We start from the raw sequence: 56,322 nt of genomic DNA, 5'->3' as shown, positions 1-56,322 counted from the left end.
CAGCGCCTTGAAGGATTGGGCGATGTCGGCGGCTTCCATGGCGTCCAGCCCGGCGGGGAGCACGAGGATCGGCTCGGCCACCCCGGCGGACAGCAGGGCCTTGAGGTCGGCCATGTCTTCCCGGTTGTAGGGGTTGCGCCCGGCGGTATCCACCAGGACGACGTCGGCGCCGCGGCTGACCTCGAACGCGCCTGCGAGCGCGTCGGGGTCTTCCACCGTCGCCAGTTTGATTTTCATCAGACGCGTGAAGGCGGCCAACTGTTCCATGCCGCCGGCGCGAACCGTGTCGGTGGTGATCACGCCGACCGAGCGTTTGCGGAACACCGCCTGGGCGGCCAGCTTGGCGACGATCAGCGTCTTGCCGCTGCCCGGCGGGCCGACCAGGATCAGCGGCTTGTTGCCGCCGCGCCGGTCCTGCAGCGGGCTGAAGGTGAACATGGAATCGAGCGCGGCGCCCAGCGCCAGCGCGGGGTCGTCGGTGTCCAGCCCGGCGGCGGCGTCGATCAGCTGCTCGGCCAGCGCGGCGGGAACGCCGTGGCGGTGCAGCACGTCGGCCACCACCTCGCCCACGTCGATCTCCGGCTCCTCCTCGACCACCACCACGGGGCGGGCGGTCCGGGTCGGCTGGGCCGTGCGCGCCTGCGCCATCAGCAGATCGTCGTCCTCCACCGCCGCGGTCACGCGAACGCCGCCGCCGTCCTCCTCGCGCGTGGCGACGATGATGGCATCGTCGCCCAGCGTCTGGCGGACCATGCGCATGGCTTCGGACATGGACTTGGCGTGGAACGACTTCAGCCGCATCGGCTCGCTCCCCGCCCGTCACACTGGTTCGTCATGGCCTGCATCAGATCTGCCCCAGGGTCTTGATCCGCGCCTTGGGGTGGATCTCGTTCTGCGACATCACCACGGTGGCCGGCCGGAACCGCTCGACGATCGAGCGGACGAAGGGACGGATCAGGGGGCTGGTCAACAGGACGGGGGTCTCGCCCATCATGGCGTGTCGCTCGAAGGTTTGGCGGACCGAAGTGATGAATTGCTGAAGCCGGCTCGGCGCCATCGTCAGTTGCCGGTCGTCGCCATCGCCCACCAGCGATTCCGCGAACGCCTGCTCCCACTCGGGGGACAGGGTGACGAGCGGGATCACTCCCATCTCGTTGATGTTCGCGTCGCAGATCTGCCGCGCCAAGCGCGTGCGCACATGCTCGGTGATCTGCGTGATGCTGCGGGTTTGGCTTGCCGCCTCGGACACGCCCTCCAGAATGGTGGCAAGATCGCGTACCGAAACCCGTTCTGCAAGCAGGTTCTGCAACACCCGTTGCAATCCGCCCACAGTGATCTGCGCCGGCACCACGTCGGCGATCAGCTTCTGGTGCTCCTTGTCCAGCTCGTCCAGCAGCTTCTGCGTCTCGGTGAAGGACAGCAGCTCCGGCATGTTGTCCTTGATGAGTTCGGTCAGATGCGTGGTGATGACCGTGGACGGGTCGACCACCGTGTAGCCCTTGAACAGCGCCTCCTCGCGGTAGCCCGGCTCGATCCAGATGGCCGGCAGGCCGAAGGTCGGCTCCACCGTCTGCTCGCCGGGCAGGCTCATCGCCTCGCCGCGCGGGTCCATGACCAGCAGCATGTTCGGGCGGATGTCGCCGCGCCCCGCCTCGATCTCCTTGACGCGGATGATGTAGGCGTTGGGCGGAAGCTGGAGGTTGTCCTGGATGCGCACGGCGGGCATGACGAAGCCGACCTCGCCGGCGATCTGGCGGCGCAACCCCTTGATCTGGTCGGTCAACCGGTGGCTGCCCGCCTGCGGCTGGTTGATCAGCGACAGCAGGCCGTAGCCCAGCTCCAGCCGGATCAGGTCGATGGCCAGCGCCGTGGCGATCGGTTCGTCGGCCACCGGGGCGGCCCCGCCGCCCGGTCCGCCCATGCCCGCGGCCTCGGCGGCGGCGGCCTCCGCCTCCTCCGCCTCCTTCTTGGCGCGCATCTTCGGCAGATACCAGGCGGCGGCCCCGACGGCGGCGACCACCGGCAGGAAGGGCAGCATCGGCATGCCCGGCATCAGGGCGAGCAGGCCGATGGCGCCCGCCGACAGGCCGAGCGCGCTGACGTGGTTGGTGAGCTGCCCGACCACCGCCTTGTCGGTGGACCCGCCGGTGCCGGCCTTCGACACCAGGAAGCCGGCGGAGATGGAGATGACCAGCGCCGGGATCTGCGAGACGAGGCCGTCGCCGATGGTCAGCTTGGTGAAGGTGTCCAGCGCCTGCAGGATCGGCATGTCGTAGCGCAGGACCGCCAGCGACACGCCGCCGATGATGTTGATGAACATGATCATCAGGCCGGCGACGGCGTCGCCCTTCACGAACTTCGACGCACCGTCCATGGAACCGAAGAAGGCGCTTTCGTCCTCCAGCTCCTTGCGCTTGGCGCGGGCGGTGGTCTCGTCGATCATGCCGGCGGACAGGTCGGCGTCGATGGCCATCTGCTTGCCGGGCATGGCGTCCAGGGTGAAGCGCGCCGCCACTTCGGCGATGCGGCCCGAACCGGCGGTGATGACCTTGAAGTTCACGATCGTCAGGATCGCGTAGACGATCACGCCGATGATGAAGTCGCCGCCCATGACGAAGCCGGCGAAGGCCTCGATCACATGGCCCGCCGCCGCCGTGCCCTCGTGACCCTGCGTCAGGATCAGGCGGGTGGAGGCCATGTTCAGCGACAGGCGCAGCAGCGTCGTGATGAGCAGGATCGTCGGGTAGGCCGACAGCTCCAGCGGCTTTTCGATGAACAGCACCACCATCAGGATGAGGATCGAGATGGTGACGTTCAGCCCGAGCATCATGTCGAGCAGCATCGGCGGCAGCGGCAGGATCAACCCGACGACGATCAGCATGATGCCGGCCGCCATCACGATGTCGCCGCGCTTCAGCGCGCCCTTCGCAACGGCCACCATGTCGGTCAGCGCGGACATGTTGCCGCCGCCGCCCGCGCGTGCCCCCGGATTGTGTTCGGTCAGTGCCATGCCGCCGCTCCTCCGCCGTTCCCCCGATCAGCGGATCAGTAGGCCGCCCGTTCCTCGGTGCCCGGCGGCGGCACGGGCACGCCCTCCTCGCTGTACTGCTTCAGCTTGTTGCGCAGCGTGCGGATGGAGATGCCCAGGATGTTCGCCGCGTGGGTGCGGTTGCCCAGGCAGTGCGACAGCGTGCCGATGATCAGGTCGCGCTCGACCTCCGCCACCGTGCGGCCGACGAGGCCCTGGACGGCGGGCGCGCCGGGCGCCGCTCCGGCGTTGCCATAGGACGAGGCTCCGGCGTTGCCGTAGGCCGCGGCCCCCGCGGCGTGGCCCGAAGGCGGCGCGTAGGAGGTCGGGTAACCGGGAGCCGGCTGTCCGTAGCCGCGCGGCGCCTGCGGCACCGTGCCGCCCGGCCCGGCGAAGGGGTTGGCGACCGGCGAGTTGGTCGGGATCGACGCCTGCGCCGACCCTTCCGGGGCGAGCAGCTGGCTGGTCAGCATGATCGCGTCCGGCCCGACCGTCTCCGATTTGGAGAGCAGCACGGCGCGGTGCATGGTGTTTTCCAGCTCGCGCACGTTGCCGCGCCAGTGGTGGGCGCGCAGCATCAGCAGCGCGTCGTCCGACAGCCGCTTCTCGCCCAGCCCGTTGGCCTGCGCGTATTTCTTGAGGAAATGGTCGGCGATCATCGGGATGTCGGCCGGCCGTTCGCGCAGGGACGGGATGGCGACGCTGAAGACGTTCAGCCGGAAATAGAGGTCTTCGCGGAAGTTGCCGGACCGGACCTCGTTCTCCAGGTTGCGGTTGGAGGTGGCGATCAGGCGGACGTTGACCTTCACCGGCTGGGACGAGCCGATGCGGTCGATCTCCTTCTCCTGGATGGCGCGCAGCAGCTTGGCCTGCAGCCGCGGGTGCATCTCCGACAGCTCGTCGAGCAGCAGGGTGCCGCCGTTGGCCTCCTCGAAGCGGCCGAGCCGGCGGGCGACGGCGCCGGTGAAGGCGCCCTTCTCATGGCCGAACAGCTCCGATTCCAGCAGGTTTTCCGGGATGGCCGCGCAGTTCACCGCGACGAAGGGCGCGTCGGAGCGCCGGCTCTTACGGTGGATGTAGCGGGCCATCAGCTCCTTGCCGGTGCCGCTCTCGCCGGTGATGAGGACGGAGGCATCGCTGGGCGCCACTTGGTCCGCCAGCCGCAGGGTCGCCAGCATGGCCGGGTCCTGGCAGACGATGGCGTGGCTTTCCTCCGCCACCGCTTCCAGCACGGCGGCGATCAGCTCCGCGTCGGGGGGCAGGGGGATGTATTCCTTGGCGCCGGCGCGGATCGCCTTCACCGCCGCCGCGGCGTCGGTGCCGATGCCGCAGGCCACCACGGGAATGGTGATCCGTTCCGCCTTCAGGCTTTCGATGAAGGTCGCGATGTCGAGTTTGACGTCGATCATCACGAGGTCGGCCCCCGCCGCCGCGCGCAGGGCGTTCAGGGCGCCCTCGATGCTGTCGGTGTGGGACACCTTCGCCCCGCGCTGCATGGCGATCTTGCCAGCGGCGGTGATGTACCCTTCCAACGTTCCAACGATCAGCAGACGCATCTTACGCTCCCCTCGGAGAACCCCGGTCGGAGTCCCGGTCGAAGTACTGAATCCGCTTTCCAGGCGGAAGAACGGCGTTCAGGAGCATCTCCAGACGCCGCGGATTTTCCTGACGCGCGATGGATACCGCGCCGATGGTGTAGAGAGTCTTGACGAGCGCGTCCTCCTCCGCCGTCCGCTCCACCTTGGCGGCCAGCGGGGCCAGCGCGACGTTGCCGAGCACCGCCCCGTAGAAGGTGGTCAGCAGGGCCAGCGCCATCGCCGGGCCGATGCTCGACGGGTCGTTCAGGCTGCCCAGCATCTGGACGAGGCCGACCAGCGTGCCGATCAGCCCCATGGCCGGCGCCACCTCCGACGCGCGGCGCAGCACGCCGGCGCTCTTGACCTTGCCGGCGCCCGAGGCCTCGACCTCGCCGATCAGCATCCGCTCGATGTCGTCGGGCGGCAGCCCCTCGGCCACCAGCGTGACCGAGCGGTGCAGGAACGACTCGTGCTTCAACTCCGGCAGGACGTTGCGCAGCGTCTCCGGCGCGCGCCGCGCCGCCTCGGCGAGCAGGAGCACCTGCCGGGCCACGCCGCGCGGGTCGCTGGTCCGGTGGATCAGCACCGCACCGGCGTCGCGCCACGCGATGGCCACGTCGGACAGCGAGAAGGAGGCGGTGGTGACCGCCAGCGTGCCGCCCAGCACGATGATGAGCGACGGCGGGTCGACGAAGGCGCGCAAACTGCCGCCCGACGCCATGGCGACGAAGATGACCACGGCGGCGGCGGCCAGACCGACCAGCGTCGCCATGTCCACCCCGCCCCGCGGCCGGGCGGAACGCCCGCCCCGGCGGGACGATTCAGCGCTGTCTCGTGTGAGGCTCATCCGCGGTCCGACTTGATGATTTCGGTCATGGTGATGCCCAGCCGGTCTTCCACCACCACGACCTCGCCGCGGGCGACCAGACGGTTGTTCACGTAGATGTCGATGGCTTCGCCGACCTTGCGGTCCAGCTCCACCACCGCGCCGCGCCCGAGCTTGAGCAACTGGCTGACCTGCATGGTCGATTTGCCGAGCACGGCGGAAATCTGGACGGGGATGTCGTAGACCGCTTCCAGATCCTTGGCTGGACCCAGGCCGGTCTCATACTCCGCAATGTCGCTGCGGCCGCCGCCGTCCAACTCGTCGAGGGAGAAGCTGTCCTTGGCCATCGAAGTCTCCAGAAGCCCTTAGAACCTCAAAAAATCCTGTTCGCCGCAATCGGTCCGCCCGGGGGTCAGCCCGGCGGCGCTTCCAGCAGGCCGGCCATCCGCCGTTCGATCTGGGCGAGCAGGCCGGCGGTGTCGCGCTCGACCCCGCCTTCGGCCCACTCGATCCGGCAGCTTCCCGGCGCGAGGCCGGAATCGCCCACCACCATCAGCTTCGCGCCGAAGCCGCGGGCTGCGATCACCTGGTCCAGATGCTCGCGCACCGCGTCCACCGTGTCGTCGGCGACGCGCACCACCAGGCGCGGCTCGTCGATCAGGTCGGTCAGGCAGGCGCGCACCAGCCCTTCCACCTCCATCAGCCCGCCGCGCCGCGCCAGTTCCGGCATCAGCTTGCGGACGATGGCCAGCGCGATGTGCACGGGCTGGTCGGCCCGCTGGGCGCTGGTCGCGTAATGCTCGTTCAGCAGATGCTGCACGCCGTTGCCGACGGTTTCCAGCGCGTTGGCGATCCGCGCCTGCACCGTCGCCTCGATCTCGACGCGGGCCTGCTCGTAGCCGTCCTTGCGGCCGGCGTTGTTGCCGTCCACGAAACCCTTGCCGTAGCCCGTCGACTTGCCGGCGGTCTCGCCCTCCGCGAAGCCGGCGGCGCGGGCGGCGGCCAGATCGGCCTCGCCGAACACCGGCGGCGGCGGTTCGGGCGGCAACTCCGGCTCCGGTTCGGGCTCCGGTTCCGGCAGGGGGATGTTGTCGAAATAGTCGTCGTCGGCCTGGAGCTGCCGGCGCGGCGGCGCATCCACGTCGAAGGACTCGTCGAACAGGAATTTGCGGACCGAACTCATCGCGTCAGCTCTCCTGATACAGCCAGTTGCGCAGGATCGACACCGCTTCCTCCGGATGCTTCTCCACGATCTCGCCCACCTTGCGCAGCGAGGAGGCGCGGACGCGGCCTTCGACGCGGTTGATGTCGATCATCTGCTCCAGCTCCTCGTCGGCCTGGGCGGCCTCCAGGGCGAGGTCCTGGGCCAGCGCGCCGGTCGGCGCGGCCAGGGCGGCGGGCATGCCGCTCTGGTCGGCCAGCAGGCGGTCCATGTCGTCCTCCTCCTGCTGGTCGGCCTTCTCGAAGGCGCGGGTGATCAGCGGGCGGATGACCAGCAGGATGATGAGGACGGCGACGATGCCCAGCACGACCATCTCCGCGATGCGGAACAGGTCGTCCTTGGTCATGCCAAGGAACAGCTCCTCCGGCTTCTGGACGTCGTCTTCCGGCGACCAGAAGCGCATGTTGATGACTTCCAGCGTGTCGCCGCGCACGGCGTCGAGGCCGACGGCGGAACGGACGAGCGCCTTGATGCTCTCCAGCTCCTGCTCCGGCCGCGGCTGGTAGGCCGCCGGGTTGCCGTCCTTGGGCAGGCTGTAGGTGCCGTCGACCAGCACCGCGACCGACAGGCGCCGCACCTGCCCGGATTCGCGGACGTGGTTCTTGGTGGTCCGGCTGATCTCGTAGTTGATCGTCTCTTCGCTGCGGTTCTGCTTGTTCTGCGAGATCGGGCCGGCGTTGTTGCCCGACTGCGCGGTCGGCAGGTTCTGGTCCACGGTGACCGGCGACAGCGGGTCGCGGTCGTGGCTCTCGTTCGCCTCCGTCACCGTCTGGGTGGAGCGGACGACCTGGCTTTCCGGATCGAAGATTTCCGACTGGGTGGTGATGCGGTCGAAGTCGAGATCGGCCGAGACCTCAGCCCGCACCTTGCCGTAGCCGACGGTGCGGCCCAGCAGATCCTCGATGATGCGGGCGATGCGGCTCTCGTAGGCGACCTTCTTCTCCTCCGCCGAGGCCAGCATGGCGTCCGCGCTGTCGTTGCCGGTGCCGCGGGCGAGCAGGGTGCCCTTGTCGTCGACGATGGAGATGCGGCTGGGATCGAGGTTCGGCACGGAGGCGGCGATCAGGTGCTGGATCGCCTGGATGTTCTCGCGCGACAGCTGGGCGCCGGGGCGCAGCTTCAGGAAGATGCTGGCCGTCGCCGGGTTCTGCTGGCGCGCGAACAGCTCGCGCTTGGGCAGCACCAGATGGACGCGGGCGCTCTGCACCCCGTTCAACGTCTGCACCGTGCGCGCCATCTCGCCTTCCAGGGCGCGCAGATGGTTGATGTTCTGCATGAAGCTGGTGGCGCCGAAGCCTTCGCCCTTGTCGAAGAGCTCGTAGCCGATGGAGCCCCCCGACGGCAGGCCGGCGGCGGCCATCCGCATGCGGGTCGGCCCGACCTGCTCGGCGGCGACCATGATCTTCGTGCCGGTCTTGTCGACCGTGAAGGGGACCTTCGCCTCCTCCAGCTTCTTGGCGATGGCCGCGGCTTCGGTGGGCTGGAGTTCGGCGTAGAGAAGCTCCATCTCCGGGGTGGAGAGGCGCGTCATCAGATAGACGAAGAATCCGATCAGAAGCAGGCCGACGCCACCGATGGCGGCCAGGCGCGCGGGACCCAGGTTGCGCAAGGTCTGCAGAAGGTTGTTCACGCGCTAGTCCCCGATCGGATGCCCCGGTGAATGTCCGGGAAGTTCTTGATTTCGCAGACGCAAAAAAGGAATTTGCAAAAACCGCGCCGGTCCATGCTTTCCTGCGCATGCTGGGCTGTCTTGATGAAGAGAGCGTTAATCCGTGGGCAGAATTTGCCCAGTGACCGGCAAAATGTGCCTACCGTCGCGCGCCCGCAACGCTCCTTTGCCGACCAATGAGCGAGGAGCAGCGGTACGATTCTCCACAAAAGCGCGCCTGTCGGATCATTTCCAAGGCAAGCAATTAAAAGTTACCTCGAAAGAAAGAATGATATGCGTGTATATACCCATTCTCTTTCTAGGGTTTGTTCGGACGTAGGTAGTAAATATTGCAACGGTGGTTGACTTTGTGATCTCGACGTCATAGCTGAGTTGCAATGGTCGCTTGTCCGATACCAAAAAGATCGTGGCACAAGCACGTCGGAATCTTTCCAACGCAAAACCGAATGTTGCTTCGCGCGACATAGGGCTTTGCCACCGTTACCGATGGGGGAATGCCGTGAAAAAACGTGGACGTGAGAAGAAGGAAGGCCTCAACGAGGTCGATGTGTTTGTTGGGCAGCGCTTGCGCGAGTTGCGGATGCTTGCCGGTTTGAGTCAGAGCGACGTGGCGTCGGCTCTGGGGCTGACCTTTCAGCAGCTTCAGAAGTACGAGCGTGGTTTCAACCGGGTTTCGGCCAGCCGGCTGTTCAAGCTGGCGCAGTTCTTCCGGGTCCCGGTCTCCGTCTTCTTTGAAGGGCTGGAAGAGCGCCACGCGGCCCAGGAGGCGGGAACCGTCAGCCCGCAGGCGGAGGAGTCGGAGGGCACGTTGCGCTCCCGCGAGGCGCTGATGCTCGCCCGCTATTTCCAGAACATCCGCGATCCGGAGATCCGCGGAGCGATCCGGGAGTTGGCCGAACGCTGCGCCGATCAGGCCGACGGTGCCGGCGACCCGATCCTCGGCGAGGATGTGGGGGTTGTCGATCCGCCCGCCGTGCGGGGCCGCCGCGGGCGCGGCGCCGGCCACAGCGTCGGGCAGGCGTGAGGCACGGGCGGGGAGAGCCGGGGGCTTCGCTCCACGCGGCTCACCCGCCCGGTTCAAAGGCTCTCCGGTTGAAAAGGCCTCCCGGTTCAAAGACATGCCCGGCCCTGTCGTCAATGGCGGGGCATGGCGGGCCGCAACGCTTCGTCGCCTCAAGCCCCCTGAGAGGCGTCCGGGCGCGTGGGCCGACGCGCCGAGATCGACCGTAGCGCCGGGGTCAAAAGGAAAAAGCCAGCAACCCGTCGGGGTTGCTGGCTTCATGATGGTGGAGCCAAGGAGGATCGAACTCCTGACCTCTACAATGCCATTGTAGCGCTCTCCCAGCTGAGCTATGGCCCCACTTATGATCAGACCAACACAAGATGTGTTGGTGCGCTTGGAGGGACTCGAACCCCCACGGCCTTTCAGCCACTAGGACCTGAACCTAGCGCGTCTACCAATTCCGCCACAAGCGCATCGTCTGCTCTTTGTCCCGCGTCCCTTGGGGCGACGCGGGAGCGCTGATATAGCCGTGCCGTTGCCGGCGCTCAAGCGAAATCTATCGAGGCCATCATTTTTTCGGAGGAGGGCGCCCGCTTCCTTCGGTGCACCCCGGACACGCCCGACGCTACGACTTTCCCCCTTTCGCGCGGAACTGGCGCGGTCGCTATGTTCAGTTTGCCCCAAGGGCGTGTGCCTCCCTGTTTTGCACCTCAAGGGCCCGCCGTTCGATCGGACGGTGGGCCGCTTTCTTGTCCAGGGGGCCTGAGCCCTCTACAGGGAAAGACGCTCGCCCTCCGCGCCGGTCACGGCCGCCGCCGTCTTCGCCTGCTTCGCCATGGCGCGGTCCAGAACGCGCCGGAGCTGGCGCGGCGTCACCGGCTTGCGGACCACCTCCAGCCCGTGCGCAGCGGCGTCCATCTCGCATTCGGGACCTGCCTCTCCGGTCAGGATCACCGCGGGAACGTCCCATCCGGCCATGGCGCGGACGCGCACCACCGCTTCCGTTCCGACACGTTTTTCACGCAGGCGGTAATCGACCAGCATCACGTCGGGCATGCGCCCGTCCGCCTCGATCTTCGCCACCGCCTCGTCGGTGGAGCCGGCGATCCGCACCTCGTAACCCCATTCGCGGAACATGTCGCGCAGCCCCAGCAGGACGATGGCGTCGTCGTCCACCAGCAGGGCGCGCGGAGCTTCGCCGCCGCCGGTGAAAGCGGAGGCGGCGACCGGCGGCGGGGCCGGGGCCGTCTCCACCGCGGCCAGCGGCACGGTGATGGCGAAGACGGACCCGCGGTCCGGCTGGGATTTCACCTCCACGGGATGATCGAGGATCGCCGACAGCCGCTGCACGATGGCGAGGCCGAGACCGAGGCCGCGCGCCCGGTCGCGTTCCGGGTTGTTGAGCTGGTGGAACTCCGCGAAGATCAGGGTCAGCTGGTCGGGCGGGATGCCGATCCCGGTGTCGCTGACCTCGATCCGCACGTGGCCGCCCTGCGTGCCATGGCCCTCTGCCCCAATGCCCTGCGTCTGGACGGTGATCTGCACCGCCCCGCGCTCCGTGTACTTGATGGCGTTTTCCAGCAGGTTGCGCACCATGCGGCCCAGCAGCACGCGGTCGCTGAGCACCGTCGCCGCATGGTCCTGCACGATGCGGAAGGCCAGATTCTTGCTCTCCAGGATCGGCGCGTAGGAGGCGGCGAGCTCGTCCAGCAGGCTGTTCAGGGGGAAGGGCTCCACGCGCGGATCGACCGCCCCGGCGTCCAGCCGCGACACGTCCAACAGGCTGTCCAGCAACCCCTTCAGCGTGTCCAGGCCGCGCTCCAGCATTTCCAGGCTGCGCTGCCCCTGCTCGTCGCGGATGAAGCGGTGCAGGATGCCGGTGAACAGGAACATGGACTGCATCGGCTGGCGCAAATCGTGGCTGGCCGCGGCGAGGAACTTCGACTTGGCGCGGTTGGCTTCGTCGGCCTCCTCCTTGGCGCGCTGCAGCGCCTGTTCCATCGACTTGCGCTCCCCGACGTCGCGCAGCGTGCAGATCGCCAGGGTCACCCGTCCATCCGAATCGCGAACCGGAGTGGCGCTGACCGACAGGGTCATGGCGGTGCCGTCGGGCCGGGTGTAGGGCATGTCCTCCTGCTCCATCGTCTCGCCCTGCCGCAGGGCACGGGACAACGGGCAACTCCCCTCGCCGAAGCAGGCGCCGCCGTTGCAGGCCCGCGTGCCGTCGCAACCGCAGCCGGCGGCAGGTGGCGGCGGGCCGCCGAGCAGGTGGAGCGCCGTGTCGTTGACCTTGACGATCCGCCCGCTCGGCGCCTCCGCCACCAGCAGCCCCGAGGGCAGATGATCCAGGATGGCGGTCAGCAGGCTGCGCTCCGCCTCCAACTGCCGGGTCAGGAGCGTGCGCTCGTCCTCCAGGCGCCGGCGCTCGGTGGCGTCCCGGAAATAGAGGGCCAGGCCCTTGCGTGACGGGAAGGCGCGCACGGCGAACCAGACGCCGCTGCGCGGCCCCTGCGTCTCGAACTCCACCGCTTCGCGGTGCTCCATGGCCTGCTGCAGGGTCCGCCCGGATTCGCCGGCCATCAGCTCCGCGAAGGCCTGCCGCCCGTTCCGGCCAATGGCGTCCCCGGAATCCGGCAAGAGGGTCCGTGCCCGTTCGTTGACGAAGACGACCCGCCAGGACCGGTCGAGTTCGGCCACGGCGTCCGTCGTGCTCTCCAGGACCGACGCTTTGTCGACCACGGTCTCCACCATCCGATCGCGCACGCGCAGGAACTGCCGCATGCCCCAGGCCGCCCCCAGGCAGGTGAGCAGGAGCACCCCGCCGAACAGAGCCAGCGAGAAGAGCATGGCGTCCCGGACCGGGCGCATCGCGGCATCGCGGTCGATCCCGATGGCGATCATCGATTCGCGGGTGCCGGTGTCGAGGGGGGCGGACACCACCATCCGTTCCGTCCCGCCGGTGTCGAAGACGGCCGCCGACCGTGTTCCCCGCGCCGCCCGCATGGCCTGGAGCATGGCGGTGGGCAGGGGCTGCCCGATGGCCTCGGGCGCCTCCGGCAGGCGCGCCACCGCATGGCCCTGGCGGTCGGCGATCACCATCTCCATGCCCGGCGGCAGGGGGCGGCGGCCCAAATTCTCCTCCAGCCAGCGGGCGTCGAGAAGCACCGTCACCACGCCGCCCAGGGGGCCGTCTAAGGGGCCGCCCGGCATGCCCTCCGGCGACGGGTAGGCCAAGCGGAAGGGCAGGATGGGGCGTTGGTTGGGATAGCGCAGCCCATACTCGCCCACCGCCAGGGCGCCGGTGGCCAGTGCGCTCTGGAATGTGCGGATGCCACCGAGATCGACGCCCAGCGAGACCGGGTCGGTCGCGCACCACACCCGGCCCTGCCGGTCGGCCACCTCCACCGACAGATAGGCGGGATAGCGGGCGCGCAGCCGGTCCATGGTCTGCTGGCAATCCGGGGGTCCCGCCTGCGGCACGCCGGATTCGACGATGGTCGCCAGCACCTGCCGCGCCTCCGCGGCGATGCGCTGCTGCTCGGCGTCCAGCAGGTCGAGAAGGCGCAGGGTGTCGTTGCGCACCTCGTTCTCCCGATCCTGCCACAGGCTGTACTGCGTCATGAACTGGAGCGCCGCGAGCGGCACCACGGCGGTCACGATCAAAAGAAACAGACGCAGATAATGGGGCATCGCCAAGGGAATCTGATGAAGGAAGTCGGCCATCCTTGCGCCCGAACGGGCCGAACCGCCGCAGGTGGCAACCGGAACAGGATCGTCGGTGGTGGATGTTCTCCAAACTCCACAGGGCGTTCATGCCACATGGGCGCGCAGATGCAACGATTAACGGGCCGGATAACTCCATTTTGCTTCCGCGTCAGGGCGCACCTCAGAGGCCATCGGATCACGGGGCGCCACCACCGGGTGGGCGGAGGCTGTCATAGCGATCGACGCACCGGTCGTGTCCGTGCGCACCGCTTCTCCCAAAGCCATCCGTTCCCGCCGGCGGGCTTGCGCGCAATACGCAGCGATTGCGGCGGACGTAACCACTCCGAGCAAACCAGGGTCCCGTTCGCAACGAATCATTTTCATGGCACCGCTCGCATTCCGGTAATATTTCTCGATTGTAATTGGTGCCCCTGCCACCGTCTTTCCGTGCGAGCCGACCATGCCGTGGAGCCGCAACCCCTCCTACCAAGCCATCCTGCTGCTGCGCCGGCACAGCCGGGAGTGCCGCGGGCTGGAAACGCGCGAGTATCTGGTCGCGGTGGAGCGCCGGATGGTCCAACTCATCGATTTGGAGCGGCGCGAGACGCGCGACGGGGCCGCATCGCCGATCCGTCAGGCGGCGGAGTGACCCTGACCTTCGGCGTATTTCAGAACGGTAATGTCGTAAGCCGCTCCTGAAACACAACCGACACAGATCGGTGTTAAAGGCCAAAGTGTCGTTCATTGACACGAGGCCGCCGCGTTCATGGCTCTCCCGACCGAAATGGCCGGCACCGACACTGCCAACGGCAGGGAGGGTTGCGACGTCACCCTTTGCACCGTGCCCACCGAATCCATCCACAGCCGCATCCGGCGCGTCCATCAGCGCGCCACCGCCATGCTGAGCGAGGCTCTGGCCGCTTTCAACCTGACGGCGCCGCAATGGGCGGCGTTGGCGGCGCTGCACCAGCACGGGCCAATGTCGCAGATCGACCTGGGCCGCAGCATCGCGATGGACCCCGCCACCATGCAGGGGGTGGTGGTGCGGTTGATCGACCGCGGCTACCTCCTGCGCAGCCCCGACAGTCTGGACCGCCGCCGCAATCTGGTCAGGCTGGCCGACAGCGGGCGTCAGGTGGTGGAGGCGGCCGGGCCGGCCATCGCGCAGGCGGAGGCCGAACTGACCGGGCGCCTGTCCGTGGACGAACGGAGCCGGCTGGCCGAACTGCTGGCCCGCCTGTGCGCATGATCCCCGGCGGTTTCCCCACATTCAAGTCGTAACGGTGGGTAGGGCCAATGGTCCGGGTTAGCCCGAGTTATGCACATTCGCCTGAACGGCGTCCTTGACTCTGCGAATGTTGCTTTTTTGTTTTTCCAGACTTGTTTGGAACCGCTGAAACCCACAAAAGTCGGGCAATTCCGCCTTTTCAGAGGTGCCTGAAATTTAGGCAATTCGCTCAAGGTCGCGGATTCACGGCCATGCTCACAGGTTGCTCCCGGATTCGCTCACAGAGTTACCCACAGCTTCTGGGGATATCCCGATATTGCGGATAGAGTTGCCCCCGCCGGTCCCTCCTCAACCGATCACCCGCCACTGCCCATCCGGGTCCAGGCAGGCGGTTCCGACGAGCGTCGCGGGGCGTCCGCCAACGACGCCGGGCATCTGGAAATCGCGGCAGTAGCGCCCGCCGGGGCCGAGATAGGTGGGGGAGGTCCGGGTGGCCAGCGGTGCCGCCGGAACGGGCTGGGGAACCGGCACATAGACCACGGGCGGCGGTGGAACATAGACGGGGGGCGGAAAGCCGAAGGCCAGCGGCAGCGAAATGCTGAAGCCGAAGAAATTCCCTCCATGCCAGCCGCCGGCGAACACCGGAGTCGGAGTCATCAAAAGGACGGCCAGGAGCAGGGCGCACAGCCGCGCCGAAGCCGGGAAGGGGATCATGACGCACCTCCGCCGCGGCGCGGGACGGGGCGCCGCCGTAAGAAAGATGGGTACGAAAAAAGGCGCCGTCGAGACGGCGCCTTTTCTACGTTCTGCAAAGCCTGACCCTGCGCGGCGGCATCACATCGCCGTGCGGACGGCCTCGGCCCCGTTGCGCGTGTCGGCGGCGCGGGCCGGGGTGGCCGTGGAGGAGGACTGGGCGGGCGCCGGGGCCGGCTGCGGGGCGGCGGCCGGAGTCGGGCGGACGGGCTTCGGTTCCACCCGGCGCGGGGCCGAGACGGTTCCCGCGGCGGCCGGGGCCTGGCTGGCCGACGGAGCGGACGAGCTGGTCGGCACGTCGTCGTAGATGCCCGGATGCACCCGCACGGTGCCGTCCGTCTCCACCGTGGAGGTCCAGTAGACGAAGCGGACTGGGACGGCGTTGGGCAGAGAGACCGTCTTGGTCTTGCCGCTGTCGAGCTGCCGCTCGATCGCCGCGGAATCGAGCTTGGCGGGGCGCAGCAGCGTCTCCGCGACCATCCGCGCGTCGGCCAGCCGCACGCAGCCGGAGCTGGCGGCGCGCAGGTCGCGCTCGAACAGCCGCGGGTCGTTGGTGCCGTGCAGGAAGATGCCGTCGCCGTTGGTCAGGTTGAAGCGGAAGCGGCCGAGGGCGTTGTCGTCACCCGGCTTCTGGACGATGCGGATGCGCTCCGGCGTGACCTGCCACCAGTTGATGCTTTCCGGCACCACCTCGACCCCGTCCAGATAGACGACGGCGTCCTTGATGCCGGTGTTGCCCTTCTTGCGCAGCACCGGCAGCTTGTCCTCGACCAGCACGGTCGGCGGCACGGTCCAGGTGGGGTTGATCGTCACGCTGGTGACGCGGTCCTGGAGCAGCGGGGTCTGGCGCGACGGGCGACCGACCACGGCGCGCATGGTGAAGTTCAGCTTGCCGCGCTCGATGTAGGACACGGTCTGGCTGGGCAGGTTGACCAGGATCACCGTGTCCGGAACCGACGCCTGGAAGGCGCGCATCGACGCGGTGGCGCCGCGCATCAGCTTGGCGGCCTCCTTGGGCGTGCGGTCGAGCGCCTGGCGCGTGACCTCGCCGACCTTGCCGTCCTGCATCAGCCCTTCGGAAAGCTGGAAGGCGCGGACGGCGGTCTCGAGGTTGTCGTCGAACGTCTCGGTCCACTGCTCCTGGTTCAGGAAGCCCAGCTCGATCAGCCGGGTGGACAGGCGGCCGACGCGGTCGGCGGTGCGCGCCCGCACCTGGATGGTCAGGGCCGGGGGCGGGGGCAGCACCTCCACCACCGTGCCGGGCGTCGCCGTTCCGCTGAGCGCGTTGCCGGGCGTCGCCGACGGGTCGGCCTGCTGGATCGGTTCGGCGGGCGGGGTCACGACGACCGTCGGAACCGCCCCGGCGGCGGGGGCGGTGCCCTCCGGCACGTCGGACGGGCGGACGGGGCCGGGGGCCACCACGTCGACCATGCCGCCGTCGCCCTTCTTCAGGACGGAACCATAGCCCACACGCGTTTGCTGCACGCGGGGCATGGCCTCCAGTTCGGCGGCGCGCTGGTCGATCCGCGCGATCCAGGTCCCCACGACATCCCGGCCCGTGGAGGTGCCCGAAGCGGTGGACGGCGCGGCCTGCGCGGGCAGGGCGAGCAGCCCGGCGAGGAGGCACGCGGCGACCCTCGCTCCGAGGGCGGGCCGGGCGCAGGTGCGAATGGTCGTCAGCATAATCGAAGCATCCCACGCGGCGATGAACAGACGGCTAACGAAAGGCTCTGTCCATACGTGAGGTCGCACGGACGACACGCGGGAACCAGCGCCCTTTCGGCATAAGACATCTGACGCCCGCGGCGGCGCGGCACAAGTGACATCGCGCCGGATGATGCTTCTGTGCCACAATGTGCACAGCAGAGTTGCCGCTGCGACACAGGCAACGGGAGAGGGGCGTCCGACTGTTGGTAAATGGCGCCGCTCACGCAGGGACCGCAAAATCACACAAGGCGCCAGAGATTCGACACATTTTTTGTTAACCGCTTTCAGGGTACAGGAGGCGACCATCTCTCCATCCGGTCGCCATCATGCCGCGTTCGCCGTACGGTTTCGTTCTGCCGCTGCTTCTGTCCCTGGCCGTCGCCATGCCGGTCGCCGTCAACCCTGCGGACGCCCTCGCCAAGGCGGCCCAGGAGACGGTGCACAAGCAAGCGCCCAAGCCCACCGCCAAGACGGCCGCCAAGGCTGCGCCCCAGAAGGCCGCAGCGTCCAAGACCGCGGCGAAGCCCGCCGCCGTTCGGACCGTGCACAAGGCCGCCACCCACAAGGCCTCTTTGCGCAAGGCCGCCGTCCATCGCACGGGCAAGGCGCGCCGCGCGGGCCGGGTCGCCGCCGGGGCCGCCGCCGGCACGGTGGCGGGCGCCGCCGTCTTCCGCCCGGTCCACGCCTATGTGCTGATGGACGCGCAGTCGGGCCGGGTTCTCGATTCGGAGAACGCCGACACGCTGACCTACCCGGCGTCGCTGACCAAGATGATGACCCTGCTCCTGACCTTCGAGGCGCTGGAACGGGGCACGCTGCGTCTGGACCAGGAACTTCCGGTGTCCCGCCACGCCACCAACCAGAAGCCGTCGCGCCTGAACCTCGCCGTCGGCTCGACCATCCGGGTGGAGGACGCGATCCTCGCCCTGACCGTGAAGTCGGCCAACGACGTCGCCGTCGTGCTCGCCGAAGCGATGGGCGGCAGCGAGGAGCAGTTCGCCGAGATGATGACCGCGAAGGCGCAGGCGCTGGGCATGGCCAGCACCACCTTCCGCAACGCCTCCGGCCTGCCGCACAAGGAACAGCGCACCACCGCCCGCGACATGGCCCGCCTGTCGCGCGCCATCGTGTCCCGCCCGGCGCGGGAATACGCCTACTTCTCGCGCACGCGCTTCGACTGGAACGGCACGGTGGTCCCCGGCCACAACCGGCTGCTCGGCCGGGTCGAAGGCTATGACGGCATCAAGACGGGCTTCATCAATCTGAGCGGTTTCAACCTCGCCGGCAGCGCCAGCCGCAACGGCCAGCGTCTGGTCGCCGTCGTGCTGGGCGGCACCACCGCCGCCTCCCGTGACCGCGAGGTCGCCGAACTGCTGGAGCAGGGCTTCGGCGCCGCCCCGCCCAAGCAGACGGTGGCCGTTACCGACGTGAAGGCCGTCCGCTGAACATGTCTCAGGGGTCCGCCGGCCGCTTGCGGTCGGCGTGGCCCAGAGGCTTGTCCGGGGCGATGTGGTCGCGCACCCGCTGCTTGAGTTCGGTGATGTCGGGGAAGCGGCCCTCCTCCTTGCGCGACCAGACCACCGCCGCGCCGTGCCGCACCTCGAAGATGCCCCCGGTGCCGGGTATCAGGGTGACGCCGCCCAACTCGTCTTCGAAAGTGGTCAGAAGCTCCTGCCCCATCCAGGCGGCGCGCAGCATCCAGCGGCACTGGCGGCAATATTCGATCTGAAGGATGGGCCGGTCGGGGGCTTCGCTGGTCACGGTCCGCGCTCCTGTCGTTTGGGCTGTCGTCGTCCTAAGGGTGCTGCCGAACGGCTTGTCTTCCAAGCCCTTCGCGCGACTCCGTTCGAAAAGGGGGCGTTGCGGCCTCCCCACAGAGCGGTATTGCCAAAGACGTTTTGCCTCACGGGCCACTCTCGCGCTTTGCTGGGGTCGGACCAACGAGGTGGAGCATGCCGGTACACACAGCCAAGCGTTTGTGGAGCGAGGAAGCGGGCTGCGGATTCTGCATGCGGTCGGAAACCGGTTCCCTGTGGTGCCGTGGCCTGTGCCGCGACATTTCCCTGACCGAGCTGGTGCACCGCGTCCACGCGGTTCGCGACAACGCCATGCGGCTGGAGGTTTCCACCCTGCTGGTGACAAAGCCGGCGCCCCTGCACGCCGTGCCGGACGACAAGGACGCCCCCGCCGCCCGCGCCGCCCAGCTCCGCGGTGCCGCGGTGGACAGCATGGTCCGCAGTCTGCACCGCCTGCGCAGGAGCGCCAACGCCGTGGCGCGCTCCGCCGACCGGCTGGAGGCCACCCGCAACGCGCTGGGCCTCGGCAAAGAGGAAACCGCGGCCGCCGAGCCCCCTTCCGCAGGCCGTCCCCTTTCCCTGTGCCGCCCCAATCGGGTATGACGCTGGTGACCGTCGGGAACGGCCGCCGTCATGCGGCTGTCATGGTTCTGGCGTAAACAAGGGCCTTCGTCCGCATACCGGGGCACTCCAGAGGAGGCTCCGGACCGGCGGAGACGACCAGAGAGGGAAACGGGAGACATGAAGGCCAAGCGCACACACCTCGCCGCGGCGTTCGCGGCCATCGGGACGACCATCGCCGCCGCCGCCGGCGCGCTTCTGCTGGCCTTGCCCGCCCACGCCGCTACGGACAAGCCGGCCGGGAAGCTGGTCCTCTACACCTCGCAGCTCGAAGCCGACGCGAAGCAGACGGTGGACGCCTTCAAGGCCAAGAACCCCGGCGTCGAGGTCGAGTGGGTCCGCAGCGGCACGACCGAGCTGATGAACAAGCTGCGCGCCGAGATCGCCGCGGGCAGCCCGCAGGCCGACCTGCTGCTGATCGCCGACGCGGTGACCATGGAGTCGCTGAAGGCGGAGAAGCGCCTGCTGGCCTACACGGACGCGCCGGTCCAGGGCTACCGCCCCGGCACCCACGATCCGGACGGCACGTGGTTCGCCACCAAGCTGATCACCACCGGCATCGCCTACAACACGGCGGCGCCGATGAAGCCGTCCTCCTGGCTCGACCTGCTGAAACCGGAAGCCAAGGGCACCACCGTGATGCCCAGCCCCCTCTATTCCGGCGCCGCCGCCATCCACATGGCCGCCGTGAAGGAGCAGCCGGACCTCGGCATGGCCTTCTACGAGAAGCTCCAGGCCAACGGCACCACCGCGGCCAAGGGCAACGGCGGCATCCTGAAGTCGGTGGCCAGCGGCGAGAAGCTGTACGGCGTCATCGTCGATTACCTGCCGATCCGCGAGCAGGCCAAGGGCGCCCCCGTCGCCTTCGTCTTCCCCAAGGAGGGCGTCAGCGCGGTGACCGAGCCGGTCGCCATCCTGAACACCAGCAAGAATCCCGACGCCGCCAAGGCCTTCATCGCCTTCCTGCTGAGCAAGGAGGGGCAGGAGCTGGCCTCCCGCCAGGGCTTCCTGCCGGCGCTGCCGGGGGTGGCGCCGCCGGCCGGCTTCCCGGACCCGTCAATGGTCACGTTGATGCCCTATGACCCGGCCAAGGCGCTGAAGGACGACGAGGCCAACAAGAAGGACTTCGCCGACCTGTTCGGCGGCTGAGCCCATCCGGCGATTGAAAATGAGTCTTGCCACTTTCAGCGACCGGCGGCCTTTCCGCGCCGCCGGTCGTTTTTCCGTTTCCGGGGCGCCGCTGCTGTTCGCGCTGGCCGGGCTGATCGTCCTGCTGCCGATCCTGCGGCTGGTGTGGGAGGTCGCCGGGCCGATGGCGGGGGGCGACCTGACGGCGCTGACCCGCGTGTTGACCTCCAAAATGACGTGGCGGGCCACCGGGAACAGCGTCGCCATCGCCGCGGGGGCGACGGTCGTGGCGGCGGCGCTCGGCGTGCCTTTCGCGCTGCTCTGCGGCCTGACCGACCTGCGTGGCAAGACGGCGCTGGCCTTCTGCCTGATCCTGCCGCTGATGATCCCGGCGCAGATCGTGGCCCTGTCGTGGATTCACCTCGCCGGGTCGGGCAGCCCGCTGCTGAAGCCGCTGGGCCTCGCTCCGGCTCCCGGCACGCCGAATCCGGTCTATTCCTCCGCCGGGATGATCCTGGTGATGGGGATCGAGCACGCGCCACTGGTCTTCCTGGCGTTGCGCGCCGCCCTGCGCGCCGTGCCGCGCGATCTGGTCGAGGCGGCGCAGGCGGCGGGCGCCCGGCGCGGGCGGGTGCTGCGCACCATCGTCCTGCCGCTCAGCCTGCCGGGGCTGGCCGCCGGGCTGGCCCTGTCCTTCGTCGCGGCGCTGGGCAACTTCGGGGTTCCGGCGCTGCTCGGCATCCCGGCGGGAATTCCGGTGCTGCCGACGCTGATCTACCGGCGGCTGGCGGGATTCGGCCCGTCCGTCCTGCCGGAGGTCGCGGTGCTGGCCGTGCTGATCGGGGCCATCGCCTGCGTCGGCATCGCCGCGCAGATGGCGCTCCAGGCGCGGGTGGACGCACGGGTGATCGGCGGCTCGGCGCCCGCGGCGGTGCTGCGGCTGGGCCGGGCGCGGCGCCCCTTGGAAATCCTCTGCTGGACGGTGGTGGCGCTGATCCTGGCGGCGCCGCTGGCGGCTTTGGCTTCGACCAGCCTGATCCGAGTCTACGGCCTGCCGCTGGGACCGGAGACGGCGACGCTGGCGCATTACGCGACGGTTCTGGGGCTGGATCAGGTGGGGCGGGCCTTCACCAATTCCTTCGTCCTGTCGGGAGCGGCGGCGCTGCTGCTGGTCCTGCTGGCAATCCCGCTGGCCCATGCGATGGCCGGGCCGGGGAAAGGCGGGCGGCTGGTCCGCGCCGTCGGCGTGCTGATCGAGCTGCCGCACGCGGTGCCCGGCGTGGTGCTGGCCATCGGCTGCATCCTGGTCTTCCTGAAGCCGTTGCCGCTGCTGGGCGTCAGCCTGTACGGCACGCTGGGGATCATCCTGGCGGCCTATCTGGCGCGCTTCCTGTCGCTGGCCCTGCGCCCGGCCCAGGCCGCCTGCGCCGCTCTGGACCCGGCGATGGAGGAGGCGGCGCGCGCCTGCGGCGCCGGCCCGCTGCGCCGCCTGCGCACCATCGTGGCGCCGCTGGTGGCTCCCGCGGCGGCGGCGGGCGGGGTGCTGGTGTTCCTGACCGCCTTCAACGAGCTGACCGTGTCGATCCTGCTGTGGTCGCAGGGGCGGGAAACGTTGGGCGTCGTCGTCTACGCGCTGGAGGAGGGCGGGAGCCCGACGCTCGCCGCCGCGCTGAGCGTGGTGACGATTGCGGTGGTCGTGGCGGTGCTGCTGGCGGTCGGCTGGCTGGGACGGCGGCTGCCGGCGGGGATCATTCCCTGGCGGGGGTGAGGCGTTCCTGAGACGGGCCCCCCTCCCGACCTCCCCCCGCTCTCAGCGGACCGAAGGTCCGCCTGCCGCGTCAGCGCAAACCTCTGGTTTGCGCGAGAGCTTCGCAGGGGGAGGAGAAAAGCCCTCCCCTGCGAAGCGGGGGGAGGGTTGGGTGGGGCCCGTCTCAGGAACTCCCTCACACCCCCTCCGGCACCACCCATCCGTCGCGCACCGCGAGGCACAGCGCTTCGCCCGGCGTGACCTGCGCGTCGCCGGACACCCGCAGGAGCAGGCGCACGCCCGGTGCGGCCTGCGGTTCGGCCTCGACTAGGACGAAGCCGCCCTTGTAGGCGGCGCGGACCACGGTCGCGGCGATGGGACCGTCCGCCGCCGGCTCCAGATCCTCGGGCCGCAGGCAGACCAGCGCCGGTCCCTCCGGCTGGCCGGTACGGCAGCGGACCAGCGCTTCCGCCCCGAACAGGCGCACCCGCGCGCGGCCGTCCGCGACCGGACCCGCCACCACACCGTCCACCACCGCGCCCTGGCCGACGAAGCCGGCGACCATGCGGGTCGCCGGTTCGCGGTAGAGCGTGCGGGGGGCCGCCACCTGGGCCAGCCGACCGCGGTCGAGCACGGCGATGCGCGTCGCCAGAGCCATCGCCTCGGCCTGATCGTGGGTGACGTAGACCATGGTGGCGCCGGTCTTGGCGTGGAAATCGGCGAACTCCTCCTCCATCGCCGCGCGCAGATGCACGTCGAGGTTGGCGAGCGGCTCGTCCAGCAGCACCAGCTCCGGGCTCATCACGAGGCAGCGGGCCAGCGCGACGCGCTGCCGCTGGCCGCCCGACAGTTCGGCGGGATGCCGGGCGTCGAAGCCCGACAGCCCCACCGTGTCGAGCGCCGCGCGCACCCGCTGCTCCCGCTCCGCGCGGGGAACGCGGGCGGTCTCCAGCGGGTAGGCGACGTTGCCGGCCACCGTCATGTGCGGCCACAGCGCGTAGGACTGGAAGACGAGGCCGATCCGCCGCTCCTCCGGCGGGACGTGGGTGCCGGGGCCGGACAGGGTGCGCCCGCCGACCGTGATGCGCCCGCCGTCCAGCCGCTCGAAGCCGGCGACCATGCGCAGCAGCGTGCTTTTCCCGCAGCCCGACGGGCCGAGCAGGGCAAGGAACTCCCCCGCCGCTACGTCGATGGTCACGCCGTCCACCGCGGGAGCGGGCGTCCCGGCATAGTGGCGGGAGGCGTCGTCGATCAGGAGAGCAGGCGTCTGAGTGGTCATGGCACCGGAAGTCGCGCTATTCAGGAAGGCGGCGAGGGATAGGCACAGTGCGGAACGGGGGCGTGATGTCAAGTGACGCTGCGATGACGGGGGCTATGACGGGGCGTGGACGGAAGGTCCGGCTGCGCGCCCTGTCGGGTCTGGGCAGCAAGGGGCCGGCCTGCTTCCTGGCGATGATCGGTGGGGCGCGGCTGCTGCTCGACCTCGGCGAGGGGCCGGACGCCGGGCGCCTGCCGCCGCTGAGCGGGGCGGGGCGGGTGGACGCCATCCTGGTCACCCACACCCACGGCGACCATGCCGGCGCCCTGGGCCTGCGCCACCGGGTCGGCAGCCCGCCGGTCTACGCCACGCCGCTGGCCGCCCGCCTGCTGCCGCCGACCGTCGCGGCCTTGCCGCTGCCGGTCCAAGGAACGGTGGAGATCCAGGGCGTGCCGGTGACCACAGGGCGGTCCGGCCACGCGCCGGGCGGGGTGTGGATCCACCTGGGCACGGAGGACGGCGGGATTCTCTACATGGGCGACCATTCCGACGAATCGGCCCTGTTCCCCTTCGACCCGCCGCCGCCGGCGCGGCGGGTGATCCTCGACGCCTCCTACGGGCTGGACGACACCCCGCAAGCGGAGCGGCTGGCCGCGCTGGAGCCCTTCCTCCACGCGGGTGGTGCGCTGTTCCCGGTGGCGGCGGACGGGCGCGGGCCGGAAATGGCTCTGTGGGCGATGGACCATGGCGTGGTCCCGGCCATTGACGACGCCCACCGCGCCGCCATCGCCCATCTGCTGGCGGAGGCGGACACCGCCCTGCGGCCCGGCGCGGAGGAACGGCTGCGCCGGCTGCTCGACCGCGCCAAGGAACCGGGCGATCCGCGCGACGTGACCTTCGCCGCCGGTCCCAACGCCACCAGCGGCACCGCCGCCGAGTTGGTGGAGCGCTGGGGCGGTCTGGATGGGCCGGACATCGTCTTTACCGGCTACCTCGCCGCGGGCACGCCGTCGCGGACCTTGGTCGATGCCGGCCGGGCGCGGTACCTGCGCTGGAACGTCCACCCGACGCTGCGCCAGTTGACGGCGCTGGTGGCCGCCACGGGGGCGGAGCGGGTGCTGCCCGCCTTCGGCGACATCCGGCACCGGGAGGGCTGGCGGGCCGCCTTCGCCCCGGCGATCCTGGAGGGGCTGGACGACCCGGAGGTCTGAAGCGCGAGAGGAACGCGGCGGACATCCTGTTGGCATGGCTTGTCCCTTTGCCGACGGATGTTCATGGGCACCTTCGAGTTGCTGTCCATCCTGCTGACCCTGGCGGCGCTGTTCAGCTTCGCCAGCCGCGGCCTGCTCGGCCTGCCGGCGACGGCGGGGGTGTTCCTGCTGGCCTTCGGCTTCGCCTTCGCGACGGCGGTGGTCGGGACGCTGGTGCCGGCCATCGACATCCGCGCCTGGGAGGAGCGTCTGGTGACCAGCGCCCACCTGCCCGAAGCGCTGCTGGAGGGGGTGCTGGCCTTCCTGCTGTTCGCCGGGGCGGTGGAGCAGGACAGCGGTACGCTGTGGCGGCGGCGCTGGGCGGTGGCGCTGCTGGCGACGCTGGGTGTCGTGATCTCGACCGCCGTCATGGGCACCGGCATGTGGCTGATCTTCGACGCCATGGGCCAGCCGGTGCCGCTGATCTGGTGTCTGGTGCTGGGGGCGGCGCTGGCGCCGACCGACCCGGTGGCGGTGCTGGCCGTGCTGCGCAAGGCGCCGCTGCCGGAAGGGCTGCGCACCGCCATCGCGGGGGAGAGCCTGTTCAACGACGGCATGGGGGTGGTGCTGTTCGCCCTCCTGCTCGGGCTGGCCACCGGGACCGACACCGATGTGACGGTGCTGGGTGTCGCCTGGGACATCGTGAAGGAGGCGGGCGGCGGCGTCCTGCTGGGGCTGGCGACCGGCTCCATCGCCTTCTGGGCGAAGAGCCGGGCGGACGATCCGGCGGTGGAGCTGTCGATCTCGCTCGCCCTGGCGGCGGCGACCTACAGCCTCGCCCAGCGGCTCGGCCTGTCCGGCCCGATCGCGGTCGTGGTGGCGGGGCTGCTGATCGGGAACACCGCCCGGCACCACGTCTCGTCGGAGCGGACGGGCTTCATCATGAAGGCCTTCTGGGCGATGATGGACGCGATCCTGAACGCCATCCTGTTCATGCTGGTCGGGCTGGAGGCCGCGGTGGTGCTGTCCTGGCAGGCGCCGGTGATGGCCGCGGCGTTCCTGGCGCCGCTGCTGGCGCTGGTGGCCCGGCTGGCGAGCGTGCTGCCCGTGGTTGCCGTCCATCTGCGCAGCCAACGGAAGGCGGCAGCGACCGCCGTGCTGACCTGGGGCGGGGTGCGTGGCGGCATCGCGGTGGCGCTGGTCCTGTCGCTGCCCGACTACCCGCACCGCGACCTGCTGCTGGTCGCCTGCTACGCCGTCGTCGCCTTCACCATCATCGTGCAGAGCCTGACGCTCGGCCGGTTGGCCCGTCGCCTGTTCCCCGAGGGCTGACGAATGGCCCCGCGCAGGACAGGAATGCGTAGAACGGCCTTTCCTGTGGAAAGCATCCCATTATCTACTGAAGCCAATCAGGCAATCGCCTTTATCAACGTTTAGTTTTTGTTGTTTGTGGTGTCGGAATGACGGACACGACTCTGGGCCGGGCGGCGGGTTCGGCCGCGCTGCTGCCGGGAATCGATTGGCGGGTGGTCGCCGTGGCGCTGCTCGCCCTGGCGGGCGGCGGCCTGTGGATCGGCGACGCCGTGTCGGGGCGGCAGGCGGCGCTCTATCTGGTGGGCGGCGCCATGGGCCTCGTGCTCTACCACGCGCTGTTCGGCTTCACCTCCGCCTTCCGCGTCTTCATCGCGGACCGGCGCGGGGCGGGGCTGCGGGCGCAGATGGTCATGCTCGCCGTGGCCTGTGCGCTGTTCTTCCCGGTTCTGGCCGCCGGGACGCTGTTCGGCGCGCCGGTGAAGGGGCTGGTGTCGCCGGTCGGCCTGTCGGTGGTGGCCGGCGCCTTCCTGTTCGGCATCGGCATGCAGCTCGGCGGCGGCTGCGCCTCGGGCACGCTGTTCACGGTGGGCGGCGGCAGCACGCGCATGGTCGTGACGCTGGCCTTCTTCATCGTCGGCTCGGTGCTGGGCGCCTATCACCTGCCCTGGTGGCAGGCGCAATGGACCGCCGCTCCGGTGTCGGTGGTCGCGGCCTGGGGCTGGCCGGTGGCGCTGGCGGTCAACCTCGCGATCTTCGCCGCCGTCTATGCCGGCACCCTGGCGCTGGAGAGGCGGCGCCACGGCCGCCTGATCGAGGGCGCCCCGGCGAAGACCGAAGGGCTGCGGCGCTTCCTGCGCGGCCCCTGGCCGCTGGTCTGGGGCGCGGTCGCTCTGGCCGTGCTGAACTTCGCGACGCTGGCGCTGGCCGGGCGCCCGTGGGGCATCACCTCGGCCTTCGCGCTGTGGGGCAGCAAGGGGCTGGCCGCGCTGGGCGTGGACGTCGCTTCCTGGCCCTTCTGGCAGGCGCCAGCCCAGGCCAGGGCGTTGCAGGACAGCGTGCTGGCCGACGTCACCTCGGTGATGGATTTCGGCATCATCCTGGGCGCGCTGCTCGCCGCCGGTCTGGCCGGCAAGTTCGCCCCGGTGTGGACCCTGCCGCTGCGGTCGCTGGTGGCGGCGGTGGTCGGCGGGCTGCTGCTCGGCTACGGCTCGCGCCTCGCCTACGGCTGCAACATCGGCGCCTATTTCAGCGGGATCGCGTCGGGCAGCCTGCACGGCTGGGTGTGGATCGTGGCGGCGCTGGCCGGCAATTATCTGGGCACCGCCCTGCGCCCGTTCTTCGGCCTGGAGGTCGAGCGCACGCCGCGTCCGACCGCCTGCTGAGCGGAGTGTGAATGAAGAAGCCGGTGAGCCGCCGAAGGGGCGGCTCACCGGCTTCACAGGCCGGAAACGCTATGAGCCGTAGGGTACGATTACGATGTCCGAGGCCGACAGCGTATCCACGTAGAACCGGGCGATCTGGATCGCGGCGCCCGAGCCGATGCCGTCAGCGTCGTAATACAGGGTACGGAACATCGTATCGAAAATGAGGCGGTCGTCGGCGTCGGCCGGCATGTCCAGCGCGAACATGTTCGCGTCCAGCGTGCCAACCGGAAGACCAAAGGTCGATGCTTCCAGTTCGATGCGATCCTCTCCGCTCTGGAAATCCTCGATGGTATCGCCTGACCAGGGGTCGATGCTCAGGCGGAAGGCGTCGGCGCCGGCGCCGCCATTCAGCCGATCGGGGTTCAGCCCCCCGATGAGAGTGTCGTCACCATCTCCGCCATACAGAAAGTCGGTCTCGTCCCCACCGCTCAGTCGGTTCGCTGCGGCGTTCCCAATCAGAGTGTCACTTTGATTGCTTCCGATGACGTTCTCAATATTGTTGAATGTATCGCCATCGGCATAACCTCCGCTTCCGGTTCCGGTGGCAAGGTTCACGGTCACTCCCGACCACATCGGATTGCTGCTGTAACTCACCGTGTCGATGCCGGCCCCGCCATCAAGCGCATCGCTTCCAAACCCGCCCACGAACGTGTCATTCCCGGCGCCGCCGTTGATCTCGGTCGCGCTATAGATATTGTGGGCGTCGAACACGTCGTCGCCACCGCCGCCATAGACGCGCTCAACCTGCCACGCGCCGAGGTCGATGTATCGTGGGTCGTCCTGTTGAACAACGACGGTGTCGAACCCCGATCCGCCAATGACGACAGCCTCGTTTCCGCTGATGTAGAAACAGTCATCGCCCATTTCACCCATGAGCGTGTCGGCCCCCTCCCCACCGATCAGGGTGTCGTTGCCCATGCCACCTTCCAGGAGATCGTCCCCCTCTCCACCAGCAAGCCAGTCGTCACCCCCGTCGGCCTGCAACGTGTCGTTTCCAGCGCCACCGGAAAGCGAGTCGTCGCCGGAGCCGCCCTGCAGGTGATCGTCTCCGTCGTCGCCGGACAAGGTGTCATTTGCAGAGCCGCCGCAAATCGTGTCGTTGCCGCCCCCTCCGCTGATGACGACATTCTCCGATCCATAGTCGGCGCTGATCGAATCATTGCCACCGCTGCCATAGGCGACTTCGAAATTCGCGAGGTGAAGGTTGAGTGTAATCCCTTCATTTCCCAATACGATCACGGTGTCGTGCCCGTCGCCTCCGTCAAAAAGATAATCAAAGCCATCAACGTAGAGTGTGTCGTCTCCATCTCCGCCATGTATAAGATCCGCGCCGGCGCCGCCGAAAAGCGTATCGTCACCTTCTTCACCAATCAGAGTGTCATCGCCATCGCCCCCGTCCAGAATGTCATTGCCTTCTCCGCCAAACAGGGTGTCGTCGCCACTTCCCCCATTCAGAACGTCGTTCCCTTGGTCGCCTCTGAGAAAGTCGGCACCATTGTCACCGGATAGTGTGTCGCTCCCTTCGCCGCCGTAGATCCCGTCCTCACCATCACCTCCGATCAGCACGTCGTCGCCTTCTTCTCCGCTGATCAAATCACTGTCCAGTGTTCCCTCCAAATAATCGGCTTCCAATGTTCCCGAAATGATCGCCATTTTCTGACCCCCGATTGAGTGCCGCTGCGTTTTCGCGTCATGCGGCCGGAACAGAAAAATTAGCGACAACGAAAGGCGGAAACCTGTGACGGCGATCACTTCTCTGCGTTGCATTTGATGTGGCGTCTTGCCGCATCAGGATCATGGGCGGCGGAAACTCTCCAAAAAGAGGTGGTTTTGTCCTTCGTCGGAGCGCGGGCGGGGCAGGTGGCGCCGAACCTCAACGATACTCCGGCCGCCGGGCCAGCCCTTCCTTGAGATGCTGGATCAGCAGCCGCACCTTGGGCGACAGGTGGCGCTGCGGCGGGTAGACGGCCCAGACGGCGGTGTTGGGCGGGCGGTGGGCTTCCAGAAGGGAAACCAGCCGGCCCGCCGTCAGATGCTCCACCACATAGTAGTCGGGCAGCTGGCACAGCCCGAAGCCGCGCAGCGCCGCGTCCAGCACCGCCGTGCCGCTGTTGCAGCGCCAGCGCCCCTGCGGCCGGAACAGCCATTCGGGGCCGCCATCCTCCAGCGATCCCGCGTCGAAGGTCCAGCCGTCCGCCGTGCCGGTCAGGCAATCATGCTCGGCGAGGTCGGCCAGCCGGCGCGGCGTCCCGCGCCGCTCCAGATAGGAGGGGGCGGCGCACAGATGCATGACCCGCGGCGCGATCCGCGTCGCAACGAGGCTGGAATCCATCAACCGCCCCAGCCGCACCGCCAGATCCACCCCCTCATGCACCAGATCCAGCCGGCGGTTCGTCAGCTCGATCTCGACGCGGAGCTGGGGGTGGCGCTCCAGGAAGTCGTTCACCAGCGGGACGACGAACCGCTCGCCGTAAGCCACGGCGCAGGTGAGGCGCAGCAGGCCCTTGGGCTCCGCCTGGAGGTCGCTGACGGCGAGCAGCGCCTCGTCCCGCTCCTCGATCAGGCGGCGGCATTGGGCGAGCAGGGAGCGGCCCGCCTCGGTCAGCGTCACGCTGCGGGTGGTGCGGTAGAACAGCCGGGCCTGCAACCGGTCCTCCAGCCGCGCCACCTGCCGGCTGACCTGGGAGGAGGAGATGCGCAGCCGCTCCGCCGCGCGGGAGAAGCCGCCGCATTCGGCGACCGCCACGAATTCGTCGATGCCATCCCAGCGGCTCACCCGTCAGCCCTCCCTTCCGCGCCGATTATCCCCATACGGCAACAATCCTCTCCAACATTGCAGCGTTGTCAACGCGCGCGGGATGCTAACGTCGATCATCAAAGAAACGCGAACGCATGGAGACGGTGGGATGGTGAAGTCACGCGCGGCGGTGGCCTGGGAAGCGAAGCGTCCCCTGGAGATCGAAGAGGTCGAGGTCGCGGCGCCCAAGCAGGGCGAGGTTCTGGTGCGCATCGTCGCCACCGGCGTCTGCCACACCGACGCCTACACCCTGTCCGGCATGGATTCGGAGGGCGTGTTCCCGGCGATCCTGGGCCATGAGGGCGCCGGCGTCGTCGAAGAGGTCGGGCCGGGCGTCACCTCCGTCCAGGTGGGCGACCATGTCATCCCGCTCTACACGCCGGAATGCGGCAAGTGCAAATTCTGCCTGTCCGGCAAGACCAACCTCTGTCAGGCGATCCGCGTCACCCAGGGCAAGGGTCTGATGCCGGACGGCACCAGCCGGTTCACGGTGAAGGGCCAGCCGGTGTTCCATTACATGGGCACCTCCACCTTCTCCGAATACACGGTGCTGCCGGAGATCGCGGTCGCCAAGATCAACAAGGCGGCGCCGCTGGAGAAGGTCTGCCTGCTCGGCTGCGGCGTGACCACCGGCATGGGCGCCGTGCGCAACACCGCGAAGGTCGAGCCGGGCTCGACGGTGGCGATCTTCGGCCTGGGCGGCATCGGCCTGTCGGCGATCATCGGCGCCGTCATGGCGAAGGCGTCGCGCATCATCGGCGTCGACATCAACCCGGACAAGTTCGAGATCGCCAAGCAGCTCGGCGCCACCGACGTGGTGAACCCGCAGGACTACGACCGCCCGATCCAGGAGGTTCTGGTCGAGATGACCGACGGCGGCGTCGATTACAGCTTCGAGTGCATCGGCAACGTCAAGGTGATGCGCGCCGCGCTGGAATGCTGCCACAAGGGCTGGGGCGAGTCGGTGATCATCGGCGTCGCCGGGGCCGGGGAGGAGATCAGCACCCGCCCGTTCCAGCTGGTCACCGGGCGCGTCTGGCGCGGCTCCGCCTTCGGCGGCGTGCGCGGCCGGTCGGAGCTGCCGGATTACGTGGAGCGCTACCTGAAGGGCGAGTTCGAGCTGGACACCTTCATCACCCACACCATGGGGTTGGAGGACATCAACAAGGCCTTCGACCTGATGCACGAGGGCAAGAGCATCCGTTCCGTCATCCTCTACAACCCGTGAGGACCGGATGGAGTCGCAACTGACCCAGATCGCGGCGAACCGCTGCTTCGGCGGCTGGCACAAGCGCTTCCGGCACCGCTCCGCGGTTCTGGACTGCAACATGGTGTTCGCCGTCTATCTGCCGCCGCAGGCCGAATCGGGCGCCAAATCGGGCGCCAAATCGGGCAAAGTGCCGGTGTTCTACTGGTTGTCCGGCCTGACCTGCACCGACGAGAACTTCATGCAGAAGGCCGGCGCCATGCGGATGGCGGCGGAACTCGGCATCGCCATCGTGGCGCCGGACACCAGCCCGCGCGGCCCCGACGTGCCCGGCGACCCGGACGGCGCCTGGGACTTCGGGCTGGGCGCCGGCTTCTACGTCAACGCGACGCGGGAGCCGTGGGCGAAGCACTACCGCATGCACGATTATGTGGTGCGGGAGCTGCCGGCGCTGGTCGAGGCGGAGCTGCCGGTGACGGACCGGCGCTCCATCTCCGGCCATTCGATGGGCGGGCATGGCGCGCTGGTCTGCGCCCTGCGCAACCCGGGCCGCTACCGCGCCGTGTCGGCTTTCGCGCCGATCGGCAACCCGGCCAGCGTGCCGTGGGGCGAGAAGGCGTTCGAGCGCTTCTTCGGCACCGACTACGCGGCGTGGCTGGACTGGGACAGCTGCGCCCTGCTGGGCCGCGCCACGGAGAAGCTGCCGATCCTGGTGGACCAGGGCGACGCCGACAGCTTCCTGGAGAAGCAGCTGAAGCCGGAGAACCTGCAGCGGGCGGCGGAGGCGGCGGGTCACCCGCTGACCCTGCGGATGCAGCCGGGCTACGACCACAGCTATTTCTTCATCGCCAGCTTCATCGACGACCATCTGCGCCACCACGCGGCGGCGCTGCTGGCGGACTGACGCGTTTCGTCCGGACATACGGCCCGTCCACTTCCGGAATGGGCCGTATGTGCGGACGGGACACCCATTCGTGTCGACAAGCCTCCTACCCAAAGGCATGATTTCGTTACGACGCGAAATAATTGGGAGGTTGTCGTGAAGTTCATGTCCAAGACCCGCCGTCTGGCCTTCGCCGCCGTCGCGGGGGCGGTCGCCATCGGCGCCACCGTCGCCGTGGCGCAGACCCAGGCCTTCTTCCGCATCGGCACGGGCGGCACCGCCGGCACCTACTATCCGGTGGGCGGGCTGATCGCCAACGTCATCTCCGGCGCCAACGGCGGCGTGCCCGGTCTGGTGGCAACCGCCGTGGCCTCCAACGGCTCCGTCGCCAACATCAACGCCATCAAGGGTGGTTCGTCCGAGTCGGGCTTCTCGCAGTCGGACGTCGCCTACTGGGCCCACACCGGCACCGGCCTGTTCGAGGGCAAGGGCAAGGTGGAGGACCTGCGCGTCATCGCCACGCTTTATCCGGAAACCATCCATCTGGTCGCCCGCAAGGACGCCAACATCAAGTCGGTCGCCGACCTGAAGGGCAAGCGGGTGTCGCTGGACGAGCCGGGCTCGGGCACGCTGGTCGACTCGCGCATCGTGCTCGGCGCCTTCGGCCTGACCGAGAAGGACGTGAAGGCGGAGTATCTGAAGCCGGGTCCGGCGGGCGACCGCCTGCGCGACGGCGCGCTGGACGCCTACTTCTTCGTCGGCGGCTACCCGACCGGCGCCATCTCCGAACTCGCGACCTCGTCGGGCATTTCGCTGGTCCCGATCACCGGGCCGGAAATCGACAAGATGCTGGCGCAGTACCAGTTCTTCGCCAAGGACACGGTTCCGGCCAACACCTACAAGGATGTTCCGGAGACGGCGACCATCTCGGTCAACGCCCAGTGGCTGACCAGCGCCAAGCAGCCGGACGACCTCGTCTACAACATCGTCAAGACGCTCTACAACGAGAAGAGCCGCGCCGCGCTCGAGGCCGGCCACGCCAAGGGCAAGCTCGTCACGCTGCAGACGGCGACCAACGGCCTGGGCATCCCGCTGCATCCGGGTGCGGAGAAGTTCTACAAGGAACAGGGCGTCCTGAAGTAAGGGGGCACCGATACCCCTACCCTAGCCCTCCCCCGCTGGGCGGGGGAGGGAACTCCGCCGCTCTTCCCGCAAACATAGTCTCCCTCCCCCGCCCAGCGGGGGAGGGTTGGGGTGGGGGGACACCACACCGGCGCCCCCACCCCATTCTCCGGGAGCATCCATGACCGATACCCATCGCGATCCGCCATCCGACATCCGGCTGGATTCCGCGTCCATGGAACTCGACGAGGCCAAGGCGCGGGAGTTGGAGGAGAAGTTCGACTCCGAAATCCGCTTCCGGCCGCTGTCGCCGCTGGCGGGGAAGCTGGTCGGCGGGCTGCTGATCATTCTGTCGCTGTTCCACTATTACACCGCCGGCTTCGGCCTCTTGCCGGAGATGGAGCATCGCGGCATCCATCTGTCCTTCGTGCTGGGCCTCGTCTTCCTGGTCTTCCCCTTCACCAAGCGCGGCTACGGCGAGCCGGTGATGGGCACGCTGCTGCGCCCGCTCGGCATCGGCCTTCAGGACTGGGCGCTGGCCATCGGCGCGGTCGTCGCGGTGATGCACGTCCCGCTGATCCCGCTCGACGATCTGGCCTTCCGCGTCGGCAACCCGACCACCACCGACGTGATCCTCGGCTCCATCCTGATCGTCGTGCTGCTGGAGGCGACCCGCCGCTCGGTCGGCTGGCCGCTGCCGATCATTTCGCTGATCTTCATGGGCTATGCGATCTGGGGGCCGCAGATGCCCGGGCTGCTGAAGCATCCCGGCGCCACGGTCTCGCAGCTCGTCGACCATCTCTACCTGACGACGCAGGGCGTCTACGGCATCGCGCTCGGCGTGGTGGCGACCTACGTCTTCCATTTCGTGCTGTTCGGCGTCTTCGCCACGCGCATCGGGCTGGGTCAGCTCTTCCTCGACTGCGCGGCCTGGGTGGCCGGGCGCTATGCCGGCGGTCCGGCCAAGGTCGCCATCTTCGGGTCGGCGCTGTTCGGCATGATCTCCGGCTCCTCGGTCGCCAACACGGTGACGGTGGGCTCGCTGACCATCCCGGCGATGAAGCGGATGGGCTACAAGCCGCATTTCGCCGCCGCCGTGGAATCGACGGCCTCCACCGGTGGGCAGATCACCCCGCCGATCATGGGCGCCGCTGCCTTCCTGATGATCGAGTTCCTGGGGCTGCCCTACACGACCATCATCATGGCGGCCATCGTCCCGGCCTTCATGCATTTCTTCGGCGTGCTGGTGCAGGTGCATTTCGAGGCCAAGCGCAACGGCCTGCGCGGCCTGCGCCCCGACGAGATGCCGGACCTGAAGGAAGCCTTCCGCCGCGACTGGCCGACGGTCATTCCGCTGGTCGTGCTGATCGGCATCCTGATCGCCGGCTACACGCCCTACATGGCGGCCTTCTGGGGCATCACCCTGTGCATCGCGGTCGGCCTGCTGAACCCGCGCAAGCGCATGACCATCTGGGAGGTTCTGGACGGCCTGCGCGACGGTGCCAAATACGCGCTGGCGGTCGGCGCCGCCGCCGCCACGGTGGGCATCATCGTCGGCGTGGTCACGCTGACCGGCGTCGGCTTCAAGATCTCCTACATCGTCACCTCCACCGCGGGCGAGATGGCGGTGTGGGCGGGGGCCTTCCTGCCGGGCTGGCTGGCCGACGCCAAGGCTCTGACGCTGCTGTTCACCCTGATCATGACTGGCGTGGTCTGCATCCTGATGGGCTGCGGCATCCCGACGACGGCCAACTACATCATCATGGCGACCATCGCCGCCCCGGCGCTCGGCCTGCTGGGCGTGGCGCCGATCGTGGCGCATTTCTTCGTCTTCTATTACGGCGTGCTGGCCGACATCACGCCGCCGGTGGCGCTGGCCGCCTACGCCGCGGCGGGCATGGCGGGGGCCGACCCCTTCAAGACCGGCAACACCGCCTTCCGGCTGGGGCTGGCGAAGGCGCTGGTGCCCTTCGTCTTCGTCTTCTCGCCGTCGCTGCTGCTGGTGGCGCCGGGCTTCAACTGGCCGGACTTCTTCATCGCCTTCTTCGGCTGCATCGTCGGCATCGTCTGTCTGGGCGCCACCCTGACCGGCTGGCTGCTGACCAACATGCGGACCTGGGAGCGGGTGATGCTCGGCATCGCCGCCATTCTGCTGGTAACGCCGGAGCTGTATTCGTCGCTGCTGGGGCTGGCGCTGATCGTGCCCGTCCTGCTCCGCCAGATGTCCGCCCGCCGCCTGACGCCCGAGCCGGCCTGACGCCCGAGCCCGCCTGAAGAACAACCGGTCTCTTCGAGAGGACCCGACCATGAACATTCCCCACCCCTATCTGATGTTCCTCGGCGACGTTCAGGACCAGCTCGGCGCCAAGACGGCGCAGGGGATCGTGGACTGGCGGCCCGACTGGTGCCTCGGCCAGATCCGGCTGGAGGGCTGCAAGGCCGACCTCGGCATCCCCGACATGACCATCGCCGAGGCGGCGGGGCAGGGCGCCCGCACGCTGGTGGTCGGCGTGGTGAACGCCGGTGGCGTCCTGCCGGAGCACTGGACGAGCGTCATCGTCCAGGCCATCGAGTCCGGCATGGACGTGGCGAGCGGCCTGCACACCCGGCTGGAGAGCATCCCGGCCATCGCCGAGGCGGCGGCGCGCCACGGCCGCCAGCTCTTCAACGTCCGCCATTCCGATCAGCGCTTCGCCACCGGCAAGGGCACCAAGCGTCCGGGCCGGCGGCTGCTGACGGTGGGCACCGACTGCTCCGTCGGCAAGAAGTACACGGCGCTGGCGCTGGAGAAGGAAATGCGCGCCCGCGGCATGGACGCGGATTTCCGCGCCACCGGCCAGACCGGCGTCTTCATCTCCGGGCGCGGGGTCGCCATCGACGCGGTGGTGGCCGACTTCATCTCCGGCGCGGTGGAGTGGATCGCCCCGGCGGCCGATCCGGCCCATTGGGACCTGATCGAGGGGCAGGGTTCGCTCTACCACCCGTCCTTCGCGGGGGTGTCGCTGGGGCTGTTGCACGGCGCCCAGCCCGACGCCTTCGTCGTCTGCCACGAGCCGACCCGCAGCACCATGCGCGGCGTGCAGCACCCGCTGCCGTCGATCCAGGAGGTCATCGACCTGACGATCCGCTGCGGGCAATTGACCAACCCCGCCATCCGCCCGGTCGGAATCGCCATCAACACCAAGGCCTATGGCGAGGACGAGGCGCGCGCCTGCCTGGAAGCGGCGGCGAAGGCTCATGGTCTTCCGGCCAGTGACCCTATCCGGTTCGGTGTAGGCGAAATTATTGACCGTCTGACGGAAGAATTTGCCACTGAGTAACGTTAATAGGGGATGATCATGGTGCCGATGGGCGGCACGCAGCAAAGCCGCCCATCGTCATAAGAATGATCACCCGCCATCCCGTTCAGCCGAATTGGATCGCGGGTCCGGCCTTCCCACTTGGACATGATGAGCAACCGCACTCCCGCCACCCAATACGCCGCCCTTCCTTTCCGCCTTCGCAACGGCCGGCCGGAAATCCTGCTGGTCACGTCGCGGGAAACCAAGCGGTGGATCATCCCCAAGGGGTGGGCGGAGGAGGGCGTTAAGCCCTGCGCCATGGCGGCGCGGGAGGCCTACGAGGAAGCCGGCGTGCGGGGCACCGTCGATCACCGGCCCTTCGGCAATTTCCGTTACATGAAGCGGCTGAGCGTCAACAAGTCGGTCCTGTGCGCGGTGACCGTCTTCCTGCTGGAAGTCGATGAGGTTCTGGACGAGTGGCCTGAGAAGGGCCAGCGCGAGCGCCGCTGGCTGACCCCGTCCCAGGCCGCCCTGGCCGTGGGGGAAAGCGGCCTCGTGGAGATGCTGCTGCGGCTGGGCATCCCGCCGGACTGAAGCCGGACCGGCGCGGCCGGTACAGGACAACGCTGTTCTCAAAGAAAAAGGCCCCTCCCGCGCTGGCGGAAGGGGCCTTTCGCTGTCAGCCCTCCAGCCTCGCGGCGAGGCGGGCGAAGGTGAAGGGCTCGTCCGTCAGGAAGCGGATGTCCTCGATCACCTGAGCGCGCAGCGAGCGGTCGTCGATGCTGCGGCCCCAGAAGGCCGTCTCGCCCAGATAGGCGGCGACCATCGCTTCCAGCCCCGCCGGGGTGCCGTCGTCCAGGGCGCCGATGGCGCGGACACGCTCGACGATCTCGGCGGAGTCGCGCGGCGGCAGCGTGGCAGCGCCGGGGAAGCGGCCGAGATAGAAGGCCAGCCAAGCGGCCAGCGACAGGCTCATCAGCGGCGCCGGTGTGCCGAACCGCTCCCGGTAGGCGAGCAACCGGTCCAGGTTGCGGGTCTGGTACTTGACGAGGCCGTTCAGGCTGATGTCGTGCCACAGGTGCCGGATGTAGGGGTTGCGGAAGCGGCGCAGCACGGCGGCCGCGAAGTCCTCCAACTCCGGCTTCGGCAGGGTGAGGAAGGGGATCACCTCCTCGTTGAGCAGCCGGTCGAGGAAGCGCGCCCCGGCGGGATCGCTCACCGCCTCGCCCACCGTCTCCACGCCCGCCAGCAGGGCCAGCGCGCACAGGCCGGTGTGGGCGCCGTTGAGGATGGCGACCTTGCGCGCCTTGTAGGGGGTGACATCGGCGGTGACGACGGTGCCCTCGTCATGCTCGCCCAGCGGCAGGCGCAGCGCCGGCATCCCCTCCTTGCGTTCGATCACGAACAGGTGGAACAGCTCCGCCGCCGCCATGAAGCGGTCGTCGTAGCCCAGCTCTCCGCGCAGGTCGTCTGCCTCGGCGCGCGGGAAGCCGGGGACGATGCGGTCGACCAGCGTGTTGTAGAAGGCGTTCGCCGTCTCGATCCAGTCGATGAAGGCCGGCTCCAGCGCCCAGTCGCGGGCGTGCAGCAGGACGATGCGCTTCAGCTCCTCGCCGTTGTGGTCGATCAGCTCGCAGGCCAGCATTTGCAGGCCGGCTTCCGGCGCGCCGTCGAAGGCCTTCCAGCGCTCGTGCAGGAAGCGGGTCATCTTGCCGGGGAAGGAGACCGGCGGTTCGTCGGCGTAGGCCACCGACGGGACATAGGCGATGCCGGCGTCGGTGGTGTTGGAGACGACCACCGCGACGTTCGGGTCGCGCGCCAGTTCCAGCACCGACGCCCATTCGCCGTGCGCGGCGATCTCGTTGCGCACGCAGCCGATCAGACGGACCTGCGAGACCTTCGCGCCGGACTCGTCGACGCCGCGCGACAGGACGGTGTAGACGCCCTCCTGCTCGTTCAGCGTCTGCGGGAAGCCGCCGGGGATGGGGCGGACGACGGTCACGCCCCAGTCGCCGCCGGTGGCCTCGTTCAGGCGGTCGACCTTCCAGTCGAAGAAGGCGCGCAGAAAATTGCCTTCGCCGAATTGCACGATCCGCGTCGTCGTCGGGCGCGGCCGGCCGTTGAGAAAGGATGCGTTCAGGCGCTGCATGGTCGGCGTCCTTGTCTGAGAGGTGGCGGTGGGGTTCAGAGCGTGACGCCGGATTTGAAGATCACGAGGTCGTGGACGTCGTTCTCCTCGTTGCGCGCCTCTTTGCCGTTGGCGACGGCGAGGATGCTGTCGATGAAGGACGGCAGCAGGCTGTCCACCGTGGCGGTGGCCTCGGCGATGGGGCCGGCGTTGAAGTCGATCCAGTGCCGCTTCTTCTCGGCCATGGCGGTGTTGGTGGCGATCTTCATGGTCGGCACCACGCCGCCCAGCGGCGTGCCGCGGCCGGTGGTGAACAGCACGATGTGGCAGCCGGCGGCGGCCAGGGCGGTGACCGCCACGCCGTCGTTGCCCGGCGCCTCCAGCAGGGTCAGGCCCGGCTTGCGGATGCGCTCGGCGTAGCGGATGACGTCGCGCACCGGGGAGAGGCCGGCCTTCTGGGTGCAGCCCAGCGACTTCTCCTCCAGCGTGCTGATGCCGCCGGCCTTGTTGCCGGGCGACGGGTTCTCGTAGATCGGCTGGTTGTGGTCGATGAAATACTGCTTGAAGTCGTTGATCAGGGTGACGACGCCTTCGAAGACTTCGCGGCTTTCCGCCCGCTCCATCAGCAGATGCTCGGCGCCGAACATCTCCGGCACCTCGGTCAGCACGGTGGCGCCGCCGATCCCGCACAGCCAGTCGGAGAGGGCGCCGAGCAGCGGGTTCGCCGTGATGCCGGAGAAGCCGTCCGAGCCGCCGCACTTCAGGCCGATGCGCAGGCGGTCGGCGCCGACCGGCTCGCGCTTATCCTCGCGCATGACGGCGGCCAGCTCGGTCATCGCCTCCAGCGACGCCTCAAGCTCGTCCGACACCTCCTGCGTGGTCAGATAGCGCAGGCGGCGCGGGTCGGGATGCTCGAAACCCTGGGTGAACAGGGCGCGGGTGTTGTTCTCGCAGCCCAGCCCCATGACCAGCACGCCGCCGGCGTTGGGGTGGATGGCGAAGTCGCGCAGGATGTTGCGGGTGTTGTCCAGGTCGCCGCCGAGCTGCGAGCATCCATAGGGATGCTCCAGCACCATGACGCGGGAGCCCTCGGGCAGCAGGCCCATTTTCTCGAAGCGCTTGGCCGCGTTCTTGGCGAGGCCGTTGACGCAGCCGACCAGCGGAATGATCCACAGGTCGTTGCGCACGCCGATCTCGCCGTTGGCGCGGACGAAGGCCTGGATGGTCGGCGCCTCCCGTTTGGCCGGCATCGCGTCGTTCGCCGGTCCGGCGTAGGCGTAGTCCTGCAGGCCGCCCAGCGCGGTCCCGATGTTGTGGGTGTGGATGTGCCGCCCCACCGGGATCGCCTCCTTGGCGAGGCCGATCACGCTGCCGTACTTGATGACCCGGTCGCCCGGCTGGTGCGGCGTCACGGCGAACTTGTGGCCCTGCGGCACCTCGTCGAGCAGGACGACGCCCAGACCGTCGATCGCGGTGCCCTGGGCCAGCGGCTCCAGAGCGACGGCGACGGTGTCGCTGGAATGGATCTTCAGGTACTTCGACATGTCAGGCCCCTTGGGGGAGAAGCGAGGGAAGCGGGAGGGCGGCAGGAAGGGTCAGCGGGCCAGGAGCAGCGAAAGCTCCGGCACGAAGGTGACGAGCATGAGCGAGATGAACAGCGCCACGAAGAGCAGGGTGGACTGCTTCATGAAGTCGGAGATCTTCACCTTGGCGAGATTGCAGACCAGCAGCATCACCGTGCCCACCGGCGGCGTCAGACAGCCGACCGCGAGATTCACGATCACGACGATGCCGAAATGGATCGGGTCGATGCCGAGCTGGTGCACCGTCGGCATCAGCAGCGGGACCATGACGATGAGGATCGCGTTGCCCTCGATCAGCATGCCCAGGAACAGCAGCAGCAGGTTGAGGATGATCAGGAAGACGTACTTGTTGTCGGTCAGCGCCGTGATGAAGGTCGCCAGCTGCTGCGCCGCCTGCTCCAGTGACAGCACCCAGGCCAGGGCCGAGCAGGCCATGATGACCAGCATGACCGAGGAGGTGGCCTTGAAGGTGCCGACCAGGGCGTCCAGCACATGGGCGACGCGCATCTCGCGGTAGATCACGAAACCGATCACCAGGACGATCAGCACCGCCACCGCGCCGGCTTCGGTCGGGGTGAAGATGTTGGCGCGGATGCCGCCGATGATGGCGACCAGCAGGACCAGCACCGGCCAGGCGCCGACCAACGCGCTGGTGGTCTCCGAGGCGGTGGGCCAGCTGTCGCGGGACGGCGGGTAGCCGTTGCGCTTGGACACGATGTAGGCGGCGCCCATCAGCATGATGGCCATGACGATGCCGGGCAGGATGCCGGCCATGAACATGGCGCCGATGGAGACGTCGGCGACGAGGCCGTAGATGATCAGCGCGATGCCCGGCGGGATGATCGGCGTCACCAGCGCGCCCGACGCCGTGACGGCGGCGGCAAAGGCGCGGTTGTAGCCCTTGCGCTCCATCTCCGGCACCAGCATGCGGGTGAGCATGGCGCTGTCGGCGAGGTTGGAGGCACTGACGCCGCCCAGCAGCGTGCTGAGCATGATGTTGGTCAGCGCCATGCCGCCGGTGAGCTTGCCCACCATCAGGTCGGCCACGCGCAGCAGGCGCTTCGCCACGCCGGTGTGGTCCATCAGCGTGCCGAGCAGGATGAAGAAGGGAATCGCCAGGAGGGACAGGTTCTGCGAGGCGCCGATCAGCCGCTGCACCGCGATCTGGTCGGGAACCGGGCTGAAGAACACGAAATAGACAAGAACCGATGCGAAAATTGCAATGTAGATTCGCATGTTCAAAGCGAAAAGACAAAGCATAATAAGAATGATGACGGGCCAGCTCATGGCGCTTCCCCCTTCACGATCACCATGATGTCAATAAAGCAGCGATGCAGAAGATAGGCGACGAGGCCAATCGCACCGACCGGAACGGCAATGTCGATCCAGAACCAGGAGATCTGAAGAATTTCCGTCAGCTTGTATTGGGCGCTCTGGGCCAGCAAGTGACCGAGCCAGCCGGCATAGCCGAGAACCAGGATCGACAGGGCCGAAATGGCCAGATCGACCGCCGCCCGGATGCGGGTGGGCAGCAGGTCCACGAACAGCGGGATGTCGAGATGCTGGCCGTCACGCTCGGCGACGATGGCGCCGATCATGATGATCCAGATCATCAGAAGCCCGGACATCTCCTCGCCCCAATGCAGCGGAGCGTCAAAGAGATAGCGCGCGAACACCGCCACGATGGTCATCACCACCAGACCCGCCAGCGCGGCTCCCGCAATGACCGATGGCAAACGCCGGATCAACTCCATGGCACAATCCTCCAAACGATCCGGGCGGAACGGCAGCCCCGCCCGGATTTACTTATTTCTTACTTCAGATCCTTCTGGATCTGTTCGTACAGGCCGGCCGACCACTTGGGGAACTGGGTGTAGACGACCTTGGTGGCCTCGCGGAACGGCGCCGGGTCCGGCTGGATCACGGTGACGCCAGTCGCCTTCATCTTCTCGATGAACTCGGCGTCCTGCTCGGCAGCCAGCTTCTGGCTGTAGAGGCCGGCCTCATAGCCGGTCTCGTGGACCATCTTCACGACGTCCGCCGGCAGCTTGCTGAAGAAGGCCTCACCGCCGACCCACACCGAAGTGTTGGTCAGATAGCCGACGAGGCTGAGATACTTGGCCTGCTCATGCAGCTTGGCGCCGTACAGCACGGAGATCGGGTTCTCCACGCCGTCGATCAGGCCGGTGGTCAGGGCCGGATAGACCTCGCCCAGCGGCATCGGCGTCGCGGTTGCGCCCATCGCCTCGATCGTCTTGATCTGCATCACGTTGTTCGGGACGCGGATCTTCATGCCCTTGAGGTCTTCGGGCGTGTTGATCGGCTTCTTGGCGAGGATGTGGCGCACGCCGTACAGGTAGTTGGACATGACGATGTGCACGCCCTTCTTGCGCAGCCCTTCGTCCTTCTTCTTGAACCAGTCGCTCTCATAGATCTTGAAGAGCTTCTGGGGGTCGTCGGTCAGGTACGGGCCGAACAGAACGCCGAGATCCGGATCGTAATCCTGCAGGAAGCCGACGTCGGTCAGGGTGATGACGTTCATCCCCATCATCGCCTGTTCCATGACGTCCTTCTTGGCGCCGAGCTGGGAGCTCGGGAACAGCTTCAGGGTGATCTCGCCCTTGCTCTTCTCCTTCAGAAGGTCGGCCCAGTGATGCATCACCCGGTCGAGCGGCTCGCCCGGGTTGTTCTCGTAGGCAACCATGATCTCGGTCTTGGCCATGGCGCCGGACGCGGCACCGATCGACAGCACGCACGCGGCAAGGGCAGACGCCAGAAAGCGCTTCATTATTTCCTCCATAGTGGATGCCGGGGAGCCCGTCTGTGGACGTGGCTCATGGACGGGTCCCGCCAAACATGGCCGGACCCGGCGGCGGGACCGGCACGCCCCGCCGCGGCAGTTCTGAGGATGACGGCGCCCGGCGGGCGCCGGCGGAAGGGTCAGCGCTCGATCATCACCTTGACCGTGGTGTCGCGCTCCTTGGCCCAATAGGGCAGGGCCTTGTCGGCCTCGTCGAAGGGGAAGACCTTGGAGATCAGGTCGTCGGGGGCGTGGCCGAGCGTTTCGAGATAGTGGATGACGGCCTGGAAATCCTCGGAAGTCGCGTTGCGCGACCCCATGATGTCCAGCTCCTTCAGGTTGAAGAACTGCGTCTTGTAGGACACCGGCTCCTTGGCGTAGCCGATGTAGACGACGCGGCCGGCAAAGGACACGAGGTCGATGGCCTGGGTGAAGGTGGCGGGCAGGCCGACCGCCTCGATCACCACGTCGGCACCGTCGCCGTTGGTCAGTTCCATGACGCGGGCGGCCACGTCCTCCTTGCCGGCGTCGATGGTGTGGGCGGCGCCGTAGCGGCGGGCCAGACCGGTCTTCGCCTCACCGATATCGACCGCGATCACCGTGGCGCCGCGATGGACGGAACCGGCGATGGCGCCCATGCCGATCATGCCGCAGCCCAGGACCAGAACGGTGTCGGCCGCTTCGACGCGCCCGCGCGCCGCGGCGTGGAAGCCGACCGACAGCGGCTCGACCAGCGCCAGATGGCGCGGCGCCAGCGTGTCGTTCAGGATCAGCTTGCCGTAGGGCAGGACGATGCGCTCCGCCAAGCCGCCGTTCTGCTGCACGCCCAGCGTGCGGTTGCTGCGGCAGGCGTTGACCCGGCCCTTGCGGCAGGACGGGCAGGTGCCGCAGGCGGTGTAGGGAATGACGATGGCGCGCCGGCCCACGGTGTACTCGGCCGGAACGCCCTCACCCACTGCGGCGATCTCGCCGCCGATCTCGTGGCCGGGAATGCGCGGCAGGGAAACCAGCGGGTTCAGTCCTTTGAAGGTGCTGAGGTCGCTGCCGCACAGGGCGACGTGGCGGATGGCCAGGAGCACCTCGCCGGGGCCGGGGGTCGGCTCCGCCACCTCGTGGATCGCGCAGACGTCCACGCCTTCGATCATCAGTGCTTTCACAGGTGAGTCCTTTTTTAGGAAGCGGACGTGTTCAGGGCGTGGGCGTAGCCGACGGCTGCGCCTCCTGGTTGAACACGCTCTCGCTGAAATGGAAGTGTGCGTTGCTGGCCTCGACGGCCTTCTCGACGGAGCGCTCGCGCAGCGCTGCGATGATCTGGCGATGATAATCGACCGTGGTCGGCCCGATCACCGCGTTGCTCTTGCCGATCTCCATGTAATAGATCATCGGCTGCGACATCGCCTGATACATCTTTTGCAACATGGAGTTGCGGGAGGCGGCGACGATGGCGGCGTGGAAGCGGAAGTCCACCTCCGCCGCCTCGCGCACCGTCAACTGGTGCTCCATGTCTTCGGCCAGACGGTTGAGCCCGTCGATCTCCGCATCGGTGATGTGCCGGACCACTTCGGGCAGCACGCCGATCTCGATGATCCGGCGGAATTGCAAGACTTCCCGGCAGGTCTTGATGCTGCGATCGAAGCATTGATCGAGAATACGGAACATCGCCTCGATGTCTGGCCTGCTGACGCGCGGGCCACGCTGCGTCTTTTCGACCAAGCCGTAAGCTTCGAGGAAGATGATGACTTCGCGGATGGTGTTGCGGCTGACGCCGAACCGTTCCGCCAACAGCCGCTCATTGGGCAGGAGATCGCCGGGCTGATAGCGCTCGGGGATCTCCTTGCGAAGCTCTTCGAAGATGGCCTTGACGGTTGAGACGCCGTTCATGATCGCGCCGCCTGAGTTTGGTCCAACAATTGGACAGCTGACGGCGAACGATAGCACCGCGCCTCAGAGCGGAAAACGGCAAAAAGAGTCACAAAATGTCGGAAACAGCGCTGTTAACGCATGAAGTCAAATTTTTGCACCGCATCATCGTGCCGTGCGGCGCCTTGCTCCCCATATCTCTCCTGATTGTCTCCTGCGCCCCGAAAAATACAACCTTGGGTGTTGGTGTGTGCCCACTCGACCGTCGGGCGCGCCCGGTTGATGCATCCCGCTTGCTTATCCCCCTGGAATGCGATAACAGGGCGCGGCGCGCACGAATGGGGGCGCGGGCGGGCCGGGAATGGCCGGTCGGCGGCTTGGCCGCACCCCGAGAAAGTTGTTGCAATCCGATGCGGCGCCGCGTAACGTCCCGCTTAGGAAAGCAAGGTAATTCAATGAGTTGGGCTTTCGTGCCCGGTTCATTCGAACGATGAAGTCGCGGTCGTGGCGGAATTGGTAGACGCGCAGCGTTGAGGTCGCTGTGGCAGAAATGCTGTGGAAGTTCGAGTCTTCTCGACCGCACCATCCCTATCGTCGGCGCATCGCCGGGCGAAAACGAAAATCGGGGCCTTCTCAGGCCCCTTTTTCATGCCCGCATGACGCGGGCATCACCCTTCATCCCCCTGTCATTCCTCAAGGGTCCAGTTTCCGGCGGTCCGGCAGGTGCGGAGCGGCGTCCCGGCGTCCCGCCCAGCCGGGGTGGTCACGACGTGGGTCAGGCCGAAGCACAGGCGCCCACGGTCCTTCGGATCGGCGATGCGGCCGGTCACGGTGATCCGTCCGGATCGCAACCCGTCTCCCGACATCCACTCCAGGCCCGTCGCCGCCCGCTCCGTGCCCGACGCGGCGAGTGCGCCGAGGAAGGCTCCGGCGACCTGCGGCTGGTCGTCATGATTCATGCGCAAGCGGGTGGCGTTGCTCCAGCCCGGTCCGACCAGCAGTTCCGGAGTCCGGAGATTGACGGCCACCCGATCGGCGGCGATGGCCACCGCCAGATCCAGCGGGTCCTCGGGCGCCACCCCCGGCGGCGTGTCGATCAGCCCGGTCAGGCTGGCGAGCCCGGTCCGCGTGCCTTCGCCCATCTTGCCGTCGATGGCCCCGTCGTAGCGCCCCAGCCGGGCGAGCGCCCGCTGCGCCGCCATGATCCGCTCCTCCGGCGTCAGGACTCGCGGGGCGGGCATCGGCGCGCGGCCCTCGGTGATCGCCTCCACGTCCAGCCGGTGGTTCAGCCGGCTGAAACCCGGCCCGCCGTTCCACCAGGTCAGCAGGCCGAGATGGAGCACCGCGGCGGCGGACAGCAGGACGAGCGGCCAGGACCCCTGGTCCGGGGCGCGGACCGGCCCGCCGAAGACCGCGCCCAGAGCCCCGCGGACCACCCCGCGCACCAGCATCCACAGACCCAGCCCGATGGTGATGGGAAGCCCGATGTCCCAGCCCAGCCGCAGCGCCGCCGGGGCGGGCTGTTCCGGCGTCGCGCCGGTCAGCAGGGCCGGGCCGTCCACCCCCGCCACCAGCAGCAGGACCAGGGCGAGCAGCCCCGCCGCGACGATCCAGGTCCGCGCCACGGCGGTGCGGCTGGTCTCGGCGAAGCGCTCCGCCAAAACGGCGGCGATCTCCGTCACGAAGGCGGGGCTGACGCATCCCTCATGGTCGGCCACGATCGCCGCGGTGTCCGGCTCCCGACCGTTGAGCACCGCTTCGGCGACGGAGCGGGTCAGGCGGTAGGCGCCGGCCAGGGCAAAGGCGTCGGCGGGCGGCAACGCCGCGATGCGCGCCAGAACCGGGGCCAGCACGGTGTCCAGGAAGGGGGGGAGGGGGGCGGAGTCGCCGTCCGGCCCGACGGTCTCCACCTCGAACGGCACGCCATCGCAGTCCCAGGACAGCGCGACCACCGTCAGCGTGCCGCTGCGCTGGTAGAGGAGCTGCGTGCCGGAATGGCGCACCGTGGCGGGTGCGGGGTTGGCGAGCGCGGCGAAACCGGCGAAGCCGGCCTCTTCCAGCGCCATGCGGACCGCCGCCGGGGCGTCCGGTGGCGCGGTCAGGCTGTAGGAGGGATGGGCGGTCAGGCGGGGGTGGTGGATGTGGGTGAACTGCCCGACCCCGCCGCAGGATTCGCAGGCGACCACCCCGTCGCCGGTGCAGACCGGGCAGCGGTGCTGGCCGCGCCCGCCGCAGTCCGGGCAGTCCGGCGCCTCGGCCGTCGCGCTGTGGGTGCAGCGGATCTTGCCGCCGCGGCAGCCGTCGCCGCCGCAGGCCCGCACCCCGCCGCCGTTGCAGCCGGTGCAGACCTCATGCAGGTAGTAGGGGCCGCGCAGCGAGGGGAGCGGCGGCAACGGCTCTTCCGCCGCGGCCATCGCCTCGACCCGCTCGTCCAGAGGGCCGAGCAGCGTGGCGAAGCGGTGGGCCGTCTCCAGCGAGGCGGCCTCGGCGTCCAGGTCGCGGGCCAGCGTCGCGTTCAACTCGGCGGCGTTGCGGCAGTAGATGGCGAAGCGCACCATTTCCGCGCCCAGCCGGACCTCCACCTCCGTCGCCCAATCGATGCTCAGGGTCAGGTGGGCGCCGACCATCACCTCGCGCTGCTGGGCTTGCCGAAGCGTCACCCCTTCCGGCGCCGGGACGTTGCCGGAGGCCGCACGGCGCAGCCGCCGGATCAGGGCGGTCTGCGGAACGGCCGCAGCGGGGGCGGGCTGGTGACGATCGTCCGGAGACGTATCGCCTGGGGCCAGATCACCGGGCCCCGGTTGGAGTGGACCAAGGCCGTTCCGGTCGAAGTCGAGGCTGTCGGGCATGGGGCGTGCGTGTCCGCGAACAGGGGCGCCGGCACTGGAAATAGGCCGCGGACGCCGGAACGGAAGATCAGGCGGCGACGTCCGGCGCAGGGCCGCCACCGGTCGGCGCCCGGTCGTCGGACTCACGGTCTCCGAAGTCCAGCTCCTCGGACGCGTTGCCGGAGGTTGGTGTGTCCGCGAGGCCGGTCGGAGCCGGCGCGTGGCGGACCCAGCGGCGGCCCTCCATGGCGAATCCGTGATCGCGGAACCACAGCCGCTCCGCCTCGTCGGCGGCGCGGAACAGCACCAGCGTCCAGCCGTCGCGGTCCTGCGTCCCGTCACTGCCATCGTCGGGCATCGCGTAGGGCTGGAGCGAATAGGGGAAGTCGTCGCGGGTCACTGCATACCCCCCGTATTGGAGCCGCCGGAGCCCGATGGCCGCGTCGGGGCGGGCGGGTCTTCAGGCCCGTCTCCCTCGATCGGTTCCAGGTCGCTTTCGGCGGCGTATTTGATGAGACGGCCATCGGCCAGACGGATGTCGTAGGTCGGCTCACCGGCAAGGGTTCGTGCGACGACGAGAGCCTCCTGGCCCGCAAACCTCACCCGTGTTCCCAACCGCAGCATCCCGCCCCCGACTGTGTCTTGATCGTCGTCGCAGGCTAAGGATTCGGCCGGGGGTGTGCTGTGTCAAAAACCGGACGCCAAAGGAGCAGGGCTGTGCTTGCGGGGTTCTCCCCTTGCGGGGCTTGGTGCGCCGGGCCCTTTGCGCTGTTGATGATGCAAAAGGACAGGTGTGGTGCAACGATGGAGGTGTTCATGCCCGCACAGCAGGACAACGGCAACCGGAAGCCGTCCGTCATCGATCTGGTGACCGATCCCGAGAAGTTCGATCAATGGCAGCGCCAGCGGGAACGCGACGAGGCATCGGACGGGAACCGTGGCCGTGAACCGGACCGCGGCCGGCCCGAGGCGCCCAGCGGGCGGGACTGACGGGGCTCGAATGGTCGTCCGCGGATTGAACGACGCCGGCTCTATGGTCGGTGCCGACTCCATGGTCGGTGTTTGATCGGGCGGTTACTCCGCGGCCTCCCGGGACGTTGGCGCCTCCACTGGAATGCCCAGCGGAGCGCCGCAATGGAACTGCATGAGCCGGCGCTCGACACGGATCAGGTAAGCGCGCGCGTCCAAGCCCACGGGGCTGCGGCTGTGTTCGCGGACGAGCCTGATCGCGCGACAGGCGTGACCGCATTCCGGTGTGGCAAACTGGCACAAAACGATCGTCCGCCGAAAAGAGTGGGTCCCAAAGTATTACTCCTTTTGACAGGTAGCGTCGAGTGTCGGTTGCGACTCGAGTTCAATGTCACAACGTGCCGTTCAGCGGGGGGATGGTCCGGCACCACGCAGTTAGCATACAGTAGTATGCAGCTTGGGATTTGGATGTCCTGCCATCGCAGGCCAAGCAATGGTTGCGGGGTCAGCCCGCTGCCCCTGGAGTGCCCTCGGTCCGCGCGCCGGTCTGCGCGCCTTCCAGAACCGCCAGATACTCCAAAAGCCGTTCCAGCGTCTCGGTCGGCATTCCGACGGAGGGGACGTCGTTGCGCTTGGCGGCCTTCAGCGCGGTGCGGAGCAGGGTGCGGTCGATGTCGGTTAAACCGGCCATGATGATGACGTGCGTGTGAAGCGACGATACGCAACCTGTATCATCAAGACGCGCAACCATGCCACGCCCAATCGGAAGGCAGGCGCACGAAACGGCGGAGACCGCACAAGCGCCGCCGGTCATCCCGAACAGGTGTGCGCTTCCCACCGCTCTCTGTCACATCCTGGTGACACGGAGCGCCATACTTTTGCCGCGACGCCGAAGAGTATAGGTATCCCTTTTCCCGGTTCGCCGGGGCTGCCGCCTTTTGCCAACACGAGATTTCGAACGGTGATGCAGATTCCCTCCGCTTTCCACCGCCGGGCCGGCCGGCTCCTGGCAGCCCTGATGCTGTATGGCGCGCTCGTCGTGGGCGCCGTCGTCCCATCGGCCCTGGCCCAGTCCGCGGCTCCGGCGGCTGAGGCGGCGGCGGATTTCAAGACGAAGCTGCCGCAATGGCAGAACGCCTTGGAGCGGGCCGCCAACCGAATCGCGGGCGGCGATCTGGCGAACACCGAATACGAGACCCTGCGCGCCGATCTGGCGAAAATCCAGCACGAGGTCCGGGAAGCCGGCGCGGCGGCGGCGGCGGCCCGTGACACCGCGCAGCGGATGCTGGACGCGCTGGGTCCCCCGCCGGCCCAAGGCGCCCCTCCGGAGGAAGCGGGGATCGCCGCGGAGCGCAAGCGCCTGACCCAGACCATCGGCGAGGCGGAGGGGCGGACCAAGCAGACCGAGCTGATCGTCACCCGCGCCGACATCCTGTTGCGCACCGCCGCCGACCAGCGCATGACGCAGCTCACCGAGCAGATCGTCCGGCGCGGCCCGGTGCCGCTGCTGCCCGCCACCTGGGCCGCCCTGCCCGAGCAGACGGCCTATGTGCAGGAGCGCATGGCGCGGGCTTTCGGCATCGTGATGGGCGACGACGAGTGGCGCGGCCGACTCTACGGTCTGGGCGCGCTCGCCGCCGTTCTGTTCCTGGTCGCTTGGCCGGTGCGCCGGGTCCTGCTGCGCCGCTACGGCCACCGCAACCTGGAGGAGCGGCCGAGCTACCGCCAGCGCGTGGTGGCGATGGCGGTGGAGGCGCTGGCCCGCTGCCTAGTGCCGCTGGTGCCGACGCTGGTGCTGAGCGGCGCCCTGGTCGGGCTGCTGCGCGACGCCGCCGATGCCGGGCCGCTGACCGCGCTGGTGGTCGGGGTGTCGGGCGGCCTGACCGCCTATTTCCTGGTCACCGGAGTCGCCCGCGCCACCCTGGCGCCCGACCATCCGTCCTGGCAGCTCGCCAACCTCGACCCGGACAGCGCGCGCCGACTGGTGCGCCGCGTCCCGCTCGTCATGATCGGGCTGGCCCTGGCCGGCACCGGCATCGCCCTGTCGGAGGGCATGTTCACCCCGCCGGAGCTGCGGTCGATCACCGGCTTCGGCACCATGGCGCTGATCGCCGTGTCGCTGCTGTTCCTCTACCCCGATCACCTCTGGCTGGCCGCCCCGCCGCCGGAGGCCGAGGCGACCGACGATTGCGGATGCCCGGAACCGACGCCCGGGGGCGCAGTGGACGTCACCCTGCCGCCGCCGGCCGCCACCCCCACCGAGGCGGAGACGGACGACGCGCCGCCGGCCCGCCCACGGGTCGTCGGGTTGCGGCTGCGGCTGCTGATCGGCGCGGTGGCGCTCGCCTCGCTGGTGGCCTCGGGCTCCGGCTATCTGGTGGGCGCGATCTACGCCTCGAAGCTGATGCTGACCACGCTCATCATCGGCGGTGTCCTGCTGGTGGCGCGCGGCGTCCTGCGCGAGCTGCTGTGCGTCCTGCTGGAGCGCGGCAGCGGGCAGGTGGCCGAGGTGCGCGACATCGTGATCGCCACCGACCGCGGCCGGCGGATGCTGGGGCAGGCCGGGCGGACGGTGATCGACGGGCTGCTGCTGACCGTGGCCGCCTTCTTCCTGCTGCCGCTGACCGGCATGACCCTGTCGGAGATGAAGGGGCTGGCCGACGGCTTCCTCAGCGGCGTCACGGTGGGCGGCGTGCGCATCGCGCCGGGCGACATCATGTCGGCGCTGATGGTGCTGGGCGTCGTCGTCGCGGTGACCCGCTTCATCCAGCGCCAGCTCGACGAGCGCATCCTCGGCCGCGTCAACATGGACGACGGCGTGCGCAACTCCATCCGCATGGGGGTGGGCTATCTCGGCACCACCATGGCGGTGCTGATGTCGGTCGGCACGCTGGGGCTCGACCTGTCCAGCCTCGCCATGATCGCCTCGGCCCTGTCGGTCGGTATCGGTTTCGGCCTGCAGAACGTCGTCAGCAATTTCATCTCCGGCCTGATCATGCTGGTGGAACGGCCGGTGAAGGTGGGCGACTGGGTGGTCGTCAACGGGCTGGAGGGCACCGTGCGCCGCATCAGCGTGCGCGCGACGGAGATCCAGACCTTCCAGCGCGCCTCCGTCATCATCCCGAACTCGGAATTCATCTCCAAGTCGGTGGTCAACTGGACGCTGAAGGACAAGACCACCCGCATCGAGATCAAGGTCCGCATCACCTACGACACCGACGCCCGGCAGGTCTACGCGCTGCTGCTGCGGATCGGCTACGGCCACGCCCAGGTGCTGCGCAACCCGGAGCCGGTGGTGATGTTCCGCGACTTCGGGCCGAGCGGGCCGGAGTTCGAGCTGCGCTGCTTCGTCGCCAACACCGAGCACATCATCCCGGTGCGCAACGAGTTGCGCATGCGCATCCTGGAGCAGTTCCGCGAGCAGGGCATCCAGATGCCCTTCGACCAGCAGACCGTCCACATGCCGAAGGTCGAGGCGATGCTGGAGGTTCTCCTGGCCGAGCGCCGCGCCCAGGCCGGCGGCGTGCCGGAGCTTCAGGTGGTCGCCGATGGCGGCAAGGTCGTGCCGCTGGCCGACACGCTCAGCGACCGCGGGCCGCGCACCGCCACCTGACGGGGCGGCCCGCAGAGTGTCGTCAGAGCGGCGGCTCCGCCGGCTTGCGGCGCCGAAGCGGAGTCACTTTGGGCGGGGGCGCCGCGGACTCGGGGAGGGGTTGCCAGCCGGCGATGGCGCGCACGCAGCGCAGCGCTTCCGGGTTGTTGGCGAAGACCGGGAACAGCCGGCGCAGTTCCACCACGGCGGACCATTCCCCGCGGTCGTGGAAGGCCCGGCGGATCGTTTCGGCTTCGCTCTCGCTGACGGTGAACATGGCGCCAGAGTGCTCCGCGGGCCGGTGGCGCGCAAGTCGTCTCGGCGCCGGAAACAGCCCTTTGCCGCGGGGGGCGTGGCCTGTCAAGGAAAGTTGTTCACAGGCGGACACATCCTTCGCTTGACTCCGCTTGCGGGGCAGGGCAGCCGCCGGAAGAAGGCCGAAATCGCGTGCCAAGCGCGAAAAATCCTTGATCGGCGCGGTTTTCTAATGTGCCCAAAAATAAGGCATTTCTGCCGGACCCCTTGAGGGGCCGCCTGTCCCTTCGGTTACCCCTCGATTCGCCAACAGAGTTATCCACAGAATCTGGGGATATCCGAAATATTGACATATCAGTCAGGCCGATTCATCCGGCCCCCCGTCAGGTCGGGCGACGAATCAGCCGCACCGCCCCGATGCCCAGCAGCGCGGTCATCACGCCGCCGAACAGGAACAGGGCAGGCAGGCCGACCTGATGGGCGACCGCCCCATAGACCACCGGCCCGATCCCTTGCCCCAGGAAGAAGGAAGAGGCGAAGAGGGCGAGCGCCGACCCGCGCGCCGTTGCCGACAGCTCGGTCGCCTGGGTCTGCATGGTGTTGTGCAGCATGTAGAAGCCGAATCCGGCGACCAGGAACAGCAGGGACACCACCGGCCAGGGCACCGGGGCGAGCATCGCCAGATAGGCCCCGCCGGCCACCAGACCGCCGGCCCCCATCATTCCCCATTGGCCGAGCGTGTCGAGCAGGCGCCGCACGATGAAACTGTAGACGACTCCGCCGATGGCGAAGGCGGCGAGCGTCACCCCGGCCTCGAAGGCGCCCTCCGCCCCGTGGCGGGCCAGCATGGGAGCGACGAAGGGGAAGACACCGAAGATCAGCAGCCCTTCCGCCGCCACCGTCGCGAAGACCCAGACCGACACCGGATTCGCCAGGACGGAGGCGTAGCGCGCCCGCGCGTCGGCCACGGACAGGGGATGCCGCTCTTCCCGCTCACCCCGCAGGACCAGGAAGGCGGTCAGCGCGATCATGCCGGTCACCACCGCCGCCAGGGCGAAGACGGTGCGCCAGCCCGCCACCTCCGACAGGGCGCCGGCCACCGCGGAGCCGGACATCTGGCCGAGGATCACCGCCAGCAGGAAGCGGCTGATGGCGAACTGCCGCTCCGTGTAGACCACCCGGTCGCCGATCAGCGCCATGGAGGCCGGGATGATCCCCCCGGCGAAGGCGCCGGCCAGCATCCGCGAGGCCAGCACGGTGTAGTAGCCGGGCGCCACCGCCGACAGCGCCACGCCGATGGTCAGGACGACCAGCGACAGCCGGATCAGCCGCGTCTTGCCGATGGCGTCGCCCACCGGCCCCAGGATCAACTGCATCGCCGCGTAGGGCAGCGTGTAGGCGGAGGAGAGCAGGGCAGCCTCGGCCACGCCGATTCCGAGGTCCGACGCGATGACGGTCAGCATCGGGTCGGTGGTCCGCAGGGAGAAGGCGCTCGCGAAACCGGCGAGGCCGAGCATCAGGATGAGAAGGCGCATGGGAGGGCGTCGGCCGGTCTATGGTCTGGGGCAGGCGGGGGGACAACCCTAAAGCAGACGCACCCGTCCGACGCACGGCAAGATGGCCATGGCACCCATGCGCGTGCATGATCCGACACGCCTCGACCGTCGTATAGAACAAGGCCCTACAGACCAGCGCCGCCGAACGGGAGACCGCCATGCTGACGATCCGCGATACCGCCCAATCCGCCGCCGTGATGCTGTCCGCCGTCCTGATGCTGTCCGCGGCCGCCCCCGGCACCGCGGCGGCAGCCGACGCGCTCGACTGGGCGGCGCTGCCCCTGCCGGCCATCGACGGCGGTACGCTCGCGCCCGATGCCTTCCGGGGCAAGGCGGTGCTGGTGGTCAACACGGCGTCGCAATGCGGCTACACCGGCCAGTATGAGGGGCTGCAGAAGCTCTGGGCCGGACGGCGCGACCGCGGGCTGGTCGTGCTGGGGGTGCCGAGCAACGATTTCGGCGGGCAGGAGCCCGGCAGCAACGCCCAGGTCGCGTCCTTCTGCGAACTCAACTACGGCGTGGACTTTCCCCTGATGGAGAAGCAGTCCGTCACCGGACCGCAGGCCCATCCGCTCTACCGCTGGGCGGCGGCGGTCACCGGGCCGCAGGGTGTGCCGCGCTGGAACTTCCACAAGATTCTGATCGGCCGCGACGGACGGCTGGTGGAATGGTTCGGCAGCTCGGTTACGCCGGAGTCCGCCACGCTGACCGCGGCGGTGGACAAGGCGCTGGCCTCCTCCTCTCCGACGCAGTAAGTGCATGGACGCGCTGCCCTTCGATGATCGCCGGGCCTCGGTCGTCCGGCTGCTGTCCTACGGCGGGTTGCTTCCCTTCGTCGGCGGCACCGCGCTGGCCTGGATGACGGAGGGCGACGGGCAGGCCGCCGTGGTTCGGGCGGTGGTCGTCTACGCGGTGTCGATCCTGTCCTTCATCGGCGCCATCCACTGGGGCCGCGTCCTCGCGGGGCAGGATGGGGCAGGTCGGGACGGCGAGACGAGCGGGCCGGCGTGGCTGGCCTGGGGAGTCGCGCCGTCGCTGCTGGGGTGGGGTGCCACCCTGCTGCCGTCCGGTCTGACGGTGCCGGCGCTGATCCTGTCCTTCCTGCTCGCCTGGGCGGTGGACCGCAGCGCGGCGGCGGACGGACGCTATCCCCGCTGGTTCGGCACGCTGCGGACGCGGCTGACCATCGTCGTCTGCCTGACGCTCGCCGCGCTCATCCCGCTGGCTGCGTGACCGCTTCGCGATGCGGCACCAGCGCCGCGGCCTTCAGCAGCACCTCCGGCCCGGCGCCGGGCAGATGGGCGTTCTCGCTGATGTGGCGCCGCCACGCGCGGGCGCCGGGCAGGCCCTGGAACAGCCCCAGCATGTGCCGGGTGATCGCCGACAGCGGCGCCCCCTGGCGCATCCGCTCCTCGGCGTAGGCCGCCATGGCCTCGACCACCGCGTAGCGGTCGGGGCCGGGCTCCCCGCCGAACAGGCGGCGGTCGGCGTCGGCCAGGATGTAAGGCGTCTCGTAGGCCGCACGCCCGATCATCACGCTGTCCAGCGTGGCGAGATGCCCTTCCGCCTCGTCCAGGGTGCGGATGCCGCCGTTGATGGCGATGGTGAGCTGCGGGTTCTCCCGCTTCAGCCGGTGCACGAGGTCGTAGCGCAGCGGCGGGATGTCCCGGTTCTCCTTGGGGCTGAGACCCTTCAGCCACGCCTTGCGGGCGTGCACGATGAAGTGGGTGCAGCCGGCGGCGGACACGGTGCGGACGAAATGGTCCAGCGTCGGCCATTCCTCCATCTCGTCGATGGCGATCCGCGACTTCACGGTAACGGGGATCGACACCGCCTCGCGCATGGCGCCGACCAGCCGGGCGACCAGATCGGGCTCGGCCATCAGGCAGGCGCCGAAGCGGCCCGACTGCACGCGGTCGCTCGGGCAGCCGACGTTCAGGTTGACCTCGTCATAGCCCCACTCCTCGGCGATGCGGGCGCAGGCGGCCAGCTCCGCCGGGTCCGACCCGCCGAGCTGGAGCGCCACCGGATGCTCCGCCGCGTCGTAGCCGAGCAGCCGCTCGCGGTCGCCGTGCAGCACGGCGCCGGTGGTGACCATCTCGGTGTAGAGCAGCGTGTTCTTCGACAGCAGGCGAAGGAAGCTCCGGCAATGGCGGTCCGTCCAGTCCATCATCGGGGCTATGCTCAGCGGGATCGCTTGTGATATCAACTGCCTAGGCTCCATTGCGCCGGTCATCCCGGCTTTCCTCGCTCTCGTATTGACCA

Annotated in this window: 48 protein-coding genes and 3 tRNA genes (1 of these 51 only partly in view); 22 read left to right on the top strand and 29 right to left on the bottom strand. The window is 68.6% G+C overall.

The window, feature by feature from the left end:
• The 7 genes from ACFPMG_RS34520 to fliF all read right to left on the bottom strand — a co-directional run.
• Positions 1-801, bottom strand: the 5' portion of a protein-coding gene (locus ACFPMG_RS34520; protein ID WP_014198326.1) for a flagellar biosynthesis protein FlhF. The gene continues 261 nt to the left of window position 1, outside the view; only the first 801 of its 1,062 coding nucleotides appear in the window; its start codon is at positions 799-801; the stop codon falls past the left edge of the window.
• A gap of 43 nt (positions 802-844) precedes the next feature.
• A complete protein-coding gene (flhA, locus tag ACFPMG_RS34515; protein ID WP_377000606.1) occupies positions 845-3,010 on the bottom strand; it encodes a flagellar biosynthesis protein FlhA in 2,166 nt (721 codons plus the stop codon).
• A gap of 35 nt (positions 3,011-3,045) precedes the next feature.
• A complete protein-coding gene (locus tag ACFPMG_RS34510) occupies positions 3,046-4,584 on the bottom strand; it encodes a sigma-54-dependent transcriptional regulator (RefSeq protein ID WP_377000604.1) in 1,539 nt (512 codons plus the stop codon).
• A 1-nt stretch (position 4,585) separates the two neighbouring features.
• The gene (locus tag ACFPMG_RS34505; RefSeq protein WP_114858039.1) at positions 4,586-5,452 is read right to left on the bottom strand and encodes a motility protein A; all 867 of its coding nucleotides are present in this window, start codon (positions 5,450-5,452) and stop codon (positions 4,586-4,588) included.
• Positions 5,449-5,778: a flagellar motor switch protein FliN gene (gene fliN / locus ACFPMG_RS34500; RefSeq protein WP_014198330.1), complete on the bottom strand. Its 330-nt coding sequence runs from the start codon at positions 5,776-5,778 to the stop codon at positions 5,449-5,451. Before fliN ends, ACFPMG_RS34505 begins: the two co-directional genes overlap by 4 nt.
• A 65-nt stretch (positions 5,779-5,843) precedes the next feature.
• The gene (locus ACFPMG_RS34495) at positions 5,844-6,614 is read right to left on the bottom strand and encodes a FliH/SctL family protein (RefSeq protein WP_377000601.1); all 771 of its coding nucleotides are present in this window, start codon (positions 6,612-6,614) and stop codon (positions 5,844-5,846) included.
• Positions 6,615-6,618: 4 nt separating this feature from the next.
• Entirely contained in the window at positions 6,619-8,283 is a 1,665-nt protein-coding gene (gene fliF, locus ACFPMG_RS34490; RefSeq protein ID WP_377000599.1) for a flagellar basal-body MS-ring/collar protein FliF, read from the bottom strand.
• 26 nt (positions 8,284-8,309) lie between these two features.
• Here fliF and ACFPMG_RS34485 point away from each other — a divergent pair, with 26 nt between their 5' ends.
• Together ACFPMG_RS34485 and ACFPMG_RS34480 are read left to right on the top strand one after the other, a co-directional pair.
• Positions 8,310-8,447: a hypothetical protein gene (locus tag ACFPMG_RS34485; RefSeq protein WP_377000597.1), complete on the top strand. Its 138-nt coding sequence runs from the start codon at positions 8,310-8,312 to the stop codon at positions 8,445-8,447.
• Between the two features lie 260 nt (positions 8,448-8,707).
• Entirely contained in the window at positions 8,708-9,346 is a 639-nt protein-coding gene (locus ACFPMG_RS34480; RefSeq protein ID WP_377000595.1) for a helix-turn-helix domain-containing protein, read from the top strand.
• Between the two features lie 260 nt (positions 9,347-9,606).
• On the opposite strand, the gene ACFPMG_RS34475 is transcribed toward ACFPMG_RS34480, so the two are convergent.
• The 3 genes from ACFPMG_RS34475 to ACFPMG_RS34465 all read right to left on the bottom strand — a co-directional run bounded on the left by ACFPMG_RS34475 (position 9,607) and on the right by ACFPMG_RS34465 (position 13,048).
• A tRNA-Ala gene (locus ACFPMG_RS34475) sits at positions 9,607-9,682 on the bottom strand.
• A 29-nt stretch (positions 9,683-9,711) separates the two neighbouring features.
• Positions 9,712-9,798: transfer RNA gene (locus ACFPMG_RS34470), tRNA-Leu, on the bottom strand.
• Positions 9,799-10,096: 298 nt separating this feature from the next.
• On the bottom strand, positions 10,097-13,048 hold the full coding sequence (locus ACFPMG_RS34465; RefSeq protein WP_377000593.1) for an ATP-binding protein: 2,952 nt from the start codon (positions 13,046-13,048) through the stop codon (positions 10,097-10,099).
• Positions 13,049-13,490: 442 nt separating this feature from the next.
• Here ACFPMG_RS34465 and ACFPMG_RS34460 point away from each other — a divergent pair, with 442 nt between their 5' ends.
• Both ACFPMG_RS34460 and ACFPMG_RS34455 read left to right on the top strand, forming a co-directional pair.
• Positions 13,491-13,679, top strand: coding sequence for a hypothetical protein (locus ACFPMG_RS34460; protein WP_377000591.1), 189 nt, complete (start codon positions 13,491-13,493; stop codon positions 13,677-13,679).
• Positions 13,680-13,796: 117 nt separating this feature from the next.
• Positions 13,797-14,279 (top strand): MarR family winged helix-turn-helix transcriptional regulator, encoded by a 483-nt coding sequence (locus ACFPMG_RS34455; RefSeq protein WP_377000589.1) that lies wholly within the window; start codon positions 13,797-13,799, stop codon positions 14,277-14,279.
• 327 nt (positions 14,280-14,606) lie between these two features.
• Here the strand turns inward: ACFPMG_RS34455 and ACFPMG_RS34450 are convergent, their stop codons facing one another.
• Both ACFPMG_RS34450 and ACFPMG_RS34445 read right to left on the bottom strand, forming a co-directional pair.
• Positions 14,607-14,972: a hypothetical protein gene (locus ACFPMG_RS34450; protein WP_377000587.1), complete on the bottom strand. Its 366-nt coding sequence runs from the start codon at positions 14,970-14,972 to the stop codon at positions 14,607-14,609.
• Between the two features lie 120 nt (positions 14,973-15,092).
• The gene (locus tag ACFPMG_RS34445) at positions 15,093-16,694 is read right to left on the bottom strand and encodes a L,D-transpeptidase family protein (protein WP_377000585.1); all 1,602 of its coding nucleotides are present in this window, start codon (positions 16,692-16,694) and stop codon (positions 15,093-15,095) included.
• Positions 16,695-17,044: 350 nt separating this feature from the next.
• Between ACFPMG_RS34445 and ACFPMG_RS34440 the strand changes: the two genes are divergently transcribed.
• Positions 17,045-18,163, top strand: coding sequence for a D-alanyl-D-alanine carboxypeptidase family protein (locus ACFPMG_RS34440; protein WP_377000583.1), 1,119 nt, complete (start codon positions 17,045-17,047; stop codon positions 18,161-18,163).
• 7 nt (positions 18,164-18,170) lie between these two features.
• Here ACFPMG_RS34440 and ACFPMG_RS34435 read toward each other — a convergent pair whose 3' ends face one another.
• Positions 18,171-18,479 carry an Rdx family protein gene (locus ACFPMG_RS34435; protein WP_377000581.1) on the bottom strand — a complete coding sequence of 103 codons (309 nt, stop codon included), beginning with the start codon at positions 18,477-18,479 and terminating at the stop codon, positions 18,171-18,173.
• Positions 18,480-18,670: 191 nt separating this feature from the next.
• Between ACFPMG_RS34435 and ACFPMG_RS34430 the strand changes: the two genes are divergently transcribed.
• From ACFPMG_RS34430 to ACFPMG_RS34420, 3 genes are all read left to right on the top strand, one after another.
• Entirely contained in the window at positions 18,671-19,117 is a 447-nt protein-coding gene (locus ACFPMG_RS34430) for a hypothetical protein (RefSeq protein ID WP_377000579.1), read from the top strand.
• A 138-nt stretch (positions 19,118-19,255) separates the two neighbouring features.
• Positions 19,256-20,284 (top strand): ABC transporter substrate-binding protein, encoded by a 1,029-nt coding sequence (locus tag ACFPMG_RS34425; protein WP_377000577.1) that lies wholly within the window; start codon positions 19,256-19,258, stop codon positions 20,282-20,284.
• Positions 20,285-20,303: 19 nt separating this feature from the next.
• Complete coding sequence (locus ACFPMG_RS34420) at positions 20,304-22,031, top strand: ABC transporter permease (RefSeq protein ID WP_377000575.1); 1,728 nt, start codon at positions 20,304-20,306, stop codon at positions 22,029-22,031.
• 175 nt (positions 22,032-22,206) lie between these two features.
• On the opposite strand, the gene ACFPMG_RS34415 is transcribed toward ACFPMG_RS34420, so the two are convergent.
• Entirely contained in the window at positions 22,207-23,289 is a 1,083-nt protein-coding gene (locus tag ACFPMG_RS34415) for an ABC transporter ATP-binding protein (RefSeq protein WP_377000573.1), read from the bottom strand.
• Positions 23,290-23,354: 65 nt separating this feature from the next.
• On the opposite strand from ACFPMG_RS34415, the gene ACFPMG_RS34410 reads away from it, so the two are divergent.
• The 3 genes from ACFPMG_RS34410 (at position 23,355) to ACFPMG_RS34400 (ending at position 27,154) form a co-directional block, all read left to right on the top strand.
• Positions 23,355-24,479 carry an MBL fold metallo-hydrolase gene (locus ACFPMG_RS34410; protein WP_377000571.1) on the top strand — a complete coding sequence of 375 codons (1,125 nt, stop codon included), beginning with the start codon at positions 23,355-23,357 and terminating at the stop codon, positions 24,477-24,479.
• 63 nt (positions 24,480-24,542) lie between these two features.
• Complete coding sequence (locus ACFPMG_RS34405) at positions 24,543-25,790, top strand: cation:proton antiporter (protein WP_377000569.1); 1,248 nt, start codon at positions 24,543-24,545, stop codon at positions 25,788-25,790.
• A 128-nt stretch (positions 25,791-25,918) separates the two neighbouring features.
• Positions 25,919-27,154, top strand: coding sequence for a YeeE/YedE family protein (locus ACFPMG_RS34400; protein WP_377000567.1), 1,236 nt, complete (start codon positions 25,919-25,921; stop codon positions 27,152-27,154).
• 69 nt (positions 27,155-27,223) lie between these two features.
• Here the strand turns inward: ACFPMG_RS34400 and ACFPMG_RS34395 are convergent, their stop codons facing one another.
• Entirely contained in the window at positions 27,224-28,849 is a 1,626-nt protein-coding gene (locus ACFPMG_RS34395; RefSeq protein ID WP_377000565.1) for a calcium-binding protein, read from the bottom strand.
• Positions 28,850-29,069: 220 nt separating this feature from the next.
• Positions 29,070-29,972 carry a LysR family transcriptional regulator gene (locus tag ACFPMG_RS34390; RefSeq protein WP_094304882.1) on the bottom strand — a complete coding sequence of 301 codons (903 nt, stop codon included), beginning with the start codon at positions 29,970-29,972 and terminating at the stop codon, positions 29,070-29,072.
• Between the two features lie 133 nt (positions 29,973-30,105).
• On the opposite strand from ACFPMG_RS34390, the gene ACFPMG_RS34385 reads away from it, so the two are divergent.
• The 6 genes from ACFPMG_RS34385 to ACFPMG_RS34360 all read left to right on the top strand — a co-directional run bounded on the left by ACFPMG_RS34385 (position 30,106) and on the right by ACFPMG_RS34360 (position 37,080).
• Positions 30,106-31,221 (top strand): S-(hydroxymethyl)glutathione dehydrogenase/class III alcohol dehydrogenase, encoded by a 1,116-nt coding sequence (locus ACFPMG_RS34385; RefSeq protein WP_465252042.1) that lies wholly within the window; start codon positions 30,106-30,108, stop codon positions 31,219-31,221.
• A 7-nt stretch (positions 31,222-31,228) separates the two neighbouring features.
• Entirely contained in the window at positions 31,229-32,104 is an 876-nt protein-coding gene (fghA, locus tag ACFPMG_RS34380) for an S-formylglutathione hydrolase (RefSeq protein ID WP_377000560.1), read from the top strand.
• Positions 32,105-32,248: 144 nt separating this feature from the next.
• The gene (locus ACFPMG_RS34375) at positions 32,249-33,226 is read left to right on the top strand and encodes a TAXI family TRAP transporter solute-binding subunit (protein ID WP_377000861.1); all 978 of its coding nucleotides are present in this window, start codon (positions 32,249-32,251) and stop codon (positions 33,224-33,226) included.
• Between the two features lie 160 nt (positions 33,227-33,386).
• Entirely contained in the window at positions 33,387-35,462 is a 2,076-nt protein-coding gene (locus ACFPMG_RS34370) for a TRAP transporter permease (protein ID WP_377000558.1), read from the top strand.
• Between the two features lie 49 nt (positions 35,463-35,511).
• The gene (gene dgcN, locus ACFPMG_RS34365) at positions 35,512-36,525 is read left to right on the top strand and encodes an N-acetyltransferase DgcN (RefSeq protein ID WP_377000556.1); all 1,014 of its coding nucleotides are present in this window, start codon (positions 35,512-35,514) and stop codon (positions 36,523-36,525) included.
• A 126-nt stretch (positions 36,526-36,651) separates the two neighbouring features.
• Positions 36,652-37,080 (top strand): NUDIX hydrolase, encoded by a 429-nt coding sequence (locus ACFPMG_RS34360; RefSeq protein WP_353860397.1) that lies wholly within the window; start codon positions 36,652-36,654, stop codon positions 37,078-37,080.
• An 85-nt stretch (positions 37,081-37,165) separates the two neighbouring features.
• On the opposite strand, the gene ACFPMG_RS34355 is transcribed toward ACFPMG_RS34360, so the two are convergent.
• The 7 genes from ACFPMG_RS34355 to ACFPMG_RS34325 all read right to left on the bottom strand — a co-directional run bounded on the left by ACFPMG_RS34355 (position 37,166) and on the right by ACFPMG_RS34325 (position 44,878).
• Positions 37,166-38,635, bottom strand: coding sequence for a tagaturonate reductase (locus ACFPMG_RS34355; RefSeq protein ID WP_377000554.1), 1,470 nt, complete (start codon positions 38,633-38,635; stop codon positions 37,166-37,168).
• Positions 38,636-38,670: 35 nt separating this feature from the next.
• Positions 38,671-40,158: a UxaA family hydrolase gene (locus ACFPMG_RS34350; RefSeq protein WP_377000552.1), complete on the bottom strand. Its 1,488-nt coding sequence runs from the start codon at positions 40,156-40,158 to the stop codon at positions 38,671-38,673.
• A 51-nt stretch (positions 40,159-40,209) separates the two neighbouring features.
• The gene (locus ACFPMG_RS34345) at positions 40,210-41,457 is read right to left on the bottom strand and encodes a TRAP transporter large permease (protein WP_282184009.1); all 1,248 of its coding nucleotides are present in this window, start codon (positions 41,455-41,457) and stop codon (positions 40,210-40,212) included.
• Between the two features lie 23 nt (positions 41,458-41,480).
• A complete protein-coding gene (locus tag ACFPMG_RS34340; protein WP_377000550.1) occupies positions 41,481-41,951 on the bottom strand; it encodes a TRAP transporter small permease in 471 nt (156 codons plus the stop codon).
• Between the two features lie 59 nt (positions 41,952-42,010).
• A complete protein-coding gene (locus ACFPMG_RS34335; protein ID WP_377000548.1) occupies positions 42,011-42,985 on the bottom strand; it encodes a C4-dicarboxylate TRAP transporter substrate-binding protein in 975 nt (324 codons plus the stop codon).
• 152 nt (positions 42,986-43,137) lie between these two features.
• Complete coding sequence (locus ACFPMG_RS34330; RefSeq protein WP_377000546.1) at positions 43,138-44,154, bottom strand: zinc-binding alcohol dehydrogenase family protein; 1,017 nt, start codon at positions 44,152-44,154, stop codon at positions 43,138-43,140.
• A gap of 31 nt (positions 44,155-44,185) precedes the next feature.
• Positions 44,186-44,878, bottom strand: a complete 693-nt coding sequence (locus tag ACFPMG_RS34325) for a FadR/GntR family transcriptional regulator (RefSeq protein ID WP_377000544.1) — start codon at positions 44,876-44,878, stop codon at positions 44,186-44,188.
• Positions 44,879-45,355: 477 nt separating this feature from the next.
• On the opposite strand from ACFPMG_RS34325, the gene ACFPMG_RS34320 reads away from it, so the two are divergent.
• Positions 45,356-45,442, top strand: a tRNA-Leu gene (locus tag ACFPMG_RS34320).
• 101 nt (positions 45,443-45,543) lie between these two features.
• Here the strand turns inward: ACFPMG_RS34320 and ACFPMG_RS34315 are convergent.
• The gene (locus ACFPMG_RS34315; protein WP_377000542.1) at positions 45,544-47,706 is read right to left on the bottom strand and encodes a hypothetical protein; all 2,163 of its coding nucleotides are present in this window, start codon (positions 47,704-47,706) and stop codon (positions 45,544-45,546) included.
• Between the two features lie 67 nt (positions 47,707-47,773).
• Complete coding sequence (locus tag ACFPMG_RS34310; RefSeq protein WP_377000540.1) at positions 47,774-48,085, bottom strand: hypothetical protein; 312 nt, start codon at positions 48,083-48,085, stop codon at positions 47,774-47,776.
• A 416-nt stretch (positions 48,086-48,501) separates the two neighbouring features.
• Between ACFPMG_RS34310 and ACFPMG_RS34305 the strand changes: the two genes are divergently transcribed.
• Positions 48,502-48,675 (top strand): hypothetical protein, encoded by a 174-nt coding sequence (locus tag ACFPMG_RS34305; RefSeq protein WP_377000538.1) that lies wholly within the window; start codon positions 48,502-48,504, stop codon positions 48,673-48,675.
• A 484-nt stretch (positions 48,676-49,159) separates the two neighbouring features.
• Here ACFPMG_RS34305 and ACFPMG_RS34300 read toward each other — a convergent pair whose 3' ends face one another.
• Positions 49,160-49,345: a hypothetical protein gene (locus ACFPMG_RS34300; RefSeq protein WP_377000536.1), complete on the bottom strand. Its 186-nt coding sequence runs from the start codon at positions 49,343-49,345 to the stop codon at positions 49,160-49,162.
• Positions 49,346-49,618: 273 nt separating this feature from the next.
• On the opposite strand from ACFPMG_RS34300, the gene ACFPMG_RS34295 reads away from it, so the two are divergent.
• Complete coding sequence (locus tag ACFPMG_RS34295; RefSeq protein ID WP_377000534.1) at positions 49,619-52,267, top strand: DUF3772 domain-containing protein; 2,649 nt, start codon at positions 49,619-49,621, stop codon at positions 52,265-52,267.
• A gap of 22 nt (positions 52,268-52,289) precedes the next feature.
• On the opposite strand, the gene ACFPMG_RS34290 is transcribed toward ACFPMG_RS34295, so the two are convergent.
• Together ACFPMG_RS34290 and ACFPMG_RS34285 are read right to left on the bottom strand one after the other, a co-directional pair.
• A complete protein-coding gene (locus ACFPMG_RS34290; RefSeq protein WP_200477109.1) occupies positions 52,290-52,523 on the bottom strand; it encodes a hypothetical protein in 234 nt (77 codons plus the stop codon).
• A gap of 361 nt (positions 52,524-52,884) precedes the next feature.
• Positions 52,885-54,036 (bottom strand): MFS transporter, encoded by a 1,152-nt coding sequence (locus tag ACFPMG_RS34285; protein WP_377000532.1) that lies wholly within the window; start codon positions 54,034-54,036, stop codon positions 52,885-52,887.
• Positions 54,037-54,215: 179 nt separating this feature from the next.
• Between ACFPMG_RS34285 and ACFPMG_RS34280 the strand changes: the two genes are divergently transcribed.
• Together ACFPMG_RS34280 and ACFPMG_RS34275 are read left to right on the top strand one after the other, a co-directional pair.
• On the top strand, positions 54,216-54,812 hold the full coding sequence (locus tag ACFPMG_RS34280; protein WP_377000530.1) for a glutathione peroxidase: 597 nt from the start codon (positions 54,216-54,218) through the stop codon (positions 54,810-54,812).
• 4 nt (positions 54,813-54,816) lie between these two features.
• On the top strand, positions 54,817-55,290 hold the full coding sequence (locus tag ACFPMG_RS34275) for a DUF3429 domain-containing protein (RefSeq protein ID WP_377000528.1): 474 nt from the start codon (positions 54,817-54,819) through the stop codon (positions 55,288-55,290).
• On the opposite strand, the gene dusA is transcribed toward ACFPMG_RS34275, so the two are convergent.
• The gene (gene dusA, locus ACFPMG_RS34270; protein ID WP_377000526.1) at positions 55,271-56,230 is read right to left on the bottom strand and encodes a tRNA dihydrouridine(20/20a) synthase DusA; all 960 of its coding nucleotides are present in this window, start codon (positions 56,228-56,230) and stop codon (positions 55,271-55,273) included. The two genes, ACFPMG_RS34275 and dusA, sit on opposite strands and share 20 nt — an antisense overlap.
• Positions 56,231-56,322: the final 92 nt, after the last annotated feature.

It is taken from the genome of Azospirillum himalayense, assembly GCF_042657465.1.
Classification (GTDB): Bacteria; Pseudomonadota; Alphaproteobacteria; order Azospirillales; family Azospirillaceae; genus Azospirillum; species Azospirillum himalayense.
Note: the sequence above shows the minus strand (reverse complement) of the source record. Positions and strands in the feature narration are given on the sequence as shown.

Bases quoted from the DNA above. Each gene is read 5' to 3' on its own strand.
- flhA (WP_377000606.1), bottom strand. From the start codon at position 3,010: ATGGCACTGACCGAACACAATCCGGGGGCACGCGCGGGCGGCGGCGGC.
- ACFPMG_RS34510 (WP_377000604.1), bottom strand. From the start codon at position 4,584: ATGCGTCTGCTGATCGTTGGAACGTTGGAAGGGTACATCACCGCCGCT.
- ACFPMG_RS34505 (WP_114858039.1), bottom strand. From the start codon at position 5,452: ATGAGCCTCACACGAGACAGCGCTGAATCGTCCCGCCGGGGCGGGCGT.
- fliN (WP_014198330.1), bottom strand. From the start codon at position 5,778: ATGGCCAAGGACAGCTTCTCCCTCGACGAGTTGGACGGCGGCGGCCGC.
- ACFPMG_RS34495 (WP_377000601.1), bottom strand. From the start codon at position 6,614: ATGAGTTCGGTCCGCAAATTCCTGTTCGACGAGTCCTTCGACGTGGAT.
- ACFPMG_RS34465 (WP_377000593.1), bottom strand. From the start codon at position 13,048: ATGGCCGACTTCCTTCATCAGATTCCCTTGGCGATGCCCCATTATCTG.
- ACFPMG_RS34460 (WP_377000591.1), top strand. From the start codon at position 13,491: ATGCCGTGGAGCCGCAACCCCTCCTACCAAGCCATCCTGCTGCTGCGC.
- ACFPMG_RS34455 (WP_377000589.1), top strand. From the start codon at position 13,797: ATGGCTCTCCCGACCGAAATGGCCGGCACCGACACTGCCAACGGCAGG.
- ACFPMG_RS34450 (WP_377000587.1), bottom strand. From the start codon at position 14,972: ATGATCCCCTTCCCGGCTTCGGCGCGGCTGTGCGCCCTGCTCCTGGCC.
- ACFPMG_RS34445 (WP_377000585.1), bottom strand. From the start codon at position 16,694: ATGCTGACGACCATTCGCACCTGCGCCCGGCCCGCCCTCGGAGCGAGG.
- ACFPMG_RS34440 (WP_377000583.1), top strand. From the start codon at position 17,045: ATGCCGCGTTCGCCGTACGGTTTCGTTCTGCCGCTGCTTCTGTCCCTG.
- ACFPMG_RS34430 (WP_377000579.1), top strand. From the start codon at position 18,671: ATGCCGGTACACACAGCCAAGCGTTTGTGGAGCGAGGAAGCGGGCTGC.
- ACFPMG_RS34425 (WP_377000577.1), top strand. From the start codon at position 19,256: ATGAAGGCCAAGCGCACACACCTCGCCGCGGCGTTCGCGGCCATCGGG.
- ACFPMG_RS34420 (WP_377000575.1), top strand. From the start codon at position 20,304: ATGAGTCTTGCCACTTTCAGCGACCGGCGGCCTTTCCGCGCCGCCGGT.
- ACFPMG_RS34415 (WP_377000573.1), bottom strand. From the start codon at position 23,289: ATGACCACTCAGACGCCTGCTCTCCTGATCGACGACGCCTCCCGCCAC.
- ACFPMG_RS34410 (WP_377000571.1), top strand. From the start codon at position 23,355: ATGTCAAGTGACGCTGCGATGACGGGGGCTATGACGGGGCGTGGACGG.
- ACFPMG_RS34405 (WP_377000569.1), top strand. From the start codon at position 24,543: ATGGGCACCTTCGAGTTGCTGTCCATCCTGCTGACCCTGGCGGCGCTG.
- ACFPMG_RS34400 (WP_377000567.1), top strand. From the start codon at position 25,919: ATGACGGACACGACTCTGGGCCGGGCGGCGGGTTCGGCCGCGCTGCTG.
- ACFPMG_RS34395 (WP_377000565.1), bottom strand. From the start codon at position 28,849: ATGGCGATCATTTCGGGAACATTGGAAGCCGATTATTTGGAGGGAACA.
- fghA (WP_377000560.1), top strand. From the start codon at position 31,229: ATGGAGTCGCAACTGACCCAGATCGCGGCGAACCGCTGCTTCGGCGGC.
- ACFPMG_RS34375 (WP_377000861.1), top strand. From the start codon at position 32,249: ATGTCCAAGACCCGCCGTCTGGCCTTCGCCGCCGTCGCGGGGGCGGTC.
- ACFPMG_RS34370 (WP_377000558.1), top strand. From the start codon at position 33,387: ATGACCGATACCCATCGCGATCCGCCATCCGACATCCGGCTGGATTCC.
- dgcN (WP_377000556.1), top strand. From the start codon at position 35,512: ATGAACATTCCCCACCCCTATCTGATGTTCCTCGGCGACGTTCAGGAC.
- ACFPMG_RS34360 (WP_353860397.1), top strand. From the start codon at position 36,652: ATGATGAGCAACCGCACTCCCGCCACCCAATACGCCGCCCTTCCTTTC.
- ACFPMG_RS34355 (WP_377000554.1), bottom strand. From the start codon at position 38,635: ATGCAGCGCCTGAACGCATCCTTTCTCAACGGCCGGCCGCGCCCGACG.
- ACFPMG_RS34350 (WP_377000552.1), bottom strand. From the start codon at position 40,158: ATGTCGAAGTACCTGAAGATCCATTCCAGCGACACCGTCGCCGTCGCT.
- ACFPMG_RS34345 (WP_282184009.1), bottom strand. From the start codon at position 41,457: ATGCTTTGTCTTTTCGCTTTGAACATGCGAATCTACATTGCAATTTTC.
- ACFPMG_RS34340 (WP_377000550.1), bottom strand. From the start codon at position 41,951: ATGGAGTTGATCCGGCGTTTGCCATCGGTCATTGCGGGAGCCGCGCTG.
- ACFPMG_RS34335 (WP_377000548.1), bottom strand. From the start codon at position 42,985: ATGAAGCGCTTTCTGGCGTCTGCCCTTGCCGCGTGCGTGCTGTCGATC.
- ACFPMG_RS34325 (WP_377000544.1), bottom strand. From the start codon at position 44,878: ATGAACGGCGTCTCAACCGTCAAGGCCATCTTCGAAGAGCTTCGCAAG.
- ACFPMG_RS34315 (WP_377000542.1), bottom strand. From the start codon at position 47,706: ATGCCCGACAGCCTCGACTTCGACCGGAACGGCCTTGGTCCACTCCAA.
- ACFPMG_RS34305 (WP_377000538.1), top strand. From the start codon at position 48,502: ATGCCCGCACAGCAGGACAACGGCAACCGGAAGCCGTCCGTCATCGAT.
- ACFPMG_RS34300 (WP_377000536.1), bottom strand. From the start codon at position 49,345: ATGGCCGGTTTAACCGACATCGACCGCACCCTGCTCCGCACCGCGCTG.
- ACFPMG_RS34295 (WP_377000534.1), top strand. From the start codon at position 49,619: ATGCAGATTCCCTCCGCTTTCCACCGCCGGGCCGGCCGGCTCCTGGCA.
- ACFPMG_RS34290 (WP_200477109.1), bottom strand. From the start codon at position 52,523: ATGTTCACCGTCAGCGAGAGCGAAGCCGAAACGATCCGCCGGGCCTTC.
- ACFPMG_RS34285 (WP_377000532.1), bottom strand. From the start codon at position 54,036: ATGCGCCTTCTCATCCTGATGCTCGGCCTCGCCGGTTTCGCGAGCGCC.
- ACFPMG_RS34280 (WP_377000530.1), top strand. From the start codon at position 54,216: ATGCTGACGATCCGCGATACCGCCCAATCCGCCGCCGTGATGCTGTCC.
- ACFPMG_RS34275 (WP_377000528.1), top strand. From the start codon at position 54,817: ATGGACGCGCTGCCCTTCGATGATCGCCGGGCCTCGGTCGTCCGGCTG.
- dusA (WP_377000526.1), bottom strand. From the start codon at position 56,230: ATGATGGACTGGACGGACCGCCATTGCCGGAGCTTCCTTCGCCTGCTG.